The sequence below is a fragment of the Nocardia shimofusensis NBRC 100134 genome (assembly GCF_001613125.1).
Taxonomy (GTDB): Bacteria; Actinomycetota; Actinomycetes; order Mycobacteriales; family Mycobacteriaceae; genus Nocardia; species Nocardia shimofusensis.
In genome coordinates this window covers 1-52,389 of record NZ_BDBT01000036.1, presented here as the reverse complement: position 1 = coordinate 52,389, position 52,389 = coordinate 1, and the positions used below count along the sequence as shown (strand labels likewise).

Here is a 52,389-nt window from a genome sequence, read left to right as displayed (position 1 = left end):
AGCGGTGCTGCTCACGCTGATTCGCCAGGGACTTGCCCGCCGCGAGCGCCTTCGTGAACGCTTTCTGTCGCCCAGGATCCTTGCGCTCCCGAACCTGCTCCCGTGCCTGCCTGCCGACACCCGGCAGTTCGAGTTGCTGACCTCGTTCCAGTTGCAGTCCGAGCGCCCATATCTCGCGAGCCTCAGCCCTCGATACAACCCGGTGGGTGAACTGTTTCGGGAAGTCTCGTTGAAGTCCCTCGATCAGTTCGCGAACTTCTTTCGACACGTGTTCGCCCTCGACCGAACGTAGCACGTGATAGTGGTTCCCATTGTTCTCGAGAAGGACTCGCACGGCGTGTAACTGCTTCTCGTCCTTCTTGCCCTCCAATCGACCGGACTTTTCTTCGATCGACCGTATGCAGCCGTCCGCCTTCTTGAACTTATCGAAACGAACCGCGCCTGCGTGAGTATTCAGTATCCCCGACTGCTTGATATATCCATTTGCGCTGTCTCGGAAAAACAGGTCCGCGCCGTTCTCGAAAACTCTTCCACGCGTGTTGTTGTCAGTGCTTCTGCGATCCCTGTCGTATCCGTCCATGGCTGCGCCAACCCCCGAATGATGGAACGGCGGTGAAGGGTTTATATGTAACTATCAATCGGTGTCGATGCTGTTTCGCTCCTCTTCGCGGTATCGGGCGTAATCCCGAATTGTCGCGGATATCTCGGAAAACATCCCCTCGTACCGTTCGGGGGCATAACCGATCATGCTGTCCATCAGAAACCAGGCGGTAATTTCGTCTTCGTCCGCTGTGTCGAACCGCAGCGCTGGATTGACGTGATCATAAAAGGAGTGCTCGCGACCGAACCACTCGTATTCGATCCATGTCGCGCCCGCGAATCTGATGAAGCATTCGCCGATGAAGCAGATGAAGGCATCCGCCATGTCCGAATTCTCCGGAGCCAGAGCGGTAGCCATGTCCGGGAAGAGGTCGGCGACGATGGGGTTCAGTCTTCTCACTTCTGCCGAGTCCTCCGGCCATGGCTCCGCGGGAAGCTCGCTGATCCCCGCGTGCTCCAGGAACTTGCGGACCTGTGCCTCGCGGCGATCAGGATCCACCCACTTCCCCCACTCAGTGCGTTCGACGGGAACACCGAGATCCATGACCAATTGATCGTCGTTGCTCATGCCCTTCCTTCCGCTCGTCCGAACCTCACTTGCGTGCTGCTGCATGAGATGGCAGTCACCGGTTGCTCGCTAGATGATCGGGATGTATCGAATACGCTCAGCCGAGAAGTCTATTCCGGATCGAGGAATCAGTATTGGGCCTTCCATCCGGTCCATGGCCGTGTGCCGTGTGACCCGCGCAAGCATTCGACACGGTGGCGGGCCTGGTCACGAAGGTGCGGCTTCTCGGCCGCCTGCTGCGCCAGCCATGCGGTCATGCGGAATTCCCTGATGTCTCTGAACAGTTCGAAGTCGGGGGCCTGGGTAACGTCGTACCCATAGGTGTCGACGAACTCGGTGTACCGCTGTCGGCTGATCCATCCGCATGTCTTGTAGTCCACCGCGGTCTGGGTGAGATCCCATTCGGGTGGGCCGATGCTGAACCGCTCGAGGTCGATGATGATGGGTTCGCCGGTGGAAGCGGTGACGATATTGCCGTCGTGTGCGTCGCCGTGGATCGCGCACAGCGGCCGACCGGTGCGAGTGTCGGACCATCGGTGCCGGAGGGTGTCGAGACGGGCGCGCATCCAGTCTCGGTCATTGTTGTTGAGGCTGGTGGCGGCATCTATTCTGCGATCCAAACGAGCGAAGGGGTCGAGCGTGGGGATGCCTGTTCGTGGGGGCGGAAGACTGTGCAATCTGCGTAGCGCGCGTGCGACGGTAGCCGGGCTGCTGTTGGTGTGCGGTGGCAGTTCGTGCCAGAACGTCACCGGTCGATCTCCGATCAGGACCGGCTGATCATCGACATCGCCGAGGACGCGCACAGCCGGGGTGCCCGTGGACTCGAGCCACCGCGAGACCGTGATCTCACGGCGCGCGACTTCGAGTTGGCCGGGGCGCGAGATGCGGGCGACGATGGCGGGTGCCAGGCGGTAGATGGCGTTCTCGCCGAGGCTGATGACCTCGGCTTGTGCCGATGAGATGCCGACGGCAGCGCATGCCTGCTCGAGGATCGCGCGTGTGGGGTGTTCTGTCATCACAGCGCGGTGCGTGCGAGTCGGCGGCGGAGGTGAGTGACGTCGTCGAGCGTGGGGTGTGCAGCGGCCAGTGTTCCGAGCTCGCGGAGGTAGGTGTTTGCGCGCTGGGACCGCACGTGTGCGGCGTCATCGATAGCTGAGTGAGCGATGGTCGTCGCTTCTCGAGGGTCGCCGGTCGCCATAACGAGGGACGCCAGCGCGAGGCCGGCGCTTCTCACGCGAGAGTCGAGATTCCGCACCATGCGGCGAACCCTCGGAGGGTGTCCGTCGCCCGTGCCTCCTGCCGGGCCATCGCCCGCACCGTCTCGTGGACCATCGGGTGATAGCGCGTCTGTGTCGGCGCGATCCGCTTCGCCACCTGTAGTGCGCTGAACGCGCCCTCCTTGTCGCCGATGAGCTGGAATCCGCGTGCCAGGTCGATGTAGTGGTGGCCGAGACGTTCCCGAGGTGTCGACTCGGGCAGATGTAGCCCCTTCGCCCGCTCCACAGCGCGTGCGCCGTCCATCAGTTCCACGGCGAGACCGACACTCCAGATCGCGGCGTTGGTGGGACCGAAGCACAGCCGGTAGTCGTCGCGATCCGCGCCGAGCCTGGCGGCGGTCTCCTGTGCTTCTTGTAGGTGGGCGTTGCCGTGAATGGCCCACCGCGGTTGATCGGGAGCGATGGCCGGACCGGGTCATCCCAGAGCCGCCCATCCTGGCCACGGTCGCGGTCCTCGCTCGCCTCTGATGCACATCAATCTGTGACGTGCCTGTTCGGTGTACATCGGCTTGCTCGATGCCACCTGGGCGGCCATAGTTGCCATGCGTAGTTCTCGGATGTCGCGGAGGAGTTCATAGCCCTCCCAGGTCATCACGTCGAAACCGTAGACATCGCAGAACTCGGTGTACTGATTCTCGGTGATCCATCCGAACGATCGCCACTTGATCGCCGTGTGTACGAGATCCCACTCGGGTGGGCCGATCGAGGTTCGCTCGAGGTCGAGGAGTACTACTCGGCCGTCCTCTGTCGCGACGATGTTGCCGACCCACGCGTCACCGTGGATGACGCACCACGGCCGTCCGGCTGGGAGTTCATTCCAGCGCCGCTGCAATTCGGAAAGCCGCTCGCGTAACCATTGCCGATCTGCCTCGGCCAAGATGTGTGCGGCGGCAATTCGCTGTTCCAGGCGAACGAACGGCGCTATCCGGCCGAGATCCAAATCCGTTGGCAATGGCAGTTGATGCAGTTGTTTCAGCACTGCGGCGACTTGGGCGGTGGTGCTGTGGCGGTGTGGTGGCAGTTCACGCCAAAAGGTCGCTGCTCGGCCGTCGATCGCGATTGGTTGGTCGATACCTGGCGCAACCTGAACAGCGGCGACACCCGACGCCTCCAGCCAACGGGCAACCCGTGTCTCGCGGAGTGCCGCCTGAAATTGCCCTTGCTGGCTGATCCGAACGACGATTCCTCCGCGAAGTCGGTAGATCGCGTTTTCACTGATCTGTATCAGCTCCGCGTCGTCGGCGTCGAGACCTGCCGAGTTCACCGCCGCGCGTATGAGAGCCGGCCAGTCGCAGTCCTCGGCCGCAGTCATGCGTGGACCAGGGCGCTGTCGATCAGGGTCCGCATTTCTGCGACTTCCTCTGTTTGCCTGTGGGGTTCGGCGAATGCGCGAAGTTCACGCAGATCGTCAGCTGCACGGCGGGACCGTAGCTGCCCAGCGTCTGCCAGTGCGGCACGCCCGATGAGACTGGCTTCTATCGGATCGCCCGTGGCCATCGTGAGTGAGGCCAGCTTGATGCGCGAAATAGATCGTGAACGAACGAAAGCCGCACTGTGCCCGTGGACAGCCGCTTCGAGACGACTTCGAGCTTCGCTGACAAACCGGCCGTCGAGCGCCAGGTCGAACAGAGCGTGCCCGGTGTCGCCCGAGTGCTGGGCGGCGTCGTAGTAGGCCATCCAGGGAGGATCGTTTGACGGTGATGCCTGCGCGAACTCGTCGTCTGCCTGACCGACTGCCCGCGCGGCCTCCTCGGTGCGATGTAGTTTTGCGAGCGCTCGTGCTCGCGCTGAATGCAGCATTGCCCGTTCGGTCGCGGTGAGTCGATCGGCCCGGACCATTGCCAGTTCGATGAAGGTCAACCCGTCGTCGGGATTTCCGCACCAAATGGCTTGGCGGGCCATCGAGGAGAGGATCTTGCCGCGGAGGTGCCAGTCACCGACCTCTTCCGCGCAGGTGAGCCCGAGCTGAAACATGCTGCGAGCGTCAGCATGGGCGTATGCGTCGAAGGCCATGAAGCCTGCGGTGTGCCCGAGGAAGCCGACTGCGCTGTGCAGTTCCGCCCGGTGCCTCTCGGCGCACCTGGCACTCAGCAACTTCACTGCGTAGCGCAGTTGAGCTGAGACAGCCTCGCGTACCAACCCGCCGCCGTAGGTGTGGTCCCAGGAGTTGAACTCGCGCGCAGCCGTCCGCACCTCCTCGACCTCGGTCATTCCCACGGTTGCCGGTATAGGTGTCGGCTCGATCCGCCCGAGCAATTCGAGCAGCGGCTGGTGGGTCACTGCCGCCACCGTGACTCCAAGCGCCGCGCGGACGAACTCCTGGCGGTTCACCTGATCGAGCGTAGCGCCGGAATCGACAGGGAGCTTGAACCACAACTGCTCGGCAGGAATGCCCAGGGCGTCAGCCCAACGGATCAGCTTGGACAGTTGTTCCGGGGCCTGCCCATTCTCGATGCGACTGAGCTGCGCTTGGGTCAACCCGAGCCAGTTGGCAACCAGCTCCTGCGGTAGAGGGCGTCCGTGGAACGGGTGGGTGCGGTAGGCAAGAATGACGCGGCCCATGTGCCAGGTGGCGAGGGCGTCGCGCATCTGGTCGGTCTGCCAGAAGGCACGCGGCAGGATCGGCGGCTGTTCTCTATGCGCATGAGATGCAGTTCTGCATGGTGCACAGATTGATTCGGAATTGAATCTGTTCAAGCGCGTACCGCAACCGGTGCAATAGTGCTGTTTCCGAGACTTCCGCGTCATATCGGGCGGCCCCCTGAGGTTCGGGATTATCGTCATCCGCTCTGATCGGAGTGACCCTACCGAGGCTGAGTGCCGGACACCATGCGTTCCGCGCATAACTCGTCTTCGTCAGTGTGATGGCGGTACTCGTCCGATCAGCATCGCTGAGCCGATCCTCGAATCGGTCGTTTGAGACAACGCGCTATGCGCGGAATGCATGGCGAGCCACCGATTTGCGGCATAGCTGGAGAGGCTGTCCTCGGTAGAAGCTGATGGCGAGAAGCCCTCTGTGCGAACTCAACCGTGGCTGCTGGCCTCGAGACCGCGCCTCAGAAGCGTCCGCCCTGTTCATGGCACTCGTCGATGCGTCCGAGTGCACAACGTATCCGCATATCAGAAGACTGAGGGGGAGTCGATGTCCGAACTCGCAACGATGTTGTCGGTGGTGGTCGGCGGGCCGGTCGGCTTGGCGATCGTCTGCTTCGTCATGCCGTTGCTCATTCAGCTACACCGCCGGCCATACCGCAGCCCGAGCGCAATGCGGCTGGCGGGCGCACCCGGCTCTCACGCCGCTGATCGCTCGGGACACGCGCGATCCATGCGCCCGACGACGCGCGCGCAACGGCCTTCACGAGGCCACCGCCGACATCGCGTCGATTTCATCCCGTATGCGCAGCGGCGGGAACTACCCCTCCCTGCAACACCATCCGGCTGCCCCATCCAGGGAGTGTCCAACCCTCGGGGAAAGGTCCGGGAGCTGCCGTTCGAACAGCCCGACGCCCGTATCCCGATCTACACCGAGGACTTCGCCGCCGACCCGCACGCCGCCTATGCCAGGATGCGCGAGCCCTTCGGCTCCCTGGCGCCGATCTGGCTCGCGCCGGATGTTCCGGCGACCCTGGTGATCGGCTACTGGACCGCCCTGAAGATCCTGCACGACCCCGAGCATTTCCCCGCCGATCCACGAGCCTGGCAGCGCGACATCCCACCGCAGTGCCCGGTGCTGCCGATGATGCAGTGGCGTCCGAACGCCCTGCGCAGCAGCGGGACAGAGCACGCGCGCTATCGCTCTGCCACCGTGGAGGCGCTCGCCCGGGTGGATCTGTACCGCACCCACAAGGTGGTCGAGCGGATCGCGGTGGCGCTGGTCGGCGAGTTCTGTGGCAGGGGCCGGGCGGATCTGATCTCCGATTTCGCTTCGCCGTTGGTGTTCGCGGTGATCGGCGAGCTGATCGGCTGCGATTCCGACATCAGCGCGCGGGCGACGACGGGGATGGCGATGATCTTCGACTCCACCGCCGACGCCGCCGAGGGAAACCGCCTGATGGTGGAGGCGTTGGCCGAACTCGTGCGCCGCAAACGCGCCAGGCCGGGGGAGGACATCACCTCCTGGCTGCTGGCCCATCCCAGCGCCCTCACCGATGAAGAGGCAGTCCACCAGCTGGTCACCCTCTACGGCGCCGCGAGCGAGCCGCTGACCAATCTCATCGTCAACACCTTGTCGTGGATGCTGACCCACCCGGACTTCGGCGGCGAGGTCGTCGGCGGCGGGCTGTCGACCCGAGATGCGCTCACGCACGTGCTGTTCCGTGACCCGCCGATCGCGAATTTCTGCATGTCCTATCCGCGTCAGCCGCAACTGGTCGACGGCGTGTGGGTGCCGGCGCATCGGCCGGTGGTGATCAGCCTGGCCGCGTGCAACAACGATCCGGCCGTGGTGGGCGGCAACATTCGCGGCAACGAGTCGCACCTCGGGCTCGGGGCTGGGCCGCATCGTTGCCCCGCGCGGATGCTTGCCGAGCTGATCGCCGGGGAAGCGATCGATCAGCTTCTCGACGCCCTACCCGAGATGATGCCGGCCCTGCCGCACGAGCGGCTGCGGTGGCGGCCGGGGCCGTTCCACCGGGCGCTCGAGGAGCTGCCCGTCGTCTTCACACCCGTTGCGCCGCTGTCCGTGCCCACCCGCTGAATGCAAAGGCGAACTCTCGATGACCGATCTGCAACCTGCTCCCGCTCCGATAGCGCTCGATGTCACGGGCGCTGACATTCCTGGTGAGGCCGCCCGGCTCCGCGAACAGGGTCGGCTGGTCCCGGTACTACTGCCCGGTGGGGTGCGCGTCTGGGCGGTGACCGATGTCGAACTGCTGCGGGAATTGTTCGTCGACTGGCGGGTGTCCAAGGACGCCGCCCAGCACTGGCCGGCCTATATCGCCGGGGAGATCCCGCCGGACTGGCCGCTGATCTCGTGGGTGTCGGTGCGCAACATGTTCACCGCTTACGGCAAAGATCATCAGCGGTTGCGCAAGCTCGTCGGGCCCGCGTTCACCGCCCGCCGCGTGGCCGAGTTGCGGCCGCGGATCAGGCAGATCACCACCGAGCTGCTCGACGGGCTGGCCGCGCGGGCGGACGGTGTGGTGGATCTGCGGGAAGAGTTCGCCGCGCAGGTGCCGCTGCGGGTGATCACCGCGCTGATGGGCGTCCCGGCCGATCTGCGGCCCGGGCTGCGGCTGTGTGTCGAGGAGATCTTCTCCACCGCTCCGCGGCGTGATCCACAGGCCACGCTCGCCGAGATGGTGAGCATCCTGACCGAACTGGTGGCTCGCCGCCGCGCCGAGCCGGGGCCCGACATGACCAGCCTGCTCATCAGTCGCCGCGACAACGGCGCAGACCGGCTCACGGAGCAGGAATTGGTACACACGCTGCTGCTGGTGATCAGCGCCGGTTACGAGACCACGGTCAACCTGCTCGACCAGGCGATCTATCAGCTGCTGACCCGGCCCGAACTGGCGGCACAGTTGCGCGTCGGCGCCTTCACCTGGTCGCACCTGATCGAGGAAACCCTGCGGCACACGCCGCCGGTGGCGAACCTGCCTCTGCGCTACGCACTGGTCGACATCGACGTGGCGGGCACGCGGATCAAGGCCGGGGAGGCCATCCTCGCCTGCTTCGCCGCCGCCAACCGTGATCCGAACCTGTATGGACCCGACGCCGACGAGTTCGACCCGGCCCGGCCGATCAAAGAGCATCTGTCCTTCGGCTACGGACCGCACTACTGCCTCGGCGCGCCCTTGGCCCGCCTGGAGGCCGTGATCGCGCTGCCCGCTCTGTTCGGGCGATTCCCGGCGATGACGCTCGCCGTCGCGCCGGAGGCGGTGAAACCGTTGGCGAGCTTCATCTCTCACGGCCATCAGCGGCTGCCGGTGCTGCTGGACGGGCAGCTCGGCGCGGACCGCGCGGCCGGGAAGTCCGGCCGATGAGGACGCCCGCGCTCGGACGGGATACGCCGACGCGGGCATGCGGCAGCGGATGGAATCGTCGTGGCCGCTGACACCCGACGGCCGAGCAGGTCACGGTCGATCGGCGCCGTTGTCCCGATCGACCAGGCCGCGAGCGTCCTCGGATTCCAGCCCACCGCCGACAAACGCCGTCACGACAACCCGCACTGGCCCGTGCGCTCACCCGCGGCAGCCGCGGCCGCGCTGCACCTGCACGGCGAATGCCCCTGGCACTGCTCGACCCGCATTGCCGCGCTCATCGTCAGCGCCGACGACTACCAGTACTTCCGCGACCGCGGCGTCATCGACTGAAAGGACTCTTCCTATGCACGGACCTGCGGTTGGGCAACCGTCCGAGAGGGCAGCCACGGAAGCCGCCCTCGGCCTGCTGAATCTCGGCGTCAGCGAATCCCGCACGGCTGATCGGCATCTGCTCGAGGAACTCGCCCGAACCAACGGTTACCGCCTCATCGATGTGCTCACCATCGACGACGAGACCTATATGCCGACCGCATACATCGCCGAACGTGTCCGCACGGCCCACGCCACCGCACTGTTGGCCCCGAGCTTCGAGCACTTCGGGGTGTCCGCCCGGGTGTTGCCTCTCGTTGCCAGACTGGTCGTTCCAGGCGTCGCCGGGCTCGATCGCGAACTCGACCCACCGCCGCGCCGGGACGCGAAAAAGGCCCGCGGACGACGCTATCGGATGCGCTCGCCAATACTCACTGCGGCAGCGCTGACCGCATTCCTGATCACCGCCTGGGCGCTGTGGCCCGCGCCGGACCCGGCCACACCACCGACACCCGCCGTCATCGTGCTGCCTGACCAGACCGATCATCAGTGAGGTCGAAGGGCGCGGTGGACGCACGGGATCGCCGCACGAGTGAGATGTCTCACAGCTGGAACCGTGGTGGTGTCCGTCGCGTCCAACCCGAAAGAACCGTGAAGGTATGAGGGCGGGAAGGCTCGCCGATCAGCCTTCCGAGCAATGGGGGCGACGCATGACAGATGACTTCAAGGTCGCTCCCGAGGCCCTGGAAGAACTGTCCGGGAAGCTGACGGGCTTGGCCGATGACAACTCGACGACCGAGTCCTATATAGACACCTGGCTGGATGTGAAGGGCGATGTCGGCGGGATCTTTCCGAACATCGTGTCCACAATTCAACAGAGGACCATGTTCACCCTGGCACCCGTCGGCCGAATCGCGAGCGGGTTGTCACGCCGGACGAGCCCGATGACGATGACCTCTACTTCGAGGAACGTCGGCAGCGTGGCTATCTGACATGAGCAGCGGCCCACCGCGCGTGGAAGTGCAAGTCCCCATCGGATACCACCCGGGACGCGGCACGATGCTCGAGCACGGCCGTACCGTCCGGATGGATCTGCGCCGCAAGCTGCCCGGTGTGTGTGCCCGTCATGGGCAACCGGCCGTGGAGTTCCGGAGCGGGACCATCGGGTTCTTCGCCGACAACGAACAGATCGGACTGCCGCGAATACTCGGGCACGGCTACGTTATGAACAACCTGCACGCGAGGTTCGCTTGGCGAGACTTCCGCGATGTTCGGTCGCGAGGTGTGGTGGTGGTTCTACGTGGGAGGCCTGTCGCCGGTGAGCCGGTCATGGTGCGGGGCGAGTGGCCGGTGTGCCGCAGGTGTGTTCGACAATCACGCGCGCTGCGGATCGCAGGGTTCACGGCCGTCCTCGCCGCCATCGCCACTGTCAGCGCGTTGGTGGCCGCGAGCCTGTTCGATCTGCGGCAGTTCCTGGTTCCTCTCGGCTTCGCCGTGCTACCCGGCTGGATCCCGATCGGACTGCTGGTGACCATCGCAGTATTCGACAGGGCCGGGAACCATGCCCGAGGGCGGCTCACTCCCGACCGGCGATTCCTCGTGATCGCCGCACATCCCGATTTCGCTGAAGCATGGAATCAGCGTCCATCGGGGTGAAGGCTTGGGCACTGACTTCCTGCCGGTTCGCTGGGCGGGCGTTCACGCCGGACACCCGACCAGCGTCATGAGCGCGCTAAGGCAGGTATTGGTCCAACTGCTGGATCGCCTCGACCGGATGCTGGGCGTCGATGGCCGTGGCGATTTCCCGGTACTGCCACCCGGCCTCCCCGCGCACCAGTTCGCCGGCGAGGAAGCCGTGCGCCGGATCCTTGAGCACGTAGTGCGCGAACACCTCACCGGTCACTCCGTCGACCAGACGGCAGTAGGAATTCTGCACCTCGTCCATGGTCTGACCGGTGTAGGAGGTCATCAGGAAGACCACCGCCGTCACCACCGGTGTGATACGGGTCAGATCCACGGTGATGATCTCGTCGTCCCCGTCGCCCTCCCCGTCGGTGGAGTCGCCGAGCAACCGCACCGCGCCGTCCTGGGAGAACAGCTGCTCGTGGTACACCACGTCCACCAGTTGGTGTCCCGCGAAAAGCATTGCGGCGGCGTTGAGATCGATCCTCTTGCGGCCTCGCGTCCATCTCGCACGATCGGCCGGGTCCCAGCCCAGCCCCAATGTCACCAACGACAGCCCTGTCTGCGACACGCGTACCCTCTCGTCGACCGCCCTGACACGAAAAGTGCCGTGTCCCCACGCTATACCCCGGCAAACGGTGATGTACCGCGTGTCGACGGCTCAGCGGTGCAGGGATTCGGCTGCCGCCGCGGTGATCGTGTCGGCGACGAGCGCGAGAGCGGGGACGTCCAGCTTCCACTGCTGCCAGTACAGCGGGACGTCGACCCATCGGCCCGGTGTCAGGTTCTCCAGGGTGCCCGAGTCGATCAGGGGCTGGGCGTGGGATTCGGGCAGCAGGCCCCAGCCGAGGCCGGCGGCGATCGCGTCACGGTAGCCCTCCGAGGTGGGGATGTGGTGGCGGTTCCTGCTCGCGCCGTCGGCTCGTGGGTTCAATGTCCGGACGAAGGTGTCCTGTAGATCGTCCTGGCGGTCGAAGACGATCACCGGTGCGTCGGGCAGGCGTTCGCGCAGCGGTGCGCCGGTCAGATGGCGGGCGGCGAAGGCGGGGGTCGCGACGGGTAGATAGCGTGCGGAGCCGAGTCGGCGCACGCTGCATCCGGTGACCGGCTCGGCCGCCGAGGTCACCGCGGCCATCACGCGTCCCTCGCGCAGCAGGGTCGCGGTGTGGGCTTCGTCCTGGCGGTGCAGGTCGAACAGGATCGGTGGGTCCTGCGGGACGCGGGTGAGGGCGGGCAGGAACCAGGTCGCCAGCGAATCGGCGTTGACCGCGACGGACAGCCGGGCCGGGCCGGACTCCGTCGCGATGCCGAGTTCGCGCCGGGCGTCGTGTTGCAGCGTCGAGAGTTGACGGGCGAAACGCACGACGATCTGGCCTGATTCGGTGGGGCGGACCGGTTTCGTGCGGGTCACCAGGACTCGTCCGGTGCGTTGTTCGAGCGCTTTGATCCGCTGGCTGATCGCGGAGGGCGTCACGTGCAGGGCGGCCGCGGCGGCGTCGAAGGTGCCTTCGTCGACTACCGCGAGCAGCGTGAGCACCTGGTCGATCGGCAGGTCGGGCATCATGATCTCTAATGATAGGTAAGAAACTTCAGCTGTACTGATGAGGTGGCGCTGCCTAACGTCGGCGGTCATGAACAGCGGGATTCTCACGACGGCGGGCACCGGATTCGGCGCGGGCCTGTCGCTGATCGTCGCGATCGGGGCACAGAACGCGTTCGTGCTGCGACACGGTGCACGTGGGCATTCGATCGGTCCGGTGGTCGGGATCTGCGCGCTCTCGGATGGCATCCTCATCGCGCTCGGAGTGGCCGGGCTCGGCGCGGTGGTCACCGCCTGGCCCGCGGCGCTGACCGCAGTTGGCGTAGCGGGCGGCGGGTTCCTGATCTGCTACGGCCTGCTCGCCGCCCATCGCGTCGTGCGCCCAGTCGCTGCGCAAGGGCTCGTCACCACGGGCACCACGACCGGCTCGGTGCGCGCCGCCGTGCTCACCTGCCTGGCGCTGACCTGGCTGAACCCCCACGTCTACCTCGACACCGTGCTGCTGCTCGGCTCGATCGCCGCCGACCACGGATCGTTGCGCTGGAGCTTCGGGCTTGGTGCGATGACTGCCAGCCTGGTCTGGTTCACCGGTCTCGGTTACGGCGCCAGAATGCTCGGTCCTGTTCTGAGCAAGCCGAGCGCGTGGCGGGTACTGGACCTGCTCGTCGCCACCACGATGCTCACGATGGGCTTGGCTCTCCTCGTCCGTGCGTTCTGATCACTTCTCGGTCTCACGGAGTGAGGTCTCGGTGAAGACATCGTCGAGCCTGGTTGCGTTCAGAGATGCCCGCATCCAGATCCGGAGTTGGGTGGTGTCAGCGCATGCAAAGCGTATAAGCAGTCCGCCACGTACCAGGCGACGGCGATGACGAGCGTGACTGCTATGTGCACTTCGGTGAAAGATCAGTTGCTCGCTCTGGCGACTGCCGGTCGGGTGTTCTACAGGGATTTCATAGATCAACTGGGAACGATCGTCTACACCGCAGGTATCGCAATCGCGGAAACTGCAGCATCCGGAGGGGTGGCCGCGCTCTGGACCATCAATACCTTGAACGATGCACTCGTCGAGTTGGGAAATCTGCTCATCCAGACCATCACTGGATTCATCGAACTCCAATCCACCACGTGGTCGGTTCAGAATGCCTTCGACGTCATGCTGCTCAATCCTACGGGATTCTTCCCAGGGGAGGACGGCGTATATCGCTGGCCCAGTACGGAATCCGAGGGCTTCAACCACAAGGACGACGACTGGACGCTGGACGGGGCGGACTGAAACGCTATGCCCCACGGTGTGTAATCGTCCGATTCGAAGGAGAACCCAGTGAGTGCCGGTTTATCGAGAACCCTGGCGACCGTCGCGGGGCTCGCTTCCGTTCTCATGATCCCCGGTTGCGCGGCGGACGTACGGCCGTCGGGTCTGCCGATGACGACATCGTCGCCGACGTCTGTGCCCGCTGCGACAGGCGGAGCGTATGACGAGTGTGTGGAGATAACGATCCCGGATCACTGGTCCGCCGAGGCGAAGGTACTGCAACGTACGATCGCGGAACTCCCGATGCCGACGGGTACGTGCTTGTCCATGGTGCACACCTACGAGGCCGATCAGTCCGGGATGCTCGTCGTCTACGCCCATTTGAACGTGCCTAACTCGGCGGGTGCGAACGACCTTCGAGCGGTCGCCACCGACATCGCCCGGCTGGTGAAGGGAACCGCGGTCGGCGAGCGGATCTCGACGCTGGGGGTCACCAACAGAGGTGTGCTGACACCATCGAAATACCCGGAGTACCTTGTCGACGAGAGCTTCCAGGAGCATTCGTGGAACGGCACTCCGTCACGCGAAGCGGAGATGGCATCGTGGTCGATCGCGTTCTGGCCGTCCTAGCGCTGTCGGCGAGGGGGCGGCGGCGTTGGTGCATCGAGCCGCTGATCGAAACTTCGTGAAAGCACCGCTCGATCCGCGCAGCGGCCCGAGGAATGTCATCCGGACTCGGGTTGTATGCGCACTTGCGCGAGCTCGGGCACTGCGCGGGCAATGGTGATGAAGTCGGTGTCGTTGTGGACAACTATGGCGTTGTGCCGCAACGCGGTCGCCGCTATCTGGATGTCGGTCGTCTGGGCTCCGCGGCCCGCGCCGATTTTCCACAGCGCCGACCGGATGCGCTCGACCTCTGCTTCCACGGCGTCGTCAGTGGGAAGCCAGTTGAGCACCGAGCGGTAGAAGCCGGTGACGGCCGTGAGATCACGGGCGTTGCGTGCGCTGAACCTGGCCTCGTCCATCGTCACCATCGAGGCGCAGAGAATACCTGCGACGGCGAGCCGGTCGATTTCGAGGGCGACCGTCGTATCGGTGCGGTAGCGCGACATCGCAGAGTGGTCGAGAAGATACAGCGGGCGGGTGAACGGAATGCTCACTCGAGCGGCCGGCCCTCGGCAGCCAACTCCTCCTCGGTCAATAGCGGGTTGTGGTCCATTCGCTTCCATCGGGCGAGTGCCTCGCGCTGGCGGTAGCCCTGGACCAGTTCGGCCATGGCGAGGTTGATGACGGCCTTCTTCGTCGGCAGACCGGTCAACCGCAGGGCCTCGTTCAGGACTTCGTCGGGAATCTCGACCGTGGTAGCCATCATGCCTCCGATATTACAGCTCAGGGATATTCATATTACTGCGAATCTGCAATAGTCGTGTGAGTGGAACGGCGCGGGGCCGGGCAAGCTGGGTGCTTGCCCGGCCCCGCGCCGTAGTGGGGGAGATCAGTTGGTCGGGGCGAAGGCCTCGCCGACGATCTCGGCCTGCTCGACCGCGTGCACCTTCGACGAACCCGAGGACGGGGCCGACATGGCGCGCCGCGAGATGCGGCGCAGGCGGCCGAAACGCTCGGGCAGGTGCTCGGGCAGGTTCAGGCCGTAGAAGGGCCAGGCGCCCTGGTTGGCCGGTTCTTCCTGCACCCAGGCGATGTCGGTCGCGTTCGGGTAGCCCTCGAGTGCCTCGTTCAGGCGGAACTTCGGCATCGGGTAGAGCTGTTCGACGCGCACGATCGCCACGTCCTCGCGCTTCTGCTTGGCCTTTTCCGCGGCCAGCTCCCAGTAGAGCTTGCCGCTGGTCAGCAGGACGCGCTTGACCTTGGAGCGGTCGCCGATGCCCTGTTCGTAGGCGGGCTCGTCGAACACCGAGCGGAACTTCGACTCGGTGAAGTCCTTGATGTCGGAGACCACGGCCTTGTTGCGCAGCATCGACTTCGGGGTGAAGACGATCAGCGGGCGGCGGATGCCGTCGTGGTGATGGCGGCGCAGCAGGTGGAAGTAGTTCGCCGGGGTGGACGGCACCGCCACGGTCATCGAGCCCTCCGCGCACAGCTGGAGGAAACGCTCGATGCGGCCGGAGGTGTGGTCCGGGCCCTGGCCCTCGTGGCCGTGCGGCAGCAGCAGCACGACGTCGGAGAGCTGGCCCCACTTGGCCTCACCGGAGGAGATGAACTCGTCGATGATGGACTGCGCGCCGTTGACGAAGTCGCCGAACTGCGCCTCCCACAGCACCAGGGCGTTCGGGTTGCCCAGCGAGTAGCCGTATTCGAAACCGACGGCGGCGAATTCGCTCAGCGCCGAGTCGTGGACGGCGAACCAGCCGGGGTTCTCGCTGCCGATGTTGTGCAGCGGGGTGTATTCCTCGGCGGTCTTGCGGTCGATGATGACCGCGTGGCGCTGGGTGAAGGTGCCGCGGCGGGAGTCCTGACCGGTCAGGCGGACCGCCTTGCCCTCGTCGATGAGCGTGCCGAAGGCCAGCAGCTCGGCGAAGGCCCAGTCGATCTTGCCCTCGTAGGCCATCTCACGGCGCTTCTCCAGCACCGGCTTGACGCGCGGGTGCACGTTGAAGCCTTCCGGCACGTTGAGGAAGGCGTCGCCGATGCGCTGCAGGACCGATTTGTCGACCGCGGTGTGCACGGTGCCGGGCACGGTCTGGTCGTCCTCGACCGATTCACTGGGCCCCGGCGGGTACTTCTCCAGCTCGCGGACCTCGTTGAACACGCGCTCCAGCTGGCCCTGGTAGTCGCGCAGCGCGTCCTCGGCCTCCTTGAGCGAGATGTCGCCACGGCCGATCAGGCTCTCGGTGTAGCTCTTGCGGACCGAGCGCTTGGTGTCGATGACGTCGTACATGTACGGCTGGGTCATCGACGGGTCGTCGCCCTCGTTGTGGCCGCGACGGCGGTAGCAGATCAGGTCGATGACCACGTCCTTGCGGAACTTCTGCCGGAAGTCGACCGCCAGGCGCGCGACCCAGTCGCAGGCCTCCGGGTCGTCGCCGTTGACGTGGAAGATCGGCGCGCCGATGAACTTCGCGATGTCGGTGGAGTACTCGGTGGAGCGGCTGTTCTCCGGCGCGGTGGTGAAGCCGATCTGGTTGTTCACCACGATGTGGATGGTGCCGCCGGTGCGGTAACCGCGCAGGCCCGAGAGGTTCAGCGTCTCGGCGACCACGCCCTGACCGGCGAACGCGGCGTCGCCGTGCAGCATCAGCGGCATGACCGAGAAGCCCTCGGGGCCGTCGCCCTTGTCCAGCAGGTCCTGCTTGGCGCGCACCAGACCCTCGAGCACCGGGTCGACCGCTTCCAGATGCGAGGGGTTGGCGGTGAGCGAGACCTGGATCTCGTTGTCGCCGAACATCTGCAGGTAGGTGCCCTTGGCGCCCAGGTGGTACTTCACGTCGCCGGAGCCGTGGGTGGCGGCCGGGTTCATGTTGCCCTCGAACTCGGTGAAGATCTTCGAGTAGGGCTTGCCGACGATATTGGCCAGCACGTTGAGGCGGCCGCGGTGCGGCATGCCGATGACGACCTCGTCGAGGCTGTGCTCGGCGCTCTGGTCGAGCACGGCGTCCATCATCGGGATGACCGCTTCGGCGCCCTCCAGCGAGAAGCGCTTCTGGCCGACGTACTTGGTCTGCAGGAAGGTCTCGAACGCCTCGGCGGCGTTGAGCCGGTTCAGGATGTACTTCTGCTGGGCGACGGTCGGCTTGACGTGCTTCTGCTCGACGCGGTCCTGGATCCACTGCAGCTGCTCGGTGTCGAGGATGTGGGTGTATTCCACACCGACGTGGCGGGCGTAGGCGTCGCGCAGCACCGACAGCACGTCGCGCAGCTTCATCCGCTCCTGGCCGTGGAAGCCGCCGACGTTGAACTCACGGTCGAGGTCCCACAGGGTCAGCCCGTGCTGGGTGACGTCGAGGTCGGGGTGGCTGCGGAACTTGTCCTTGACCAGGCGCAGCGGGTCGGTGTCGGCCATCAGGTGGCCGCGGTTGCGGTAGGCGGAGATCATCTCGAGCACCCGGGTGCTCTTGTCGACGCCGCGTTCCTTGACGTCCTTGCGCCAGCGGACCGGCTCGTAGGGCACGCCGAGGCCGTGGAAGATCTCGTCGTAGAACTCGTCGGAGATCAGCAGCTGGTGGATGGTGCGCAGGAAGTCGCCGGACTCCGCGCCCTGGATGATGCGGTGATCGTAGGTCGAGGTCAGCGTCATGAGCTTGCCGACGCCGATATCGGCGATCCGCTCGTCGCTCATGCCCTGGAACTCGGCCGGGTACTCCATGGCGCCCGCGCCGATGATGGCGCCCTGGTTGGGCATCAGGCGCGGCACCGAGTGCACGGTGCCGATGGTGCCGGGGTTGGTCAGCGAGATGGTGACGCCGGAGAAGTCCTCGGCGGTCAGCTTGTTGACCCGGGCGCGGCGGACGATGTCCTCGTAGGCGGCGTGGAACTGCGCGAAGCCCATGTCCTCGGTGGCCTTGATGGCCGCGACGACCAGCGAGCGGCTGCCGTCCTTGCCGGGCAGGTCGATGGCCAGGCCGAGGTTGGTGTGCGCGGGGGTGATCGCGTGCGGCTTGCCGTCGATCTCGGCGAAGTGGCGGTTCATGTTCGGGAACGCCTTGACCGCCTGCACGATCGCGTAACCGAGCAGATGGGTGAACGAGATCTTGCCGCCGCGGGTACGGGCGAGGTGGTTGTTGATGACCAGACGGTTGTCGATCATCAGCTTGGCCGGGATGGCGCGGACCGAGGTGGCGGTCGGGATGGACAGCGAGGCCGACATGTTCTTGACGACGGCGGCGGCCGCGCCGCGTAGCACCTTGGATTCGTCGTCGGCGGCGGCGGGCTTGGGGCCGCCGGAGGTCGGCGCGGCGTTGGAGGCGGGCGCCGGGGTGGTCTGCGGGGCGCGCGTGGTGGGGGCCTTCGCGGCAGGAGCCTGGGCGGCCTTGGGCGCCTTGGGCGCTTCGGTCTTGGCGGCGGCCTGGGGAGCGGCCGTCTTCGGGGCGGCGGCTCGGGAGGTGGGAGGCGCGGCCTTGGGCGCCGCAGTCTCGGTGGCAGGCTTTGCCGATTGCTGCGAGGCCGATTGCTGTGAGGGAGCTGCTCCGGGCGGGGCGGCGGCCGCGCGGCCGTTGTCGCCGGCTTCGGAGTTGGGCTCTGGTGTGTAGTCGGCGAGGAATTCGTGCCAGCTCTCGTCGACCGAAGATGGATCCTCTTGGAACTTGAGGTACATCTCGTCGACCAGCCACTGGTTCTGACCGAACTGGGAAGTTGAACTGCTCACAGCAGGTGTTCGCCTCATTTCGTTCTTTGCGCTGCGACGTTTGTGACGTGCCGGCACGGGGATCGGCGGGTGCGCGCCGATGCGCCTCTGTCGAGGATATGCCCAGCAGACGATCAGCGTTGCCAGCACCACCCGCCGGAACCGAACCCTCTTGTGTTCGACCCGTCCGGCGTCGACCTTATTCCTTCGCTTCCGAAGAGTGTCGTCCGCGTCACCCTTCTGTGACGGCGCCGCGAGCGGCGGTCGCGAGGCCCGCCAACCACAGTCGCGCGTAGGCGCCGCCCTCGGCCAGCAACCGCTCGTGGGGGCCGAACTCCACGACGCGTCCGCGCTCGACGACCGCGATGGCGTCGGCCCTGGCGGCGGTCGCCAGCCGATGCGCGACCACCACCGTGGTGCGTCCGCGGGCCACGGAACTGCTCGCTGCCAGCACCGATGCCTCGGTTTCCGGGTCGAGGGTGGCGGTCGCCTCATCGAGCAGCAGCAGGTCGGGGCGGACGAGTTCGGCGCGGGCCAGCGCGATGAGCTGACGCTGGCCCGCCGAGAGCCCGCGCCCGCGTTCGCCCACCGGCTGGCGCAGTCCCCGCGGCAGCGAGGCGATCATGCCGGTCGCGCCGACCGCGTCGACGGCGGCGGCGATCTCCGATTCGCTCGCGGATGGTTTCCCGAATGCAATGTTGCTGGCGACGTCGCCGGTGAACAGGTGAGCTTCCTGCGGCACGATGCCGAGGCGGGCACGGTAGTCGGCGAGGCGGTAATCGCGCAGATCCACCCCGTCCACCTCGATGGACCCGCCCGCGGGCTCGGTGCGGGGCAGGTCGTAGAGGCGTGCCAGCAGTTTGACGATGGTCGACTTGCCCGCTCCGGTCGGACCGACCAGCGCGACCGTCGAACCCGCCGGGATGTCGAGGGTGACTCCGCTCAGCGCGGGATTGCGGGTGCCGGGATAGCTGAACCGCACGTCGTCGAACCCGACTTCGCCGCGCAAGTGACCGGTGACGGGGGTCGCCCCCGGCGGATCGGCGGCGATCGAGGAGGGGGTGCGCAGCAGTTCGCCGATGCGCCGCAGGCCGACCCTGGCCTGCTGATACCCGTCGAAGACCTGGGAGAGCTGGGTGATCGGGCCGAACAGCAGTTGCAGGTACAGCACGAACGCCACCAGCGTGCCCGGTGTGGTGACGCCGGTGGCGACTTCGCGGGCGCCGAAGTACACCACCACGGCCAGCGCCAGATCCGCCCAGGACACGACGAACGCGAAATACAGCGCGATCGCCCGCTGGGCGCGCATCCGGGAGTCGCGATAGCGCTGGGAGTACTCGGCGAAGCGGCGGGCGGCGCGCGGTTCGTGCCGGTTGGCCTGCACCGCGCGCAGGCCGGTGACGTTCTCCTGGAAGTCGGCGTTCACCGCCGACACGTGCTCGCGTGAGATCGAGTACGCGCTGGAGGACACCCGCCGGAACAACACGGTCGCCAGGATCAGCGGCGGCACCGCGGCCAGCATGACCAGCGCCAGCGAGAAGTCGATGACCAGCAGTGCGACCGCGATACCGACCACGGTGAGCAGCCCGATCACGGTGGTGGCCACGCCGGTCTGCAGGAAGCTCGACAGAGCGTCCACGTCGGTGGTCATCCTGGTCATGATCCGGCCGGACAGTTCCCTTTCGTAGTAGTCCAGGCCGAGCCGTTGCAGGTGCGCGTAGCTGCGCACGCGCAGACCGTAGAGGACGCGTTCGCCGGTGCGGGCGGTCAGCACGATGGTCACCGCGCCGATCGCCAGCGCGGCCAGTACCAGCAGCGTGCCGATGATCGCGGCGCGCACCAGAGCGCCGGATTCGCCCTCGCCCACACCGGTGTCGAGGGCGTAGCGGACCAGCGGCGGGAAGGCGACGCCCAGCAGCGCGTCGGCGGCGAGCAGCGCCACCACGGAGGCGACCAGTACGCGCACCGGGCGCAGTAGCCGGACCAGCCGGAAGCCGGGATCGGGGGTGCGCAGCCTGGCGTCGTCGAGTCCGGGTTCCTCGGTGGCGGGCGGCAGGGTCGCCAGCGTGCGGCGCAGCTGCGGAGTCTCGGCGATGTCGGCGGCCGCGCGGCCGAAGCCGCCCGGCTTGGTCGCGGGGGCGAGCTTGTGCGTCCGTACGACCGGCGCCGTGGCGGCGACGGGCACGCTCGGATGGGCCGCGCCGGGCAGCCGGATGACGCGATCGGCGTGCGCGAGGGTGGACTCCCGGTGCGCGAGGATGATCGTGGTGCGCCCGCCCCGATCGGGCAGGGAGTCGAAGATGGCGGCTTCGGTGACGGCGTCGACGGCCGAGGTGGCGTCGTCGAGCACGAGGATTCGCGGCCTGGCGAGCAGCGCCCTGGCCAGGGCGATGCGCTGGCGCTGGCCGCCCGACAGCGTCAGGCCGCGCTCGCCGACCACGGTGTCGTAGCCGTCGGGCAGTTCGGCGATGAACTCGTCGGCGGCGGCCATCTCGGCGGCGCGGCGGATCTCCTCGTCGGTCGCGTCGGGCTTGCCCAGGCCGATGTTGGCCGCGATGGTGTCGGAGAACAGGAACGGGTCGTCGAAGACCACGCCCACGGCGGCGCGCAGTTCGTCGGCGCGGACATCGGCGAGGTCGACGCTGTTCGGGAGGCCGTTCGCCGATTCACGCGTGCCCGTCGAGCCCGACCCGTTCGCGCCGATACCGCCTGTGCCTGTGCCGAACAGGCGGATACCGCCGGAATCCGGGGCGTAGAAACGGGGCAGCAGCAGCGACAGGGTGGTCTTGCCCGAGCCCGCGGGCCCGATGATCGCGACCGTCTCGCCGGGGCGCACCGTGAGATCGAAATCCCGCAGGATGGGCCGGTCCGGCTCGAAGCCGAAGGTGAGCGCGTCGATCTCGATGCCGAGCGGGCCCTCCGGCAGCGGCCGCGGGTGCGGCGGGTCGACGAGGGTCGGCGCGGTATCGATGACCTGGTAGACCCGTTCGGCGGCGGCCCTGGTGAGCTGGGCCAGGATGACCACCGAGGACATCGCGCGAGTCGCGGAGGTCATGGTCGAGACGTAGGCGGCGAAGGCGAGGAAGGTGCCCGCGCTGATGGCACCCCGCAACGCCAGCCAGCCGCCGAAGGCGATCACCGCCACCAGACCGGCCTGCGGAATGGCCGCCACCACCGGCGCGAACCGGGAGTCGATGGCGGCCGCGCGCATCCGTTCGCTGTAGAGGCGGCGGGCGTGACCTTCGAGCAGGTCGACCATTCTGGCCTCCTGCCCGAAGCCCTTCACCACCCGCACGCCGGTGACCGTCTCCTCGACGTGCTGGGCCAGGTCGGCGGCGCGCTGTTGGGCCGACCAGGTCGCCGCGAACAGTCGCGGCCGCATCCGGTAGACCGTGAACCCGATACCGGGCACCACCAGCAGCGCGACCACGGCCAGCGGCGGCGACAGCCACACCATCACCGACGCTGCCAGCGTGAACTGCAACAGCGCCATCCCCGACAGCGGCACCATCGCCAGCAACCCCTGCACCAGCTGCAGATCGGTGATCGACCGAGAGACCACCTGTCCGGTGCGCAGCGCGTCCTGTCCCGCGCCGTCGAGCCGTTGCAGCGAGCGCAGCACCCGCACGCGCAGGCCGTGCTGCACGTCCAGCGACAGCCGCCCGGCCAGCAATCTGCGGCCGAACGCGGCGGCGAAACGCCCCACGGCCAGCAGGGCGAGCAGGATCGCGACCGTCCCGATGACACCGGTGTCGCCGACGCCCGCCGCGTCCAGCGCCCGCTTGGTCAGCAGCGGGGCGGCCACCTCGACGAGCGCGCCCGCCAGCAGCGTGCCCCCGATGCCTGCCAGCGTGCCGGGATGGCGCAGGCTCTCCGCCCACAGTCGCCGTATCCAGCCGGGCGTGCCGGAACCGCTCTTGCCGGACGCGCTCTGTCCGGACCCGTCCGCCGACGCCCCCGCAACATCCGTCATCCCCGAGGAACCTGTCCCCATCGCCTCGCCGCCACCACCGTTCCGCAGTCCCATGTCACGTCACCGTGTTCGACGTTATCCATCTCGACCGACAGGTGAGGTGTTCGCCCGGACACACCCGGATTCGGTGGCGGAACCGGCCACCCCGGGCCAGGGGAGGGCGACAGAACCGGAGGCCGCCGGGAACGATCGCCCGGATGAGAGCTCAGAGGTCGCGCTCGCGCAACAGCCACCAGCCCGCGCCCGCACTCGCGATCGCCCACAGCAACAGCACGACGAGCGCCGCGGGTGTCGGCGCGAAGATCCCGGCATCCTCGAACGAGCCGACAGCCACGGTCCCGACCGTGGCCGAGCCGGGCAGCAGCGTCGCCAGTCCGCCCAGGCCGATCCCCTTCGCCACCAGCCAGACCAGCGGCTCGCCGATCAGCAGCCAGCCGATCAGCGCGGCGACCGCGCCGGTCGAGGTACGCAGGATCAGGCCGAGCCCCGCGCCGATCAGCGCCCAGCAGACCGCCGCGACCAGGCCGGTGCCCAGGATCGCCCACAGCCTGCCGTCGACGTCGAACTTGCCGCGTCCGAACAGGAAGAGGCAACCCAGCGCGACGAGTTCGGTCACCACCGCCACAGCCAGCGCGGCGGCCGCGATCACCAGCAGCTTCGCGCCGGCGAGCCGGTCGCGGTCGGGGGTGAACACGGCCGTCAGCGGCATCGAGCCGTAGCGGAACTCGCCGCCGGTGATGGCCGCACCGAACGCGCCCGCGCCCAGCACGGTCGCCAGGATCGCCAGCAGCAGCCCGATGGTGGCGGGTCCGGTCACCGGCTGCGCGCGGGGGTCGACCGGCCCGGCCATGCCCGCGGTCACCGAACTGGCCACCAGGGCCACCGCGGGCAGCAGGGCGGCCAGCAGCACGCACCAGCGCAGGGTCATCACCTTGCGGACTTCCGCGGTGACCGGCGGAGTCAGTTCCTCGAGCAGCGTCGTCATCGAGGCATTCCTTGGGGCGGCATTCCTTGGGGCACCGACGGCGCGTGCACGGGCGGCGGGCGCATGGGCGCGGAGTAGGGCGAAGGCTGTGGCGATAGAACCGACGGCGATACCGACGGCGAGCCAACCGACGGCGGCGCGAACGACGGCGGCGGCACGTAGGACGGCGGTGCGTTCAGCGGGGTCGTGGTCCGCGGCTTGGTGAGCGAGGCGAGCACTCGATCCGGGTGGATCGGGTCGGCCACGATGCCGTCGACGCGCACCCCGGCCGCGCTCGCGACCTCGCGGATCTGCGCCTCGGTGGCTTCGGCCACCGCCAGCCGTCCGTCCGGGCGGATGACCGCGTCGGTGAAGCCTCGCGCCGCCAGCGCGGTCGCCAGCGCCACCTGCACCGGGGCCGCGACGATCAGCCGGTCGGGATTGCCGCGCCGTAGTTTCGCCGGAGTCCCGAGATAGACCACCGACCCTTCGCTGAGCACCACCAGCTGGTCGGCCGTCGACACCACCGACGACAGCGTGGTGCTCGTGAGGACCGCCGCGCCGCCGCGCCGGGCGTGCGCTCGGACGACATCGTGCAGCCGGCCGCGCTCGGCGGCGTCGAGTCCTTCGACCGCGTCGTCGAGCAGCAACAACCGGGGATCCGGCAACAGCGCGGTGGCCAGCGCCAACCGGGTCTGCTGCCCGAAGGACAGCTCACCCGCGCGGGTGCGGGCCTGATCGGTCAGCCCGACCGCGGCGAGGACCTCGGCCACCCGGCCCCGGCGCACCCCGGCCGCGGCAGCGTAGACGTCGAGATGATCGACGGCGGCCCGGGCCGGATGCAGCCCGCGCGGACTCAGCACCGCGCCCACCGGACCCGGGACGCCGATCGTCGCGCTGCCCGCGTCCGGCGGGGTGAACCCGAGCAGTACCCGCAGCACAGTCGTCTTGCCCGACCCGGCCGGGCCGGCCAGTGCGGTGACCGTGCCCGGCGTGACGGTGAAGCTCACGTCCTCCACCGCGGGGACGAACTCGTAGCGCTTGGTCAGCGCGCGAACGGTGACGGCGGCGCGCGATGCCGTCACCGGCGCTCGATCGGCTTCGAGGACGTGGCCCGCCGCGCCGGATCCGCCTGCCGCGCCGTCTCGATGGCAGGCAGCGGGGCCGCGTCGATCACCGGGATCCGGTGGTTGGACCAGTCCAGCGGCGAGGGGCCGAAGGCCTTGCGGGCATTGTCGACAGTGACGCGGCCCAGGGCCCGGTTGCCGAAGCCGCCGATCACCGCGCCGATGCCCATCGGGATCACCTTGCCCGCCATCAGCGCCAGGCGCTTGGTCAGGAACTTCACGATGAACCGCTTCATCAGCGAGTCGTTCATGCTCGACAGGCCGGGCACCTTGTCGCCGAGCAGCGTGCCCCAGTTCTTCGCCGAGCGCCCGACCGAGCGCTCCACGATCTGCATGCCGCTGTCGCCGAGCACCACCGCGAGTACCAGGGCCCTGCGCTGTTCCTTGGCCTCGGGCGCGACCCCGTGCACGGCCGCGATGGCCAGCGTGTACAGCGCGGAGGCTTCGAGGAAGAACGCCGTCTCGGCGGTGATCGTGGCCAGCGAGGCCACTGTCCCGACGCCGGGCATGGCCGCCGTGGCGCCCGCCGCCGTGCCGCTGCCGGTCACCGCGAGCAGGTACTGCTTCTCGATCCTGGCGACGATCTGGTCGGGGGTTTCCCCGGGGTGCGCTCGGCGCAGGCGCTCGATGTATTTCTCCACCGCGGGGCCTTGCAGTTTGGCACCGTTCTCCAGCAAAGTGACCACGGTCTTCTCGAACGCGCCGATATTCATGACCTCACTACCCCTTCGATCCGGCCTGGCTGAACTCTATGGCACCGAACCCATGCCGGCCCAACACGGCAACGAACCGTGCCGATACCGGGTTCCCCCGTCGGGAGCGGGAAAACGTGGGCGAGCTCAGGCGCCGGGAACCGCGGGAACTTCTTCGCCGGGAACCGGGGGAGGCGGCGGGGTGCCCTCGCCGAACGGCCTGCCGCCGAGCACCTCGCGGCCGTGCGGGGACAGCCAGTTCGACAGGTCGGGGCCCTTGGGCACCACACCGGTGGGATTCACGTCGGTGTGCACCGCGTAGTAGTGGGTCTTGATCTGGCCGAAGTCGACGGTGTCGCCGAAGCCCGGCGTCTGGAACAGGTCCCGCGCGTAGCTCCACAGCATTGGCATCTCGCTCAGTTTCTGCCGGTTGCACTTGAAGTGGCCGTGGTAGACCGGGTCGAACCGGACCAGTGTGGTGAACAGCCGCACGTCGGCCTCGGTGATGGTGTCCCCGACCAGGTAGCGCTGGTTCGACAGCCGCTCGGTCAGCCAGTCCAGCCGGGCGAAGAGCCGGTCGTAGGCGCGTTCGTAGGCGTCCTGCGCACCGGCGAATCCGCAGCGGTACACCCCGTTGTTCACATCGCGGAAGATCAGCTCGGCGACCTCGTCGATCTCCGCGCGCAGTTCCTCGGGATACAACCGCGGCGCGCCGGGCCGGTGGAATCGTGTCCACTCGGTGGAGAAGTCCAGGGTGATCTGCGGGTAGTCGTTGGTGACGACCTGGCCGGTGGGCACATCCACGATCGCGGGCACGGTGATGCCGCGCGGATAGTCGGGGAAGCGGGCCAGGTAGGCCTCGCGCAGCCGGGGGATGCCGAGCACCGGGTCCACCCCGCCCGGATCGAGGTCGAAGGTCCAGCTGTACTTGTCGTGAGTGGGCCCGCACAGGCCCAGCGATATCGCGTCCTCGAGCCCGAGCAGCCTGCGCACGATCAGGGTGCGATTGGCCCACGGACAGGCCCGCGCGGCGACCAGCCGGTAGCGCCCGGATTCGACCGGGTAGCCGTCCCGGCCGTCGGCGGTGATCCGGGTGGTGATGTAGGTGGTGTCGCGCTCGAACTCGCCCGGCTCGACATAGGAACCGGCTGTGGACTGCGTCTCGGTCACCCGGCCAGTCTTGCAGATCGACCCCTTAGGCTGCCGGTATGAGCGAGAACACCCCGAAGACCGCCACCCGGCTGGAACGTGAGACCACCGCGGCGGGCGCCGACGTCGCGGTTCTGACCCTGGCGAACCCGCCGCTGAACCTGTTCGATCAGGCCATGTTCGACGGCCTGGTGGCCGATATCGCCGCGCTGACCGCGAACCCGCCGCGCGCGGTGCTGCTGCGCGCCGAGGGCAAGGTCGTCTCCGGCGGCGTCGACGTGCACACCTTCGACGGACTGACCGTCGAGACCGGTACCGCGCTGTGGCGCAGGCTCTTCGACGACATCATCCATCCGCTCGAAGCGCTGCCGTGCCCGGTGCTGTTCGCCGCGCACGGGCTCACCCTCACCGCCGCGTTCGAGGTCGCGCTGGCCTGCGACATCATCTTGGCGACCCCGAAGGCGAAGTTCGGGCTGGTGGAGACCGTGGTCGGGCTGACCCCGTCGATGGGCGGACCGCAGCGGCTGGCCGAGCGGGCCGGCTCCGGCCGCGCCCGCGAGTTCGTGATGACCGCCGACCTCTACGACGCCGCCACCATGGCCGACTGGGGCGTGGTCAACTACATCCACGACGATCTCGACCCCGCGGCGCGGGCGCTGGCGCACAAGCTCGCCGACGGTCCGACCAAGGCGCACGCGGCCACCAAGAAGATCATCGAGGCCTGGCGTTCCGGCGGCGTCGCGCACGCCGACGCGGTGACCCCCGAGGTCTCCGGCGCGCTCTTCGACACCGAGGACCTGCGGGGCGGCGTGCGCAGCTTCCTGGAGAACGGACCGGGAAAGGCCACCTACCAGGGCCGGTGACCGCGCCTGCCGTGGAGCGACGGGCCGAGAGGTGATCCGCGCGTAACGACGATCCCCCGCGAATATGTGATCCGCGTCATATAGTGCAGGTGCCTGCTGGATCCAGGGCCGCGGAGGACGAATGACGCAGTTGGTGGTCGAGTACCCGGTGGACGGTCGCCACGCACCCATGGCGCGGGGCGCGGACGGGGTGCTCAGGTACGGCAATCTGAATCCCGCTCTGACGGAATTGCTCGATCGTCAGGTGCACGCGTTCGCGCACCGGGAAGCCGTCGTCGAGGTGGGTGGGCCCCGGCTCACCTACCGCGAGCTGTGGCACGCGGGCGCGCGCATCGCGGGCGGGTTGCAGCAGCACGGCATCGGCTACGGCGATCGGGTGGCGGTCCGGATGCCTGCGGGCCTGCGGTGGGTGCGCGCCTTCCTGGGCGCCCTGCTCAGCGGCGCGGTGCCGGTGCTGGTGCCCAGCGGACTGCCGCACAGCGTCGCCGAGCGGGTGCTCGCCGACAGCGCGGCCGATTTCGTGCTCGGCACGGGCGGCCCGCTGCCCGACGGCCCGTCGTTCATCGATGACGGCGCCGCCCTCGACGAGCTCGCGGTGCTCTGTTACACCAGCGATCAGCACGAGCCCAGGGGGGTGGAGCTGACCAACGAGAACCTGCTGTCCGCGGTCAGGTCCGTCGTCTCGACCCTCGACCTGCCGACCGACGGTGTGCGCAATCTCGTGCTGCTACCGCTGGCCGGCACGCGAGGCTGCGTCGACCAACTGCTGCCGACCTTCGCCGTAGGCGGCACCGTCGTTTTCGCGCGCGACATCGCCGGCATCGCGGAAGCCCTTGTCGCAGAACGGGTCGACATGATCTCGGCGACCCCCGAGGTGTTCGCCGGCCTGCGTCCCACGCTGGCCGCCATGCGTTCGGATGGGGTCTGCACCCACGGCGTGCGCCGCCTCAGCAGCGCGGGCCGACGCGCGCAACGCCCGATCCCGGCGGCGGGTGATGTCGCCGAGGCGCTGCGCGCGACCTTCCCGGTGGCCAGGCGCTGGTCGCTGTGGGGGGCCACCGAGACCAGCGGAATCGGCCTCGCGGTCGACGACGCCGATTCCGGCACTGTGCTCGGACGGCCATTCGGCGGAACGGAATTGGCGTTGTCCGGACCGCACGCCGCCACCGGCCACGGCGAACTGCTCTGTCGCGGACCGAATGTCAGCAGCCGTTACTGGAACGATCCGGCCTCGACGGCCGACCGGTTCACCGGCGGCTGGTTCCACACCGGCGACCAGGTCAGCATCACCGCCGACGGTCTGGTGCACCGGGCGGACGCGTGAGCCGCTAGACCAGCAGCCGTTCGCGCAATCGCTCCAGCAGCTTCGCGTCGATACCCGCTGCCTCGACGAAGGCATCGTGGTGACCGTGCAGTTCATGCACCGCATCGGTGCCGATCCGCAGATACTCCTCGCGTACGCCGAGCAGATCCATCGAGGGCTCCGCGCCCGGACCGAGGGTCTCGGCCAGCATCGCGCGCAACGCGGGCACGGCGTGATTGCTGAGCAGGTAGTCGGCGTAGACATCCTGCTCGACCACCCCGACCGCGCGCAGGATGGTGGCGATCGCCCACCCGGTGCGGTCCTTGCCCGCCGCGCAGTGCACCAGCACCGCGCCCCGGCCGCGCACGATGGACTCGGCGATCTCGGTGATGGCCGCGTTGGCCTCGGGCAGCTTCGGGAAGACCCGGTAGACCTCGAGCATGTGCGCGAGCGCGGTGGTGCCGTCGGAGTCGTGCGGCGGGGCAGCGCCCATCCGCGAGTCGAACGGTGTCACCCGCAGTCGCACGTCGCCGGGCAGGTTGTCATGGCCGATGTTCTCGATCTCGTGCAGTCCACGCAGATCGTGCACGTCGGTGACGCGCAGTTCGCGCAGCACGGCGTGGCCGCGTTCGTCGAGACCGCTGAGCTGAGCCGAGCGCAGCAGCACGCCGGGGCGGATGCGGGCGCCGGAGACGGTGCGCAGACCGCCGGTGTCGCGGAAGTTGAAGGTGCCGGTGAGGCGGAACTGATCGGCCGAAGACGTGGAGGTCACGGCTACAGGCTATCGGCGGCTCGGAGGCGGTGGGCGCTGTGCGGAGCAGCGCGATTCTCCAAACCCGTGTCTACTGTGTGTTCGGCCACAAGGGGGTAGCCGGGCGGTGCAGGATCCGTAGTCTGGACCGAGGTGCGGGTATCGGACCAGAAGGGCCTGTCCGCATCCGATCAAGGGTGACGAGGATCCGGAAGCGCGGGTTCGGCGATGAGGCAAGCTCCGCAACGTTGCGGTGCAGTCCCGGTCGGATAACAAAACAATCTTTCAGTATGAAAATTGATGCAGACCCGTTCTCAAATCATGGAAACCCTCTACCATTGATGAACGTTGGACCGGGCGGTCCGGTGGAAGCCTGACTGTCCGCCGAGTTCAGCGAGTCGCGCCGCGCAGGGGCGCGAGGTCTTTCGCCAAGGGAGTCGTCGTTGAGCGCACGTGGAGAAATTGTGGAAAGCCGGTTGCGGCCGACCGTCTGCGAGGCGGTCGAAACGGCAGCAGCCTCGCTCGATCACGGCGGAGTTCGGGCGTTGCGAGTGCTGCTGCACGCCGGCATCACCGCCTACTGGCCACTGGTCAAGGCCACCCCTTACAAACAGATCAGAGCCTACGAATCGACCGTTCGCACCATCAGGGAACGCTGGGAAGTCAGTTCCGAATGCGTCGCCGACCCGATCACCGCGATGACGTTCCGCCAGATGGATGCCGAGATAGCCACCTTCCTGGAGCTGTGCGCCCAGCGTTCGCACACTCAGTGGCTCGAGCCGGTCGACGCGATCGCCGCCTATTGCGCGTCGATGCTGCAGGGCACCGTGCTGCGCTGGCTGGCGTGCTGCGATGACGAGACCACGCTGGTGGTGCTCGACGACCTGGTCAGTGGGCTGACAGCCCGCGCGGTCGACGCCTGAAGCCGTACCCGAGGTACTGGACGTTTGTCCAGTTAGGTGGTTGAGTGGGAAGGGTGAGTGAGACCTCGCCGATTCCCGGTCTGCACGCGGCCACCGCCGATCTCGATCCGCCGCTGGCCGCGCTGGATCTCGCCGCCCTCCGCGCGAACGCAGCCGATCTGGTGCGCCGCGCCGCGGGTACGCCGATCCGGGTCGCTTCCAAATCCGTGCGCTGTCGCGCCGTGCTGGAGACGGTGCTCGGCTCCGGCCTGACCGCCGCCGACGGGTTCGCGGGCATCATGTCCTATTCGTTGCGCGAGGCGCTGTGGCTGGCGCGCCTGGGCGCCCGTGACATCCTGCTCGGCTATCCGACCGTCGATCGAGCCGCGCTGGCCGAGCTCGCCGCTGACGAGACGCTGCTGTCCTCGATCGCCCTGATGATCGACGACGTCGACCACCTCGAGCTGACCCGCGCCGCGCTCGGCACCGACAAGGTCCGTCCCCAGGTGTGCCTGGATGTGGACGCCTCCTTGCGCCTGGGCCCGGTGCACCTGGGCGTTCGCCGTTCGCCGCTGCGCACTCCGGAGCAGGCTGCCGAGCTGGCGCGCGCGGCCCGCTCCGCCGGTTTCGAGGTCGTCGGCGTGATGACCTACGAGGCCCAGATCGCCGGGCTGCCCGACAGCAATCCGGCCGTACGCCTGGTCAAGAAGCTCTCCGCCGCCGAGATCGGCCGCCGCCGCGGCGCCGTGCTCGATGCGGTGCGCTCGGTGACCGGTCCGTTGCGCATCGTCAACAGCGGCGGCACCGGGTCGTTGGAGGTGAGCACCGCCGACCCGCAGGTCACCGAGGTCACCGCCGGGTCCGGCCTCTATGTGCCGACCCTGTTCGACCATTACCGTGCCTTCACCCCGCGACCGGCGCTGTTCTTCGCCACCCCCGTGCTGCGCAGACCCACCCCCGGAATCGCCACCGTCTTCGCCGGCGGCTACATCGCCTCCGGTCCCGCGGGCGACTCCCGGGTGCCGAAACCGGTGTGGCCCACGGGACTCGGGCTGCTCGGCACCGAGGGTGCGGGCGAAGTCCAGACCCCGTTGTCGGGTGCGCGGTCCCTGCGCCTGGGTGATCGGGTGTGGTTCCGCCACGCGAAAGCCGGTGAACTCTGCGAGCGCTTCGACGAGGTGCACCTGGTCGAGCCGGACGGCTCGCGCACGACTGTGCCGACCTATCGGGGCGAGGGCAAGAACTTCGGCTGAGGGAATTCACCCGAGTCGCAGGAACCGTCCCGGCTCGACGAGTTCCTCGGGGGTCTCGGGCAAATAGGCGGTGAGCAGGGGCGAGCGGATGACGATCGCCTTCCACATGGCCCGGCTGACCGCCGCCCGGATCAGGCCGGGGGAGAACAACGCCGCCATGCCGTCCGGTGCGTCCTGTGGCGAGGACGTGGTCATCGAAATCAGCACGACCGTGGCCTCCCTGCCCCGGAACCGGTCGACCGTCCCCACCAGCACATCCTCGATCTTGGCCCGCGCCAACAGGGTTCGGATGCGCCCGACCTGCGCTTCGTAGGGCGCGATGACGAACAGGTCGTGCGGATGCAGTCGCCGGGTCTGTCCGCCCTCGGTCCACGGGCGCCCGAGCAGAGCGCGCACCTGGCGCACCACCTCGCGCGCTTCGGCCACGGACTCGGTCGAATCGCCGTGGTGGGAGACGGTCACGGTCTCGATACCGGGCACGGTGTCGTCGAGTCGCCTTGCGGTGGTGACGGTTTCCTCCGAGGTCAGCCTGCCGTCGTAATACAGCCGTGACAGCGGCTCGCACACCCGCGGATGCATCCGCCGGGTGCGATCGAGGAAGTAGCCGCGTCCGGCGGGGACCGTGTCGTGCCCGTCGAGCAACCAGCCGAGCACCGAGCCGGCGACCGGGGCGGGATGGGCCGCCCGCGCTTGGGCGGGCTGCGGGTCACCGACCAGCAGCAGCGAGCGCGCGCCACCCGCCACCGCCGCCACCTCGGCGAGTGGGAACCGGCCCGCGTCGGCGACCACCAGCAGGTCGAGACTGCTCGCGGGCACTCGCGCCGGATCGGTGAAATCGGCGGGCAGCCCGCCGATCACACAACCGTTGACCGCGTGATCGAGGAACCTGGCGAACCGTTGCGGGTCGATCACCGCCCACTCCGGCGCGACGGCCTCGGCCTCGGATTCGGCGACGAGCTCCGGCAACACACCGGCCGCGACGATGGCCTCGAACAGGTTCTCCACTGTCCGGCGGCTGTGCGCGACGATGCCGATCCGCCAGTGCCGCCCGGTCACCAGCTGCGCCACCACCTGAGCCGCGACATCGGTCTTCCCGGTCCCCGACGGTCCCTGGACCACCAGATAGGAATCGTCGAGGCCGGATACCGCGGCGGTGAGGGCGGTGACGTGATCCCCGTGCACCGGCGGCAACGCGCCACCGTGCAGCCGGGGCGCCCGCCTGCCCAGGATGTCGAAGAACGCGCCGGCAGGCAGTTCGGGCAGCGTCATCAGCAACCGCTGCGCCGTCGCCTCGACCGCTGCCTCGGCGCGCATATCCCACTCCGGCACCCCCGGCGCGATGGCGATCGGCAGATCGTCGTGGGGCGACCGGTTCTCGGGCAGGGTCTCCTCCAGCCGCACCGCGTCGTCGAAGTCGGCGTCCACCGCGCATCCGAGCACGACGGCGGTCCCGGTCGTGCGCCGCCCGTACGCGCCGACTCGGTCGTAGAACGTGTGCACCCGGGTGCCCGGCGGCAGCGCGGCAGGCGCGGCCGTCCCCGTCGGCCCGGGCCGCAGCCCCCCGCCGGAACCGATCCGCCCGGTCAAGGTCAGGAACCGCCGCATGGTCGCGCCGTCGGGGCTGCGATGCCACTTGGTGTCCACCGTGCACCGGTCGGCGATGAGCACGCCCGGCGCGTCCGCCCACTCCCGCACCGGAAGGGTCAGCCGATCGGTATGCGCCCAGCTCCACGCTCGCCGCTCCCGGCGTCGATATCCGAGCACCGCCGCCATCACCGCCGCCGGACTGTGCGCATCGCCTTGTCCGGCAGCGTATTCCGACAGCGCCGCCTCGACCGACGACGGGGGCGGTGACGGATTCTCCGTCGCGGGGTCTCCCGCGTCCCAGTGGGAGTCCGCTGCCCGGCGGGAGTCCACGGCCCGGCGTGAGTCCACTGCCCCGGCGGACTCCCGCCGCGCGGACTCGCCGAGGCCGCGCAACCAGTCGCTCAGCAGCAACAGCGTCACGTCGTCGGACCGCTCGCCGGGGATCAGGGCGCGCAGCCGATCGAGACGGTAGGAGCCGACGCCGATGAGGACCGCTGTGCGGACCACGGGGTAGAGGTCCACGAGCAGCCCGGCATCCATCAGGTCGTCGAGAACCTCCTCGTCCCCTGGACCGTCGCCCTCGGCGAGCAGCGCCGCGGGTACGTCGCCGGTGTAGTGGTAGAGGTGGGCGCCGGGATGGGCGCGCAGGTGCGCGGCAGTGTGGGCGAGCAGTTCGGTGACCGGGCGCTCAGCGGCAGGCAGGCTCAGCAGGGTGCCGGTCCGGTCGCCGAGGCGCCAGCGCACGGCGCGGCCGGTCGGGTCGAGATCGACGGTCAGCGCGAGGTCGTCGGGGTGTGCCTCGGGCAGGGCGGACAGTGCTGCCGGTGCGCGCAGCGTGTAGGCGGGCGCACCGGACGCCTCGGTCCGCAATTGCAGGTCGGCCTGTCGGCGCAGCGCGGCCACGGCGCGCGCGGACAGGCCGGGTACCTCGTCCACGGTGACGGCGAGCCGGTCGAGGGTGTGCACCCCGGCATCACGCAACCGCGCTCTGACGGTGCCCGGCATCCCGGCCACCAACAGCAGATCGCGGGCGGTGGTCAGTTCGGGCAGGCACACCGCGCAGCGTCCGCAGGCCAGGTAGCGCGGGTCGCCCCACTGCACGGGCAGTAGCTCCTCCAGCTTCTCCTCGAGAATCTCGCCGGTTCGCTCGCGCCGGGCCCGATACACCGCCGCCGCCGCCTCCAATGGGTGTTCGGAAACCGTTGAGCCGCAGTGCAGCACCAGTGTCGGCGCCACCCGGACCAGGTCCGAGTCGGCGAGAATCTTTGCGCAGGCGGCGAGTTCGAGCACGGTGTCGAGTCGAGTGGCGGACGAGGCCGCGATCCCGTGCAGGGTGCAGCCGTCGCGCTCCTCGCGCACGAGATAGGCGCAGCCTGCGGCGAATCCGTCGGTCAGGAGAGTCGCGTTGCGCACGACCTGTGCTCCGCCGCGAAGCGCGTCGACAGTGGCGGTGTGCGCGGCGCGCAGGGCCTCGGCCCCGGCGTCCCCGGCACCGGACACGGAAAGCGGGTCGGGCGGGGAGATCTCGGCGATCGACGATCCGTATGCGGTGCGCAGGTGCGCGTGCAGACGGTCGCTCTCGCCGTGCGCCGGAATACCGCCGGGCGGTCGGGAGTCGCCAGGAGTGGCGAAGCCGCCAGGAGTGGGGAAGTCGGCGAAAGCGTCCACCATGCCGAGCTCGGCGTCGAGCGCACGAAGCACCGCGAACTCGCAGCGTGCCGCCCGCACCAGATCGGCGGCGGTGGCCACTACACGATCACCGAACACGAACAAACGCGCGCCTCCCGTTCGACGGCCGCCAGCCGGGACACCAGCAACCGGCGCGCCGGATGCGCGCCGGTCGGCACCACTGTAAGCCAGGGCTCGTGACCTCGGTGAACCCCGGGTCAGGATCGAGGCTTGCGGCGTTCCTGGCGTTTGCCGGTGTCGCGCTCGCGGCGCGGTCCCCGGCTGCTGAACGCCGGCGCCGCGCGGTGCGACGGCGGACCGGAGTCGAGCTGCAGCTGGATCAGCACGCCGCTGATCCTGGTGCGGCGCAACGCCTCCAGCGTCTCGGCGGGCAGATTCGCGGGCAGCTCGACCAGGCTGTGGTCGGGCCGGATGCTGATGTGGCCGAAGTCGCTGCGGCGCAGACCGCCCTCGTTGGCGATGGCGCCGACGATCGCACCCGGCACCACCCGGTGCCGCTTGCCGACGCTGATCCGGTAGGTCGCCAGCTCCGTTCCGGTCGCCCGGTGATGCGAGCCGCCGCCGGCCGCGCGCTCCTCGTCGAAGCGACGCTCCGGGCGATCCCGCACAACCCGTTCGCGGCGTTCCGGTTCCGGCTCCGGCTCCATGAAGAAGTTGTCGCCGTCGTAGGAACCGATCGCCAGCGCGGCCGCGATGTCGACCAGCGGGATGTTGTGTTCGCGCTCGTAGTCCTCGATGAGCTTGCGGAACAGCGGCAGGTTCGACGAGGCGAGGTTCTCGGTGATGGTGTCGCCGAACTTGGCGACGCGCTGCGCGTTCACGTCCTCGACGCTGGGCAGCTGCATCTCCTCGAGCGGATGCCGGGTGGCGCGCTCGATGGCCTTGAGCAGATGGCGTTCGCGCGGGGCGACGAACAGCAGCGCCTTGCCGCTGCGCCCGGCCCGGCCGGTGCGGCCGATGCGGTGCACGTAGGACTCGGTGTCGTGCGGGATGTCGAAGTTGACGACATGGGAGATGCGGTCCACGTCCAGGCCACGGGCGGCGACGTCGGTGGCCACCAGGATGTCCAGCGTGCCGGACTTGAGCTGGCCGATGGTGCGTTCGCGCTGATTCTGGGCGATGTCGCCGTTGATGGCGGCGGCGGAAAAGCCGCGGGCGCGCAGCTTCTCGGCGAGTTCCTCGGTGCCCTGCTTGGTGCGGACGAAGATGATCATCGCCTCGAACGACTCGACCTCGAGCACCCGGGTCAGCGCGTCCAGCTTGCGATGATGCGAGACCTGCACCCACCGCTGGGTGATATTGGTGGCGGTCTGGGTCTTGGCCTTGACGGTGATCTCGACCGGCTCACGCAGATACTGCTTGGAGATCTTGCGGATCGCCGCGGGCATGGTCGCCGAGAACAGCGCGACCTGCTTCTCCCGCGGGGTGTCGGCCAGGATGCGCTCGACGTCCTCCTGGAACCCCATCTTGAGCATCTCGTCGGCCTCGTCGAGCACCAGGTATTGCAGCTGCGACAGGTCGAGCGTGCCCTTCTCCAGATGATCGATCACCCGGCCGGGGGTGCCCACGACCACGTGCGCGCCCCGGCGCAGGCCGGACAGCTGCACGCCGTAGCTCTGCCCGCCGTAGATCGGCAGCACATGCAGCCCGGGGATGTGGGTGGAGTAGCGGCCGAAGGCCTCGGCGACCTGGATGGCCAGCTCCCTGGTGGGGGCGAGCACGAGGGCGCGCGGCGCTTTGCCGGACGTGTCCAGACCCATCAGGATCGGGATGGCGAAGGCGGCCGTCTTGCCGGTGCCGGTCTGCGCGAGACCGACGACATCGGCTCCCGCCAGCAGCGGCGGGATGGTCGCCGCCTGGATGGGGGAGGGAGATTCATAACCGACATCGGCGATTGCCCGCAGGATGCGGTCGTCGATGCCCAAGTCGGCGAAGGACGGGCCGGCCGGGTCGGAACCGGCTTCGGTTCCGCCCGTGTCCCTGTCGTCGTCGCCAGGAACGCTGTCGACCTGATTGGTACTCATTGACCAGGAGTTTACTGCCTGCCGGTGGCCTCCCCGGTCACCGGGTGAATACGGTGAGACCTATGCAACTCGAGCACGAGGCCCCCGAACAGGGACTGCGCGCCCCCGCGGTGACTCTCGGCGTGGTCCAGTTCACTCCGAGCACCGACCCGCGAGCGAATCTGACCGCCCTCGGCGAGCACGTCCGCGCGGCCGCCGGCCGTGGTGCGCGCGTGGTGATCGCCCCGGAATACGCGATGCACGCGGTGCGCAGGCTCGACGCACGAGTATTGCCGGTGGCACAACCGCTGGACGGACCGTTCGCGACCGGCCTGGCCGAACTCGCGCGGGACGCCGGCGTCTTCCTGGTGGCGGGCATGATCGAGATCGGCAGCGACGGCGACACCCGCATCCGCAACACCCTGGTGGCCGTCGATCCCGGCGGCGAGCGGGTCGCCGTCTACCGCAAGGTGCACCTCTACGACGCCTTCGGTCACAAGGAATCCGATGTCGTCGAGGCGGGACCGCTCACCGAGCCGGTCACCTTCGCCGCCGACGGGGTGACCATCGGCCTGCAGACCTGCTTCGACCTGCGCTTTCCCGAGGGCTTCCGGCGGCTGGCGGCGGCGGGGGCACAGGTGATCGCGGTGCCCGCGCAGTGGATCCCCGGACCGGGCAAGGTCGATCAGTGGACGACCCTGCTGCGCGCCCGGGCCATCGAGAACACCGTCTACCTCGCCGCCGCCGACCAGGCCGAACCCCTCGGCTCCGGCGCCTCCATGATCATCGATCCGGCGGGCGCGGTGCTGGCCGAACTCGGCGCCGAACCCGGCGTGCTCACCGCGACCGCCGAGCTCGAGCACCTCGACGCCGTGCGCACCCGCAACCCCAGCCTCGCGCTACGCCGATTCGCGATCACCGAGCGCCGCACGCAGGAGTAGCGTTCGAAGGGAGATGAACCACTACGCCGATCGGTTCGCCGCCGGTCGCGCGCTGGGAGCGGAACTGGCGCACCTGCGCGCGACGGAACCGCTCGTGCTCGGCCTGCCCAGGGGCGGCGTGCCGGTGGCGGCCGAAGTGCACCGCGCCCTCGGCGGCGATCTCGACATCCTGCTGGTCCGCAAGCTCGGCGTGCCGTGGCATCCGGAGCTGGCGATGGGCGCGCTCGGCGAAGGCGGGGTCCGGGTGCTCAACGACGACGTGATCCGCAGGCTCGGCGTGCGCCCTGACCAGCTGGCCGAGGTCGAGCGCGCCGAACTGGCCGAGCTGGCCCGCCGGGTGCACGCCCTGCGCGGCGACCGCGACCCACTGCCGATGACCGGTCGCACGGTGATCGTGGTGGACGACGGCATCGCCACCGGCGCGACCATGGTGGCGGCCTGCCGGGTGGTGCGCTCGCATGCGCCGGCCCGCCTGGTGGTCGCGGTGCCGATCGCGTCGGTGGAGGCGCACGCCTGGGTGTCCGGAGAAGCCGACGAGGTGGTCTGCCCGTGGATTCCGGCCGAACTCGGCGGGGTCGGCGGGGCCTATGTCGACTTCCATCAGCTGCGGGACGACGAGGTCACGACGCTGCTGCGGTGATCCCGCCGCGGTGCCGGCGTGCGCGGACTGTCCCGGAGATCCGGGAGACGTGCGGCGCGCCCGGTTCAGCGCGGGACTTCGGTGATCCCATCACGATGACGGCGTGCGAGGTCGATGTAGAAATCGGTGCTGATGCGCAACCACTCCTCGGCCGCGGTGCCCTGGATCGGCCGTTTCACCACCGCGGGCGAGCCGGCCGCCAGCACCCCGTCGGGGATCTCGGTGTGCGGTGAGAGCACCGAGTGCGCGGCGAGCATGCTGCCCGCGCCGATGCGCGCCAGGTCCAGCACCGTGCTGTTGTTGCCGACGATCGACCCGGCGCCGAGCGAGGCGCCGTGGAAGACGACGCTGTGCGCGATGGTCGCGCCCGCCCCGATCTCGATCGGCGCGTCCTGCGGGCCGTGCAGCACCGCATTGTCCTGCACATTGGCGTTCTCGCCGATGAGGATCGGGGTCACATCCGCGCGCAGCACCGCGCCGTACCAGATCGACGCGCCCGCGGCGACCCGCACATCGCCGATCAGGGTCGCGTTCGGCGCCAGGAAGGCGGTCGGATCCACCTGTGGCCGTTTGCCTTCGTATTCGTAGAGGGGCACCGCTCCACCGTAGGCGCGCTCACCAGCGTTCGGCGTGCGCGGCGGTCTTCTCCGCGGCTTCCAGCATCGGCCGCAGGTGCGCGCTGAAGATCTCCGCGGTGACCGGTGCGACGTGCACCTCCGCGCCGGTGCGCACCGCGTACCGTCCGTCGCCGCCGACATCGATCCAGCACAGCACCCCGAACGGGCGCAGAGTCGCCGGGCGGGTCTCGCCGCCGCGTCGCCGGGCCGAGACCACGATCTGCCCGATCCCCGCCCGGGGACGGTTGAGCAGCCTGCGGATTCGCGCGTCCGTCGTCGGGCCGGAGACCGGCACCGTCACCAGATCGCGGCTGTCCAGTCTCACCTTCGCCAGCGGGGCACTCAGCCGTGCTCCGGCGCCGGGCGGGCATTCCGGCAACACCGAGACGATCCGCGCGGCGAGATTGTCCGGATGGCCGACGTAGAGCCGCACCGGACCGCCGCGCTCCGGATCGGGGCCGGGCCGCTGCGCGGCGACCACGGCGATATTGCCGGAGGTCGCGCCGAGGACCCGGACCGGACGGGCGTCCGGCGCGTTCGTGTGATCCACGAGATCCGCCGACGCGGCCTCGGGTGGGGGAGCGATCGCGGGCGCGGGCGCGTCGATCCCGACCCCCTCCACGACCTCGACCGCCTCCGCGCCGATGGCGGCCGCGTGCCGTCCGAACACCTCGACCAGCACCGTGGGCCGGGCCAGAACCCGCAGGGCGGCTTCGAGGTCGGCGTCGAGCGTCCGCTCGCACCACTCGTCGAGTTCGGGCTGCTGGGCGGCGCGTTCGAAGGTGTCGCGCGCGGAGGGGCGCACCGCCAGCGGATAGGGGATGCGATCACCGTCGGCACGTGCCCACGCCGCGGCGAACTGGTCGGGTGTCAGCGTCCAGGTCACTCCTGTTCGGTCCAATCGCCGACCACCGGGGGCGTCGCCGGATCCAGATCCCCGATGAGCTCGTCGGCCGACGCGCGGCCTTCGGGGTCGAGATCACCGAACTCCGGAGCGCCGTATTCGTCGAAGCCGTGGCCGTCGCGACCGGCGTCGTACCCGCTGTCGAACTCGGCCTCGAGATCGTCGAAGACGAAATCCTCTTCGGCCCAGTCGAGGTCGTCGTCCTCGTCCTGCTGGTCACGCTCGGATCGAGCGGTGCTCGCCTGCACCGACGATCCCGACCGAGGGGTGTCGCCCGCCGCGAGCGCGCCGCCGAGCAGGCCGCCGACCGCACCGGCGCCCGCCCCCGCGCCGACCGCCGCTTCCCCGTCTCGATCGGACCCGCGCGAGCCCGCCGCGCTCTCCGCCGTTCCGGTCGCGCTCGTTTCGTTCCCGCCCGTGCCCGTGCCCGTGCCCGTGCCCGTGCCGGTGCCGGTGCCCGTGCCGGTGCCGGTGCCCGTGCCGGTGCCGGTGCCCGTGCCCGTGCCGGTGCCCGTGCCCGTGCTCGTGTCCGTTCCTTCGGCGCGGGTTTCCGTTGGGCCGGTACCGCTCGCGCCTGCCGGCGCTGTGCTCGCGCCTGCCGCCGCCGTGCTCGTGCCGGTGTCGGCTTTGCCGTCGCCCGCTGCCGGTGCGCTCGTGCCGGTGCCGGTGCCGGTGCCGGTGCTGGTCCCGGGCGCGGCGACCTGGCCTGTGGCGCTGAGACCGGCGGTGTTCGTCTCCGTCGCGGCCGCGACGGTCGTGCCCGCGCCGTCGCGCTCGTCGCGCTTGCGTTCCCTGTCGGCGGCCGGTCGCGGCGAACCGGTGACCGTTGTCGAACCGCTCGGTGTCGTGGCCGATGGCACCGCGGTGCTGCGCGTGGGCGTGCTCTCCGTGGTCGCGGCACCGGCGGGACCCGCGGGCGTCGCCGCGGCGGGCACCGTCGCCGCGGCGGCCACGGTGCCGCCGGACCCGGCGACCGGCGAGCTGACAGGGGCGGGAGGCGTGGGCAGCACGGCCGAGGGCACCGGCGTGCTCGCGGCGGGCAGCGTCGCGGGCGTCGGCGCGGCCGGGATCGTCGGAGAAGCCGTCGCCACGGCGGCTCGGGCCGCGACGGTGGACGAGGGATCGGCGGTCCCCGGCTCCGCGATGTCGACTGCGCCGAGTGCGCCGGACGGAACGCCTGCGTCCACCGCCGGCGCGGTCTCCGGGAAGGCGGGCACGTCCACACCGGTCCCGAGGAAGGCCGTGGTGTAGATGGCGTCCATCGCGCGCACGACGTCCAGCCGTTCGCCCTCGGCGTTCTTCTGCGTATCGATGTTCGCCGTCGCCTGCGTCGGATCGAGCAGGGCGGCAGCGAGATCCGGCTGCGCGTTCGACGGCGTGCCCACCGCGGAGCGCAGCGCCTCGGCGGCCTCGGCCGCGCGGACCAGCCGCTGGGACACCACGGCCATCACATCGGCCATCTGTTGCCCGTGCAGTTCGAACGCGGCCACGGCGGCGGCGGCGGTGCTCGACGCGGCCCCGCGCCAGCCGTCGGCGATGGCGCCGCGAATCTCGGTGTGCGCCTGGGACACCGCGTCGGTGAGTCCGGTCGCCGTCGCCTGCCAGGACTGGGCGCCCGCGCTCAGCAGGCTCGGATCGAGGGCCTGGACATTGCGGAAGATCTCGTCGTGGGTGAGACCGTCGAAGACCTCGGCGTTCGGCGCGTACGTCGGATCGGTGCGGGTGTGGGTGCCGCGTTCGGCGGCGAAGGGGATCTCACGCACGGCCCGTCTCCTGCGGTGCGGGTGCGACGGCGGTGAGCGAGCCCGCGAGTTCGGTGTCGGCGGCCTCGTACGCGGCCGCCGCGGCGCGGAAGATGCGCGCGAGTTCCCTTGCCGAGGAGGCGTATTCGCGCAGCAAGACCAGCGCGGTGTCGGCTTTGCCCTCGAAACCCTGCCGCAGCGCCGCGCCGGAGTCGAATCCGCCGAACCCGGGCAGCGAGGTGGCGGGGCCGAGCACCGCCAGCTGTGCCTCCACCTCGTCGGCGAGTTGTTCGTAGCGGCGCGCGCATTGTTCGTGCGCGCCTTCGGCGATCAGTACCCCGTCGATGTGGAGTGAGCCCTCCTCGGCCGCTCTGGCCAGGGCCGCCAACTGTGGTCGCACCGTACCGTCCCCCTCACTCGTCGTGCCGACTTCCCCGCGCCGCCCTCACGGCGCCGCCTGCCTCGCGCCGTTCGCCCCGCGCTGTCTACCCCGTGACCACCGCGTCCACGATGACGACCGCACGCAGCCACTGCGCGATATCGGCGGCCACGCGCCCCTTCACCGGTTCGTGCAGCAGATCGTGTCCGGCCTCGGCGTACTCCCGCAAATCTACCGATTCGTGGCGCGCAGTCCAGAGCCGAATTCCTTCCACCGGGGCCCGGCGGTCGTCGGTGCCGTGCACGGCCAGCACCGGAAGGGTCGCGGGCAGCGGTGTTCCCGGCGCTCCGGCAACGCCACCGCCGAGCGCGCGGCGCGGCACGCCGGACAGCACCAGCCCGTGCAGCCATTCGAGCGGAACGCTCGGAGTCAGCGGGTAACTCGACTCCACGCCGCCGAGGTCGGCTCCGCTCGTGGTGTCGGGCACCGCCGCGCCGAGCAGGCCCAGCGTGGTCACCGCGCCCAGCGAATGACCCATCAGCACCAGCGGCAGTTCCGGCCGCTCTTCGTGCGCGCGCTCCACCAGCACGGTCGCGTCGGCGACCAGTTCGGCCAGCGTGCCCGGCTGCTCGGGGTCGCCCTCGCTGAGCCCGTGACCGGCCAGGTCGAGGCCCCACACCTCGACGCCGATGGCATTGAGGGATCGGGCGAAGCGGTGGTAGTTGCCGCTGTGCTGGCCTAGACCGTGCAGCAGCACCGCCACCGCGTCGGGAGAGGCGACCGGCCACCGCCGATAGTGCAAGCGGCCACGGGTGCTGTCGAAGAAAAGCATCTGTCGATAGTGCCAAATCTTGTGCGTGTCAGGATACTTCACGCTTTCCCGCGGAACCGGCTATACTGCCCGGCCAATTCCGCGGTCGGTGCGCTCAGTTCCTGGCCAGCCGCCCGGTGACGGCCGTACGTGCCGAGGCGACCACCGCGCGCGCCGCCAATCCCGCGGCGACCAGCGGCGCGAACACGATCCACGGGGTGCCGCGGTGGTAGTCGACGTAGAACCGCAGGGCGCTGCGATGGTGGCTGCGGACCTTGCGGAACGGCGCCGAGCGCATGCTGCCGCCTTCGCGATGCTTGATGCCCACGCTCGGGTCGAGCACCACGCGCCAGCCGGCCCGGTGCATGTCCAGGGCCATCTTGGTTTCCTCGAAGTACAGGAAGTAGCGCTCGTCGAAGCCGCCGACCTCTTCGAAGGCATCGCGGCGGAAGAGCATGCAGCAGCCGGAGATCCAGTCCACGTCGCCTGCCGTGGTGAGCTGCTTGCCGAAGTAGCGGCGAGTGGCGGGATTGCCCGGCCACACCCCGCCCAGCAGCGCGTGCACGATGCCGTCCAGCAGCGAGGGGAACGCCCGGCCGCTCGGGTACGGTGTGCCGTCCAGACGCAGGATCTGCGGCCCGATCATGCCGATCCGCTCGTCGGTGCGCGCGGTCTCCACCAGGGTGGCGATGGAGGCGGGGGAGAGGTGGGTGTCCGGGTTGGCCACCAGCAGCCACTCGGCATCGGTCTGCGCGGCGGCCTGGTTGATGGCGGTCGACAGGCCCACATTGCGCTTGTTGCGAGTGACCCGGCCACCGTAGGCGGCGACCAGATCGGGGCCGTTGTCGGTGGAGGTGTTGTCCACACACACCACGTCCAACTGCAGAGGTTCTACAGCGGCTTCGAGGGAGTCGAGAAAGCTGGGCAGATCCTCGGCGCTCTGATATGTGATCAGGAGCACGCCGACCGTCTTGTCGCGCATGGCCGCGAACCTATCAGTTTCCGGCGCCCAGCGAGAATGCCGGACCTACCGGCATTATCAGCAAATGCGCGGCACTGTTTCGGTGGTGTGCCGTTCTCGTCAGGCGGGCGCGCCAGCCGGGGCCGGCTCCGGGGCGGGGACCAGGGCCGGATCGGGCACCGGCGCGATGGCGGGGTTCGGCACGGGTGCGCCTTCACCCTCGGGTGCGGGTGGCAGCGGAGCGTCGGGCACGGAGAAGGTGCCGACCGTCGGCGTCATGACGCAGTGCGCGCCGGGGTAGCCGATCACGCCCCACATCGAGGCGATCACGGTGCCGGGGCCGCTCTCGACGGTGCGCGACAGCGTGGGCATGCCCTCGGCGGTGCGGTCGTCGAGCATGTCGATGCCACTGCGGCCGTTGTTCACATTGACCCACGCGACCACCAGGCCGGAGTTCAACGGCATGCCGGAGTGGGCGGGGGTCGCGCTGAACCGCAGCCGGCCGGGCTCGGGGCGCTCGGCGTTCTCGGCGGTGCGGCCGTAGGTGGTCGCCGCGGCGATGATGGTGGTGATGGGGCCGTTGCTGCCGCAGCCGAAGGTGGGCGCGGCGTAGGCGAAGGGAGCCCAGGCCCCGGCGATGTCGCGCAACTGCGCCACGTCGACCAGTTCGGTGTACTGGCGGAGGGCGCCGATACCCGCCTGAGCGGCCGAGTCCTCGCCCGCGCGTTCGGTGAGCTCGGTGATCGCCTCGGCGACCGGCACGGTCTCGGTGTCGGCGACCGCGGGGGCCGCGGTCGCAGCCGCGCCCACGCCCAGCGTGAGAGCGGCGACGGCGGAAAGTGCGATTGTTCTGCCGTTCACCGAATAACTCCTCGAACCTCTCGGGCGTGTCTCTAGGGCGTCAAGGTACCAGTCCGGGCCGGTGAGCGCCGTGTGGGTGGATCGGAGGAGCGCCCGAAATGCGGGGTTCGGTCCTTCCTGTCACCGGTTCGGTGCGGTGTTGCAGCACACCATGCGGAAAAGGTGTGGTCCACTCGACAGTGCCGGACGACTCGCGGGTAGGTTCCTACCGGTACGTACGAGACACAACGGGAGTTGCGTATGAAAATATCCCTGTCCCCTGACGAGGTAGCCTTCCGCGACGAATTGCGGCAGTTCTACCGCACGCAGATCCCTGCGGAGATCCGTGATCGTGTCGAGCACGGCCGGGAGCTGTCCCGCGAGGACATCGTCACCACGCACAAGATCCTCAACGACAACGGGCTGGCCGTGCCGAACTGGCCGGTCGAATGGGGCGGCAAGGACTGGACCCCCATGCAGCGCCACATCTGGCTCGACGAGATGCAGCTGGCCTCGGTGCCCGAGCCGCTGACGTTCAACGCCACGATGGTCGGCCCCGTCATCGCGCATTTCGGCTCGCAGGAGCTCAAGGAGCGGTTCCTGCCGCCGACCGCCGCCCTCGACATCTGGTGGTGCCAGGGCTTCTCCGAGCCGGACGCGGGCTCGGACCTCGCCTCGCTGCGCACCACCGCGGTCCGCGACGGTGACTCCTACATCGTCAACGGCCAGAAGATCTGGACCACTTCGGCCCAGTACGCCGACTGGATCTTCTGCCTCGTGCGCACCGACCCGAACGCGCCCAAGAAGCAGGCGGGCATCTCCTTCCTGCTCTTCGACGTCAAGTCGCCGGGGGTGACCATCCGCCCGATCAAGCTGATCGACGGCGGCCACGAGGTCAACGAGGTCTTCTTCGAGAACGTCCGGGTGCCCGCCGATCAGCTGGTCGGCGTCGAGAACCAGGGCTGGACCTACGCGAAGTTCCTGCTCGGCAACGAGCGGACCGGCATCACCGGCGTCGGCTCGACCAAGGTCAAGATCGCCGTCGCCAAGGAGCACGCGCGCCAGGTGAAGTCCGGTTCGGGCACCCTGCTCGACGACCCGGTGTTCGCCGCCCGGATCGCCGAACTGGAGAACGAGCTGATCGCGCTGGAGCTGACCCAGCTGCGCGTCGTGTCCAACTCCGCCGACGGCAAGCCGAATCCGGCCTCCTCGGTGCTCAAGCTGCGCGGTTCGGAACTGCAGCAGGCGGCCACCGAACTGTTGCTCGACATCGCGGGGCCGGATGCCATCCCGGTGGGCGCGGAGGGTATCGCCTCCCCGGATTGGGCCCAGCGCAGCGGCGGCAAGTACCTGAATTACCGCAAGACCACCATCTACGGAGGCTCGAACGAGGTGCAGCGCACCATCATCGCCTCCACGATCCTCGGATTGTGAGGACAGGGCATGGATTTCGAACTCACTGAAGAACAGGTCATGCTGCGCGACACCGTGCGTGACCTCCTCTCCCGCGCCTACGACTCCGAAACCCGCCTGAAGGTGACCGACACCGAGCTGGGCTGGAGCCGCGACGTGTGGCGGCAGCTCGCCGAACTCGGTGTGCTCGGCCTGGGCTTCTCCGAGGAGGACGGGGGCGCGGGCGCGAGCCCGGTCGAGACCTTGGTGGTGCTCGAGGAATTCGGTCTGCGGCTGGCCCCGGAACCACTGCTGGACGCGGTGGTCGTGCCCGGCTCGCTGGTCTCGCGTCTGGGCACCGACGCGCAGCGCTCGGCGATTCTGCCCGCCGTGTCGGGCGGTGAGCTGCTGCTCGCCTTCGCGCATTCCGAGCCCGGCGTGCGCTGGCCGTCGGAGGAACTCGCCACCCGCGCCGAGAGCGCGGGCGCGGGCTACACCCTGACCGGCGTGAAGAACCCGGTGCCGCACGGTGATTGCGCCGACCGGCTCGTGGTCAGCGCGGTGCTGCCCGACGGCGGCCTCGGTCTGTTCCTGGTCGCCGCCGATGCCGAGGGCGTCACCCGGACCGGGTACCGCACCATCGACGGCTCGCGCGGCGCGCAGCTGGAATTCGCTTCCGCCCCCGCCGAGCTGCTCGGTGAGGCGGGCGCCGACACCGCCGCCGCGGTGCGCGAGGCGCTGGGTTACGCGCACGCGGGCCTGGCCGCCGAATCCGTCGGCGCGATGACCGAGTCGCTGCGGCTGACGGCGGAATACCTGCGCACCCGCAAGCAGTTCGGCGTGACGCTGTCGAAGTTCCAGACGCTGACCCAGCGCGCGGCCAACATGTACGTCTCGCTGGAGCTGGCGCGCAGCATGAACCTGTATCTGACCGCGGCTGTCGCCGACGGCGTGTTCGACCCGGTCGTCATCTCGCGGGTGCGCCTGCAGGTGGCCAAGGCGGCCAGGCACGTCGGGCAGGAGGCCATCCAGATGCACGGCGGCATCGGCATCACCGCCGAGTACCCGGTGGCCCACTATGTCGCCAGGCTCACCGCGATCGGGCGCACGCTCGGCGGCGAACACGAGCACCTGGCCGTGCTGCGTGAGGCGACCCGCGGCTACGACCTGGTCGAGCTGTAGGAACTCCGTCCCGGAGTGAGCGGCGGTGCGCCATGGCGCACCGCCGTTTCTCGTCTGCGGCACAGCGCTTTCGATGATCGGAGCGACATTTCACCGTCGGCCCCGTCGAGTGCCTGTCCGGTCGGACCTGCCCGCCGACGCGGCGGTTTCGAACGTGATCGCCCACCGATCAGTGCGATCGCGCGGCAGGCCGGTGACACGCGGCAACCGTCGTGTGCGCGGTCACGGCGGGTAGCTCGAACCGAGTCGCTCGCCTCAGGGCTGCGGACTCGTGGGCAGGGGACTCGTGGGCAGGGGAGTTGTCGGCGCGGACGTTGTCGAGGTGGACGTTGTCGAGGTGGACATTGTCGTCGCCTGTTCGACCGGCGGTGCGCCGAGAGGTTGCGGCTCGGCAGGCGGAAGTGCGCTGTCGGGCTGCGCCTGCGGCTGTGCGCCTTCGAGCAGCGGGACGCTGTGCGGCTCGACGCCGACACCCGCGGCGGGCGTACGGGGATCGGGGGTCTGGTCCGATTCGGTGGTCTGCTCACCGCCGGTGGGCTCGTCGCTGTCCGTCGGCCCGTCGTCCCCGGGAGCCGGCGTGCTCTCGGTGGTCTCCTCCACCGGCGCGGGCGCGGACGGGGTGCGCGACAGGGTGCGTCTGGTGGTCGTCGGCTCGTCGACCTCGCCGGGTTCCTGGGGAGCGCCGGGTGCGCTGGTGCGGGGCGGACCGGTGGTGGGGTCGTCCTCGGGGGTGGTGGTCATGGTGCGGTAGCCGGCCGGTCTGCGCGGCGGTCCGGCCGGGGCGATCTGCCAACTCGGGGAAGGCGGAATCACCACCGGCGCCACGGTCGAGCTGGAACCGTCTTGCTGGGCGACCGCTGCCGCGGCGGGCCGGTTGTCGATCGGGGGCGGCGGCACGTAGGTGTCCTCACCGCCGATGCCGCAGGAGCCGATCACGATCAGGCCGAGGGATACCGCGCCGACCGCTATTCCCGGCCCCACGAGCTTGGTCCTGCTGCTCTTCATCGGGGCTACTCCTCGTGCGTCTGTCGAGGCTCACCTTAAACCAGGCCCCGGTGGACGGCTACGTGGGAGGTGGGGGGCACCGCTGTGAGCAGGCATTTTGAAACAATCAAGCTTCAGATCTCGAAATGATTTCGTCGGCGTGTCGCGGCCACGTGTCGTGGTCGGGGGTGCCGGGTGGTCGTAGCGTGTGATTGCAGTTACTCGTGAGACATCACAAAGTCGAACGACGCGCTGAATCCCCTGCACGACAGCATTACCCGCACGGCGTCATCGAGGAGTTGATGATGGGAGCTTACTCGGCATCCCGAGTCCCCGCCGCCGATCCGGCCTCCGAGGATCAGGCGTCCACGCCGCCGCGGGAGCCCGTGATCGAGGCATCGGCTCCGGCCGAGCCGCAGACCCCCACGGGAGTCGCGGCGCTGGTCAAGTGGGCGGCGTGGCTGTTCTTCGCCGGTGGCCTGGTCGGCGCGGTCCTCGGCATCGCGGGTCTGCACGTCGAGATCACCGTGGCCGGCCTCATCCTGGCCTGCACCGCCGGGCTCGTCCTGCTCAAGATCCGCGCCGACAGCTCGCCCGCCGAGGAAACCGCCTGAGCGTGCTCACGGTTTCGGGCGGGTGCCCGCCGGGACCGCGTGGATCAATTCGCCCGAGCGATCGCGGCGGTCCAGGCGAACGGCGTCGACTCGGTGCGCACACCCTGCGCGGTGCGCGAGCGGTTCGGCTCCCCGAGATCGGCGAGCAGTCGCTCGGACAGATCGACCATGGTGGCCAGCGCGGCGGGGGTGAGCCAGTCCGGGCGGGTGGCGAACAGGATGTCCTCGCTGGAGGTGTTGCCGCTCGCTCCCGGCGCGAAGGGGCACCCGCCCAGTCCGCCGAGCGAGCCGTCGACCATGCTCGCGCCCGCGTCGATCGCGGCGAGCGTATTGGCCACCCCCATGCCCCAGGTGTCGTGACCGTGGAAGACGATCCGTCGCTGCGGCGAGTTGTCCCTGATCGCGGCGATCAGCGCGTGCACCTGACCGGGATGGGCCTGGCCGAGAGTGTCGGCGACGACCACGTCCGCGGCGCCGTCGGTACGCGGATCGCAGGCGATGGCGACCACTCGCCCCGGATCGACGTCGCCGTCGAAGGGGCAGGTGAAGCTGGTGGCCAGACACAGCTGGATGCGCCCATCCACGGAACGGGCCAGCCGCACCGCCTCGGGCATGGCCGCGACGCTCGCTTCGGTGTCGCGGCCGATATTGGCGCGATTGTGCGCGTCGGACACCGAGAAGCAGTACTGGAAATTGCGCACTCCGGCCGCGGCCGCCTTCTCCACGTGCCGTGGCGTGGCCACCCACACCCAGCAGCGGGACAGCTCGTCCGGGGTCAGCGCCTCGACCAGGGCCAGGGTGTCGGCCATCGGCGGCACCAGGTCCGGGCGCGCCATCGAGCCGATCTCGAGTTCGGGCACGCCGAGTTCGAGCAGAGTGCGCACGATCTCGACCTTGCGCTCGAGCGGCAGGGGTTTGCCGGTGAGCTGGAGCCCGTCGCGCAGGGTCACATCCCGCAGGGTCGCCCCGCGCAGGGCCGCCGACCGCGAGGCCGAACCGCTGCCGCTGATCAGCATCGTGGCCGGTCCTCCCTGGCCTGCGGAGGCACGCACATCACGCCGCCCCACGGCTTCTGATTCGCGCCCGCGGGGTTCGGATTGATCGTCGGCCTGGCGTGCCCCGGAGCGCGCGACTCCCATCGGTCGCGGCCGACCGGGCGCCTGCCTTCTTCGCGCCTACGCCTCATGTGCCCTCGACGCACGGTGGCCGGTGACCACGGCTGCGGCATTGCCTGCCTCACTACTCATGCCCACCAGTGTGGACCATGGGCTCGATCGGCGTGGGTCCGGCGTGGGTCCAGCCCGGTGCGCCGCGGCGCTCAGCCGACGTGCTCACGCAGGTAGGCCAGGTCCTCGGCGACGCCGTCGGCGGGGGTCTCCAGCACGATCGGGGCGCCCGCGGTGCGGCACACCTCGGCCAGCAACTGCGGATCGATGGTGCCGTCGGCGAAGTTGGCGTGCCGGTCGGCGCCGGAGTCGAACGCGTCGCGTGAGGAGTTCAGGTGCACCAGGTCGATGCGGCCGGTGATGGCCTTGATCCGGTCGACCACGCCGACGAGATCTTCCCCGCCCGCCCAGGCGTGGCAGGTGTCGAGGCAGAAGCCCGCGCCGTAGTCGCCGACCGCGTCCCACAGCCGGGAGATCATGTCGAAATGCCTGGCCATCGCGTGGTTGCCGCCCGCGGTGTTCTCGATCAGGATCGGCACCGCGAAGCCGCCCTTGTCCTGCTGACGCTCGAACAGCTTGCGCCAGTTGTCGATTCCGGCGTCGATCTCGGCGTCGGACCGGACGTGACCGCCGTGCACCACGAGCCCGAACGCCCCCAGGTCCGCGGCGGCCTTCGCCTGCTGGGCGACCGCGTTGCGCGAGGGCATGCGCAGCCGATTGTTCGTGCTGGCCACGTTGATCTGGTACGAGGAGTGCACCACGACATCGATCGGGCTGGCCAGGATCTCCTCGGTACGCGGGTGCGGGACGGGTTTGTCCCAGCTCTGCGGGTCGACGACGAACATCTGGATGACCTCGGCGCCCAGTTTCTCGCCGAAGCCGATGGGGTCGCCGTCGAGCCGGACGTGTGCTCCGATGCGCATGCCGACAGCCTAACGAGTGGGGCCGACATCCGGCCCGGCCATCGATCCGGACGGACCGTGCGCGCGGACCGCCGCCATGACCGACAATGCGTAGGAAGATCGGCGGGCAGGAAGACAGGTCACTGTTGCACCGGCGGGCTCCGGCGAGATACATCGGTAGGAGCTTGGACCGATCGTGGTCTCGGTTCGAGGGTCTCGGGTGTCGAGGGTCTCGCCATCGGTTTCGGAGGGGGTGAGGATCACTGTGTTGCAGATCGGCGAGACCTTCGCCGGCTACGAGATCAAGCGTGTGCTGGGCAAGGGTGGCATGGGCACGGTGTATCTGGCCAAGCATCCGCGTCTGCCGCGCCTCACCGCGCTGAAGCTGCTGGCACGCGAGCTCTACACCGATACCGAGATCAGAGGCCGATTCGAGCGGGAAGCCGATCTGGTCGCCCAGCTCGACCATCCCAATATCGTCACCGTCTACGACCGCGGGGCCGAGGACGACCAGCTGTGGATCTCCATGCAGTTCATCTCCGGTTCCGACGCCGCCGGGGTCGATGTCGACGTGCTCGCCCCCGCCCGCGCCGTACAGATCATCGCCGAGGTCGGCGCCGCACTGGATTTCGCGCACGCCAACGGTGTGCTGCACCGCGACATCAAACCGGCCAACATCCTGCTGGCCAAGGCGCCGATCGGTCATCCGGAGCGGGTACTGCTCACCGATTTCGGCATCGCGGGCGTGCGTGACTCCGACACCACGCTGGCCTCCGGTGACACCATCACCGCCACCCTGGCCTACGCCGCCCCCGAACAACTCGGCGGGCGCCCCCTCGATCACCGCGCCGACCAGTACTCACTGGGCTGCACCCTGTACTGGTTGCTGACCGGCAAGGCGCCGTTCCCCGACTCGAACCCGGCCAAGGTGATCCACGATCACCTCTACAGCACCACGCCGTCGGTGCGCGCCACCCGGCCCGCCCTGCCGCCCCAGCTCGACGCCGTGCTGGCCAAGGCGATGGCCAAGAATCCCGCCGACCGGTTCGATACCTGCACCGAGTTCGCCGCCGCGGCCCGGCACGCGCTGACGGTCGCGCGTCCGCCGACCACCCCGCCGCAGCAGCACGCGCCCTACGGCAGGCCCACCGGATACGCGCCCGGTCCCGCGCAGCCGAATCACGGCTACCCGCCGGCGCCCCGCCCCGGCGCCGCGGGGTATCCCGCGGCGCCGGCGGCGGCGTCGAACGTCCCCCCGTACCCCACGGCGCCGTACCCGGGACATCCGTATCCGACGGGGAACCCGTCGTACCCCACGGCCAACGGGCCCTACCCGCCTGCGCCGCGTACCGGCACGAACTCGCCGTACCCGGTGAGCGGACCGCGGCCCGGCACGAATCCGCCCTTCCCCGCGTCGAATCCGGGCGCCCCGTCCTACCCGGCGACCTACGGGCCGTATCCCACGGCAGGCGCGCAGCGACCCCCGAGCGGGTACCCGAACCGGCCCGGCACGGGGCACGCGGCCCCGCCGTACGGCTCGCCCCCG

48 protein-coding genes are annotated in these 52,389 nt (G+C 69.2%); 19 read left to right on the top strand and 29 right to left on the bottom strand.

Features of this window, described 5'->3' with window-relative positions; all coding sequences use genetic code 11:
* From NS3_RS29330 to NS3_RS25690, 6 genes are all read right to left on the bottom strand, one after another.
* On the bottom strand, nt 1-580 hold a 580-nt coding region (locus NS3_RS29330; RefSeq protein WP_157101540.1), incomplete at its 3' end, for a hypothetical protein.
* Nucleotides 581-634: 54 nt separating this feature from the next.
* Nucleotides 635-1,168 carry a hypothetical protein gene (locus NS3_RS25710; RefSeq protein WP_157101539.1) on the bottom strand — a complete coding sequence of 178 codons (534 nt, stop codon included), beginning with the start codon at nt 1,166-1,168 and terminating at the stop codon, nt 635-637.
* A 128-nt stretch (nt 1,169-1,296) separates the two neighbouring features.
* Nucleotides 1,297-2,184 carry an aminoglycoside phosphotransferase family protein gene (locus NS3_RS25705; protein WP_067864830.1) on the bottom strand — a complete coding sequence of 296 codons (888 nt, stop codon included), beginning with the start codon at nt 2,182-2,184 and terminating at the stop codon, nt 1,297-1,299.
* Between the two features lie 214 nt (nt 2,185-2,398).
* A complete protein-coding gene (locus NS3_RS25700; protein WP_157101538.1) occupies nt 2,399-2,689 on the bottom strand; it encodes a hypothetical protein in 291 nt (96 codons plus the stop codon).
* 171 nt (nt 2,690-2,860) lie between these two features.
* The gene (locus NS3_RS25695; protein ID WP_084495919.1) at nt 2,861-3,757 is read right to left on the bottom strand and encodes a phosphotransferase family protein; all 897 of its coding nucleotides are present in this window, start codon (nt 3,755-3,757) and stop codon (nt 2,861-2,863) included.
* A complete protein-coding gene (locus NS3_RS25690; protein ID WP_067864825.1) occupies nt 3,754-5,034 on the bottom strand; it encodes a helix-turn-helix domain-containing protein in 1,281 nt (426 codons plus the stop codon). Before NS3_RS25690 ends, NS3_RS25695 begins: the two co-directional genes overlap by 4 nt.
* 865 nt (nt 5,035-5,899) lie before the next feature.
* Between NS3_RS25690 and NS3_RS25685 the strand changes: the two genes are divergently transcribed.
* The 6 genes from NS3_RS25685 to NS3_RS25660 all read left to right on the top strand — a co-directional run bounded on the left by NS3_RS25685 (nt 5,900) and on the right by NS3_RS25660 (nt 10,394).
* Nucleotides 5,900-7,141, top strand: coding sequence for a cytochrome P450 (locus tag NS3_RS25685; protein ID WP_245649813.1), 1,242 nt, complete (start codon nt 5,900-5,902; stop codon nt 7,139-7,141).
* Nucleotides 7,142-7,160: 19 nt separating this feature from the next.
* A complete protein-coding gene (locus NS3_RS25680; protein WP_067864822.1) occupies nt 7,161-8,429 on the top strand; it encodes a cytochrome P450 family protein in 1,269 nt (422 codons plus the stop codon).
* Nucleotides 8,430-8,489: 60 nt separating this feature from the next.
* Nucleotides 8,490-8,759, top strand: coding sequence for a hypothetical protein (locus tag NS3_RS25675; RefSeq protein WP_067864819.1), 270 nt, complete (start codon nt 8,490-8,492; stop codon nt 8,757-8,759).
* A 13-nt stretch (nt 8,760-8,772) separates the two neighbouring features.
* The gene (locus NS3_RS25670) at nt 8,773-9,291 is read left to right on the top strand and encodes a hypothetical protein (RefSeq protein ID WP_067864816.1); all 519 of its coding nucleotides are present in this window, start codon (nt 8,773-8,775) and stop codon (nt 9,289-9,291) included.
* A gap of 157 nt (nt 9,292-9,448) precedes the next feature.
* A complete protein-coding gene (locus NS3_RS25665; protein ID WP_067864813.1) occupies nt 9,449-9,730 on the top strand; it encodes a hypothetical protein in 282 nt (93 codons plus the stop codon).
* Between the two features lies 1 nt (nt 9,731).
* Nucleotides 9,732-10,394: a hypothetical protein gene (locus NS3_RS25660; RefSeq protein ID WP_067864810.1), complete on the top strand. Its 663-nt coding sequence runs from the start codon at nt 9,732-9,734 to the stop codon at nt 10,392-10,394.
* Between the two features lie 76 nt (nt 10,395-10,470).
* On the opposite strand, the gene NS3_RS25655 is transcribed toward NS3_RS25660, so the two are convergent.
* Nucleotides 10,471-10,992 carry a TerD family protein gene (locus tag NS3_RS25655; RefSeq protein ID WP_245649812.1) on the bottom strand — a complete coding sequence of 174 codons (522 nt, stop codon included), beginning with the start codon at nt 10,990-10,992 and terminating at the stop codon, nt 10,471-10,473.
* 90 nt (nt 10,993-11,082) lie between these two features.
* Nucleotides 11,083-11,985, bottom strand: coding sequence for a LysR family transcriptional regulator ArgP (locus NS3_RS25650; protein WP_444980685.1), 903 nt, complete (start codon nt 11,983-11,985; stop codon nt 11,083-11,085).
* 67 nt (nt 11,986-12,052) lie between these two features.
* Between NS3_RS25650 and NS3_RS25645 the strand changes: the two genes are divergently transcribed.
* The 3 genes from NS3_RS25645 (at nt 12,053) to NS3_RS25635 (ending at nt 13,843) form a co-directional block, all read left to right on the top strand.
* Nucleotides 12,053-12,679 (top strand): LysE/ArgO family amino acid transporter, encoded by a 627-nt coding sequence (locus NS3_RS25645; protein WP_067864804.1) that lies wholly within the window; start codon nt 12,053-12,055, stop codon nt 12,677-12,679.
* 147 nt (nt 12,680-12,826) lie between these two features.
* Complete coding sequence (locus NS3_RS29325) at nt 12,827-13,234, top strand: hypothetical protein (RefSeq protein WP_157101537.1); 408 nt, start codon at nt 12,827-12,829, stop codon at nt 13,232-13,234.
* A gap of 282 nt (nt 13,235-13,516) precedes the next feature.
* Nucleotides 13,517-13,843 carry a hypothetical protein gene (locus tag NS3_RS25635; protein ID WP_157101536.1) on the top strand — a complete coding sequence of 109 codons (327 nt, stop codon included), beginning with the start codon at nt 13,517-13,519 and terminating at the stop codon, nt 13,841-13,843.
* Nucleotides 13,844-13,938: 95 nt separating this feature from the next.
* Here NS3_RS25635 and NS3_RS25630 read toward each other — a convergent pair whose 3' ends face one another.
* The 8 genes from NS3_RS25630 to NS3_RS25595 all read right to left on the bottom strand — a co-directional run bounded on the left by NS3_RS25630 (nt 13,939) and on the right by NS3_RS25595 (nt 26,438).
* The gene (locus NS3_RS25630; RefSeq protein ID WP_084495918.1) at nt 13,939-14,442 is read right to left on the bottom strand and encodes a PIN domain-containing protein; all 504 of its coding nucleotides are present in this window, start codon (nt 14,440-14,442) and stop codon (nt 13,939-13,941) included.
* Nucleotides 14,370-14,585 carry a type II toxin-antitoxin system VapB family antitoxin gene (locus NS3_RS25625; RefSeq protein WP_067864794.1) on the bottom strand — a complete coding sequence of 72 codons (216 nt, stop codon included), beginning with the start codon at nt 14,583-14,585 and terminating at the stop codon, nt 14,370-14,372. The genes NS3_RS25630 and NS3_RS25625 overlap by 73 nt, the downstream gene beginning before the upstream one ends.
* A 123-nt stretch (nt 14,586-14,708) precedes the next feature.
* Nucleotides 14,709-18,551, bottom strand: coding sequence for a multifunctional oxoglutarate decarboxylase/oxoglutarate dehydrogenase thiamine pyrophosphate-binding subunit/dihydrolipoyllysine-residue succinyltransferase subunit (locus NS3_RS25620; protein ID WP_084495917.1), 3,843 nt, complete (start codon nt 18,549-18,551; stop codon nt 14,709-14,711).
* A 193-nt stretch (nt 18,552-18,744) separates the two neighbouring features.
* A complete protein-coding gene (locus tag NS3_RS25615) occupies nt 18,745-22,485 on the bottom strand; it encodes an ABC transporter ATP-binding protein (RefSeq protein ID WP_084495920.1) in 3,741 nt (1,246 codons plus the stop codon).
* A 205-nt stretch (nt 22,486-22,690) separates the two neighbouring features.
* Nucleotides 22,691-23,470 (bottom strand): ABC transporter permease, encoded by a 780-nt coding sequence (locus NS3_RS25610; RefSeq protein WP_067864791.1) that lies wholly within the window; start codon nt 23,468-23,470, stop codon nt 22,691-22,693.
* On the bottom strand, nt 23,467-24,534 hold the full coding sequence (locus NS3_RS25605; protein ID WP_084495916.1) for an ATP-binding cassette domain-containing protein: 1,068 nt from the start codon (nt 24,532-24,534) through the stop codon (nt 23,467-23,469). The genes NS3_RS25610 and NS3_RS25605 overlap by 4 nt, the downstream gene beginning before the upstream one ends.
* A complete protein-coding gene (locus NS3_RS25600) occupies nt 24,531-25,289 on the bottom strand; it encodes a hypothetical protein (RefSeq protein ID WP_067864788.1) in 759 nt (252 codons plus the stop codon). The genes NS3_RS25605 and NS3_RS25600 overlap by 4 nt, the downstream gene beginning before the upstream one ends.
* Before the next feature lie 126 nt (nt 25,290-25,415).
* Nucleotides 25,416-26,438, bottom strand: coding sequence for a glutathione S-transferase family protein (locus NS3_RS25595; RefSeq protein WP_084495915.1), 1,023 nt, complete (start codon nt 26,436-26,438; stop codon nt 25,416-25,418).
* A gap of 38 nt (nt 26,439-26,476) precedes the next feature.
* Here NS3_RS25595 and NS3_RS25590 point away from each other — a divergent pair, with 38 nt between their 5' ends.
* Nucleotides 26,477-27,280 (top strand): enoyl-CoA hydratase/isomerase family protein, encoded by an 804-nt coding sequence (locus NS3_RS25590; RefSeq protein ID WP_067864782.1) that lies wholly within the window; start codon nt 26,477-26,479, stop codon nt 27,278-27,280.
* A gap of 121 nt (nt 27,281-27,401) precedes the next feature.
* A complete protein-coding gene (locus NS3_RS25585) occupies nt 27,402-28,604 on the top strand; it encodes a class I adenylate-forming enzyme family protein (RefSeq protein ID WP_067864780.1) in 1,203 nt (400 codons plus the stop codon).
* A 4-nt stretch (nt 28,605-28,608) separates the two neighbouring features.
* Here the strand turns inward: NS3_RS25585 and NS3_RS25580 are convergent, their stop codons facing one another.
* A complete protein-coding gene (locus tag NS3_RS25580; RefSeq protein ID WP_067864777.1) occupies nt 28,609-29,355 on the bottom strand; it encodes a tyrosine-protein phosphatase in 747 nt (248 codons plus the stop codon).
* 422 nt (nt 29,356-29,777) lie between these two features.
* Between NS3_RS25580 and NS3_RS25575 the strand changes: the two genes are divergently transcribed.
* Nucleotides 29,778-30,257: a TetR family transcriptional regulator gene (locus NS3_RS25575; protein ID WP_245649811.1), complete on the top strand. Its 480-nt coding sequence runs from the start codon at nt 29,778-29,780 to the stop codon at nt 30,255-30,257.
* Between the two features lie 44 nt (nt 30,258-30,301).
* Nucleotides 30,302-31,489 carry an alanine racemase gene (locus NS3_RS25570; RefSeq protein ID WP_157101535.1) on the top strand — a complete coding sequence of 396 codons (1,188 nt, stop codon included), beginning with the start codon at nt 30,302-30,304 and terminating at the stop codon, nt 31,487-31,489.
* Nucleotides 31,490-31,495: 6 nt separating this feature from the next.
* Here the strand turns inward: NS3_RS25570 and NS3_RS25565 are convergent, their stop codons facing one another.
* Both NS3_RS25565 and NS3_RS25560 read right to left on the bottom strand, forming a co-directional pair.
* The gene (locus NS3_RS25565) at nt 31,496-34,843 is read right to left on the bottom strand and encodes a bifunctional RecB family nuclease/DEAD/DEAH box helicase (RefSeq protein WP_245649810.1); all 3,348 of its coding nucleotides are present in this window, start codon (nt 34,841-34,843) and stop codon (nt 31,496-31,498) included.
* 119 nt (nt 34,844-34,962) lie between these two features.
* Nucleotides 34,963-36,789 carry a DEAD/DEAH box helicase gene (locus NS3_RS25560; protein ID WP_067864771.1) on the bottom strand — a complete coding sequence of 609 codons (1,827 nt, stop codon included), beginning with the start codon at nt 36,787-36,789 and terminating at the stop codon, nt 34,963-34,965.
* Nucleotides 36,790-36,851: 62 nt separating this feature from the next.
* Here NS3_RS25560 and NS3_RS25555 point away from each other — a divergent pair, with 62 nt between their 5' ends.
* Together NS3_RS25555 and NS3_RS25550 are read left to right on the top strand one after the other, a co-directional pair.
* Nucleotides 36,852-37,709 (top strand): carbon-nitrogen hydrolase family protein, encoded by an 858-nt coding sequence (locus tag NS3_RS25555; protein ID WP_067864769.1) that lies wholly within the window; start codon nt 36,852-36,854, stop codon nt 37,707-37,709.
* 13 nt (nt 37,710-37,722) lie between these two features.
* On the top strand, nt 37,723-38,349 hold the full coding sequence (locus NS3_RS25550; protein WP_067864766.1) for a phosphoribosyltransferase: 627 nt from the start codon (nt 37,723-37,725) through the stop codon (nt 38,347-38,349).
* 65 nt (nt 38,350-38,414) lie between these two features.
* Here NS3_RS25550 and NS3_RS25545 read toward each other — a convergent pair whose 3' ends face one another.
* The 7 genes from NS3_RS25545 to NS3_RS25515 all read right to left on the bottom strand — a co-directional run bounded on the left by NS3_RS25545 (nt 38,415) and on the right by NS3_RS25515 (nt 44,624).
* Complete coding sequence (locus NS3_RS25545) at nt 38,415-38,945, bottom strand: gamma carbonic anhydrase family protein (protein WP_067864764.1); 531 nt, start codon at nt 38,943-38,945, stop codon at nt 38,415-38,417.
* Nucleotides 38,946-38,964: 19 nt separating this feature from the next.
* Nucleotides 38,965-39,852 (bottom strand): ESX secretion-associated protein EspG, encoded by an 888-nt coding sequence (locus NS3_RS25540; protein WP_067864761.1) that lies wholly within the window; start codon nt 39,850-39,852, stop codon nt 38,965-38,967.
* Nucleotides 39,849-41,633 carry a PPE domain-containing protein gene (locus NS3_RS25535; protein ID WP_067864758.1) on the bottom strand — a complete coding sequence of 595 codons (1,785 nt, stop codon included), beginning with the start codon at nt 41,631-41,633 and terminating at the stop codon, nt 39,849-39,851. Before NS3_RS25535 ends, NS3_RS25540 begins: the two co-directional genes overlap by 4 nt.
* A complete protein-coding gene (locus tag NS3_RS25530; protein ID WP_067864756.1) occupies nt 41,626-42,012 on the bottom strand; it encodes a hypothetical protein in 387 nt (128 codons plus the stop codon). The genes NS3_RS25535 and NS3_RS25530 overlap by 8 nt, the downstream gene beginning before the upstream one ends.
* A gap of 85 nt (nt 42,013-42,097) precedes the next feature.
* On the bottom strand, nt 42,098-42,823 hold the full coding sequence (locus NS3_RS25525; protein ID WP_067864753.1) for an alpha/beta hydrolase: 726 nt from the start codon (nt 42,821-42,823) through the stop codon (nt 42,098-42,100).
* Between the two features lie 94 nt (nt 42,824-42,917).
* A complete protein-coding gene (locus NS3_RS25520; RefSeq protein ID WP_067864750.1) occupies nt 42,918-43,784 on the bottom strand; it encodes a glycosyltransferase family 2 protein in 867 nt (288 codons plus the stop codon).
* A gap of 99 nt (nt 43,785-43,883) precedes the next feature.
* Nucleotides 43,884-44,624, bottom strand: a complete 741-nt coding sequence (locus NS3_RS25515; RefSeq protein ID WP_067864747.1) for a hypothetical protein — start codon at nt 44,622-44,624, stop codon at nt 43,884-43,886.
* 240 nt (nt 44,625-44,864) lie between these two features.
* Here NS3_RS25515 and NS3_RS25510 point away from each other — a divergent pair, with 240 nt between their 5' ends.
* Both NS3_RS25510 and NS3_RS25505 read left to right on the top strand, forming a co-directional pair.
* Entirely contained in the window at nt 44,865-46,037 is a 1,173-nt protein-coding gene (locus NS3_RS25510) for an acyl-CoA dehydrogenase family protein (protein ID WP_067864744.1), read from the top strand.
* Nucleotides 46,038-46,046: 9 nt separating this feature from the next.
* On the top strand, nt 46,047-47,177 hold the full coding sequence (locus tag NS3_RS25505) for an acyl-CoA dehydrogenase family protein (protein ID WP_067864742.1): 1,131 nt from the start codon (nt 46,047-46,049) through the stop codon (nt 47,175-47,177).
* 255 nt (nt 47,178-47,432) lie between these two features.
* Here NS3_RS25505 and NS3_RS25500 read toward each other — a convergent pair whose 3' ends face one another.
* The gene (locus NS3_RS25500; protein ID WP_067864738.1) at nt 47,433-48,182 is read right to left on the bottom strand and encodes a hypothetical protein; all 750 of its coding nucleotides are present in this window, start codon (nt 48,180-48,182) and stop codon (nt 47,433-47,435) included.
* Nucleotides 48,183-48,466: 284 nt separating this feature from the next.
* Here NS3_RS25500 and NS3_RS25495 point away from each other — a divergent pair, with 284 nt between their 5' ends.
* Nucleotides 48,467-48,775 carry a hypothetical protein gene (locus NS3_RS25495; protein ID WP_157101534.1) on the top strand — a complete coding sequence of 103 codons (309 nt, stop codon included), beginning with the start codon at nt 48,467-48,469 and terminating at the stop codon, nt 48,773-48,775.
* A 44-nt stretch (nt 48,776-48,819) separates the two neighbouring features.
* On the opposite strand, the gene NS3_RS25490 is transcribed toward NS3_RS25495, so the two are convergent.
* Both NS3_RS25490 and NS3_RS25485 read right to left on the bottom strand, forming a co-directional pair.
* Entirely contained in the window at nt 48,820-49,791 is a 972-nt protein-coding gene (locus NS3_RS25490; protein ID WP_067864733.1) for a hydroxymethylglutaryl-CoA lyase-like TIM-barrel protein, read from the bottom strand.
* Nucleotides 49,792-50,093: 302 nt separating this feature from the next.
* On the bottom strand, nt 50,094-50,864 hold the full coding sequence (locus NS3_RS25485; RefSeq protein ID WP_067864731.1) for a deoxyribonuclease IV: 771 nt from the start codon (nt 50,862-50,864) through the stop codon (nt 50,094-50,096).
* 232 nt (nt 50,865-51,096) lie between these two features.
* Here NS3_RS25485 and NS3_RS25480 point away from each other — a divergent pair.
* Nucleotides 51,097-52,389, top strand: a 1,293-nt coding sequence (locus NS3_RS25480) for a serine/threonine-protein kinase (RefSeq protein ID WP_245649809.1), incomplete at its 3' end; no start/stop codon positions are given.

Excerpts from the sequence above, each read along its gene's own strand:
- NS3_RS25585 (WP_067864780.1), top strand. The coding sequence starts at position 27,402 with ATGACGCAGTTGGTGGTCGAGTACCCGGTGGACGGTCGCCACGCACCC.
- NS3_RS25635 (WP_157101536.1), top strand. The coding sequence starts at position 13,517 with ATGCCGACGGGTACGTGCTTGTCCATGGTGCACACCTACGAGGCCGAT.
- NS3_RS25705 (WP_067864830.1), bottom strand. The coding sequence starts at position 2,184 with ATGACAGAACACCCCACACGCGCGATCCTCGAGCAGGCATGCGCTGCC.
- NS3_RS25550 (WP_067864766.1), top strand. The coding sequence starts at position 37,723 with ATGAACCACTACGCCGATCGGTTCGCCGCCGGTCGCGCGCTGGGAGCG.
- NS3_RS25700 (WP_157101538.1), bottom strand. The coding sequence starts at position 2,689 with ATGGACGGCGCACGCGCTGTGGAGCGGGCGAAGGGGCTACATCTGCCC.
- NS3_RS25695 (WP_084495919.1), bottom strand. The coding sequence starts at position 3,757 with ATGACTGCGGCCGAGGACTGCGACTGGCCGGCTCTCATACGCGCGGCG.
- NS3_RS25510 (WP_067864744.1), top strand. The coding sequence starts at position 44,865 with ATGAAAATATCCCTGTCCCCTGACGAGGTAGCCTTCCGCGACGAATTG.
- NS3_RS25490 (WP_067864733.1), bottom strand. The coding sequence starts at position 49,791 with ATGCTGATCAGCGGCAGCGGTTCGGCCTCGCGGTCGGCGGCCCTGCGC.
- NS3_RS25485 (WP_067864731.1), bottom strand. The coding sequence starts at position 50,864 with ATGCGCATCGGAGCACACGTCCGGCTCGACGGCGACCCCATCGGCTTC.
- NS3_RS25615 (WP_084495920.1), bottom strand. The coding sequence starts at position 22,485 with ATGACGGATGTTGCGGGGGCGTCGGCGGACGGGTCCGGACAGAGCGCG.
- NS3_RS25660 (WP_067864810.1), top strand. The coding sequence starts at position 9,732 with ATGAGCAGCGGCCCACCGCGCGTGGAAGTGCAAGTCCCCATCGGATAC.
- NS3_RS25555 (WP_067864769.1), top strand. The coding sequence starts at position 36,852 with ATGCAACTCGAGCACGAGGCCCCCGAACAGGGACTGCGCGCCCCCGCG.
- NS3_RS25620 (WP_084495917.1), bottom strand. The coding sequence starts at position 18,551 with ATGAGGCGAACACCTGCTGTGAGCAGTTCAACTTCCCAGTTCGGTCAG.
- NS3_RS25600 (WP_067864788.1), bottom strand. The coding sequence starts at position 25,289 with ATGAATATCGGCGCGTTCGAGAAGACCGTGGTCACTTTGCTGGAGAAC.
- NS3_RS25495 (WP_157101534.1), top strand. The coding sequence starts at position 48,467 with ATGGGAGCTTACTCGGCATCCCGAGTCCCCGCCGCCGATCCGGCCTCC.
- NS3_RS25590 (WP_067864782.1), top strand. The coding sequence starts at position 26,477 with ATGAGCGAGAACACCCCGAAGACCGCCACCCGGCTGGAACGTGAGACC.
- NS3_RS25505 (WP_067864742.1), top strand. The coding sequence starts at position 46,047 with ATGGATTTCGAACTCACTGAAGAACAGGTCATGCTGCGCGACACCGTG.
- NS3_RS25645 (WP_067864804.1), top strand. The coding sequence starts at position 12,053 with ATGAACAGCGGGATTCTCACGACGGCGGGCACCGGATTCGGCGCGGGC.
- NS3_RS25500 (WP_067864738.1), bottom strand. The coding sequence starts at position 48,182 with ATGAAGAGCAGCAGGACCAAGCTCGTGGGGCCGGGAATAGCGGTCGGC.
- NS3_RS25560 (WP_067864771.1), bottom strand. The coding sequence starts at position 36,789 with ATGAGTACCAATCAGGTCGACAGCGTTCCTGGCGACGACGACAGGGAC.
- NS3_RS25670 (WP_067864816.1), top strand. The coding sequence starts at position 8,773 with ATGCACGGACCTGCGGTTGGGCAACCGTCCGAGAGGGCAGCCACGGAA.
- NS3_RS25525 (WP_067864753.1), bottom strand. The coding sequence starts at position 42,823 with ATGCTTTTCTTCGACAGCACCCGTGGCCGCTTGCACTATCGGCGGTGG.
- NS3_RS25710 (WP_157101539.1), bottom strand. The coding sequence starts at position 1,168 with ATGAGCAACGACGATCAATTGGTCATGGATCTCGGTGTTCCCGTCGAA.
- NS3_RS25520 (WP_067864750.1), bottom strand. The coding sequence starts at position 43,784 with ATGCGCGACAAGACGGTCGGCGTGCTCCTGATCACATATCAGAGCGCC.
- NS3_RS25665 (WP_067864813.1), top strand. The coding sequence starts at position 9,449 with ATGACAGATGACTTCAAGGTCGCTCCCGAGGCCCTGGAAGAACTGTCC.
- NS3_RS25630 (WP_084495918.1), bottom strand. The coding sequence starts at position 14,442 with ATGGAAGCGAATGGACCACAACCCGCTATTGACCGAGGAGGAGTTGGC.
- NS3_RS25625 (WP_067864794.1), bottom strand. The coding sequence starts at position 14,585 with ATGATGGCTACCACGGTCGAGATTCCCGACGAAGTCCTGAACGAGGCC.
- NS3_RS25680 (WP_067864822.1), top strand. The coding sequence starts at position 7,161 with ATGACCGATCTGCAACCTGCTCCCGCTCCGATAGCGCTCGATGTCACG.
- NS3_RS25610 (WP_067864791.1), bottom strand. The coding sequence starts at position 23,470 with ATGACGACGCTGCTCGAGGAACTGACTCCGCCGGTCACCGCGGAAGTC.
- NS3_RS25650 (WP_444980685.1), bottom strand. The coding sequence starts at position 11,985 with ATGATGCCCGACCTGCCGATCGACCAGGTGCTCACGCTGCTCGCGGTA.
- NS3_RS29325 (WP_157101537.1), top strand. The coding sequence starts at position 12,827 with ATGACGAGCGTGACTGCTATGTGCACTTCGGTGAAAGATCAGTTGCTC.
- NS3_RS25690 (WP_067864825.1), bottom strand. The coding sequence starts at position 5,034 with ATGCGCGACGCCCTCGCCACCTGGCACATGGGCCGCGTCATTCTTGCC.